Origin of the sequence: Flavobacterium cheonanense, assembly GCF_039539185.1 — a bacterium.
Classification (GTDB): domain Bacteria; phylum Bacteroidota; class Bacteroidia; order Flavobacteriales; family Flavobacteriaceae; genus Flavobacterium; species Flavobacterium cheonanense.
On the sequence record NZ_BAABCT010000008.1, the window covers coordinates 57,113 to 98,843 of the forward strand.

Genomic DNA, 41,731 nt, shown 5'->3' on the forward strand with positions numbered 1-41,731 from the left:
AAAAAAAGTTTCAATAACTTTCTGAACTTCTTGATTTTGAGCTTGAATAGAATTAGCAAAAATCATTATTAAGAGAAATATTGTTTTTTTCATTTTAGAACAAATTTATAATTACATGAATATTAGTATATTTTTAGTTGTATTTATTACAAAACTAATCGATTTTATTACTTTTACAACCTCTTAATCTAAGAAGTCTAAAAATCTAATCATCAAAGAAGTCTAAATATGTCAGTAGCCAAAAAAGATTACAAACGAATTACAACCAAATCATTAATTGAAATGAAAGCCAATGGCGAGAAAATTTCAATGTTAACCGCCTATGATTTCACTATGGCAAAAATCGTTGATACTGCTGGTGTTGACGTAATTTTGGTTGGAGATTCAGCTAGTAATGTAATGGCTGGTCACGAAACGACTTTACCTATAACTCTTGACCAAATGATTTATCATGCCTCTGGTGTTGTTCGTGCTATTGAAAGAGCTTTGGTTGTAGTAGATTTACCTTTTGGAAGTTATCAATCTGACCCAAAAGAAGCATTGCGTTCGTCTATTAGAATCATGAAAGAATCTGGTGGACATGCAGTAAAATTGGAAGGTGGAAGTGAAATCAAACAATCTATAAAAAGAATCTTAGCTGCTGGAATTCCAGTGATGGGACATTTAGGTTTAACACCACAATCAATCTACAAATTCGGAACTTATACCGTTCGTGCTAAAGAAGATGCTGAGGCAGAGAAATTGATTGAAGATGCCAAATTATTAGAAAAATTGGGCTGTTTTGCTTTAGTTCTAGAAAAAATTCCTGCTGCTTTAGCCGAAAAAGTTTCTAAAAGCATTTCAATTCCTGTTATCGGTATTGGCGCCGGAAGTGGTGTTGATGGACAAGTACTTGTAATTCATGACATGCTTGGAATGAATAATGAATTCAGTCCAAGATTCTTACGCCGTTATTTAGATTTATACGATCAAATGACGAAAGCTATTGGAAATTATGTAGCTGATGTAAAAAGTCAAGATTTTCCTAATGCGAATGAACAATACTAGTAATTAGTGAATAGTAATTAGTAAATAGTAATTTTGGCAGAGAAAATCGTTTCCAACAAATCCAACCTACAAATTCTTCACGAAGACAATCATATTATTGTGATTAATAAACGTGTTGGAGATATTGTGCAAGGTGATAAAACTGGAGATAAGCCGCTTTCTGAAATTGTTAAAGAATATATCAAAGATAAATACAATAAACCAGGAGAAGTTTTTCTAGGTGTTGTTCATCGATTGGATAGACCTACAACTGGAATTGTTGTTTTTGCTAAAACAAGTAAAGCATTAGAACGTTTAAACAAGATGTTTAGTGAACGTGAAACCAATAAAACCTATTGGGCTGTTGTAAAAAACAAACCACCAAAAACTGAAGACAACCTAATTCATTTTCTAAAAAGAAATGAAAAAAACAATACTTCCAAAGCGCATTTAAAAGAAGTTCCTGAAAGCAAAAAAGCTTCTTTGGATTATAAAATCATCAAAGAATTAAATAATTATTTTGCTTTAGAAATCAACCTTCACACAGGAAGACATCATCAAATTCGCGCACAATTACAAGCCATTGGTTGTCCGATTAAAGGAGATTTAAAATATGGTTTTGACCGCAGTAATCCTGATGGAGGTATTCATCTTCATGCTCGAAAATTAGCTTTTACTCATCCAGTTTCAAAAGAACAAATTGAAATAATTGCTTCTACTCCAATGGATGCCATTTGGAATTCGATTTAAAAAGATTAACTTTACTCCACAATCGCATAGGGTTTTATGCGTTTTAATTGTTATTAACCCAAATTTACAATTATAATCTATGAAAAAATTCATCTTATTATCCTCATTTCTAATGTCGGTAACGGCATTCTCACAAGACCATTTTGCGGGTTTAACCAATTCTAGTAGAGTAGGAATTTTGACAACTTCAATAAATCCTGCCGAATTAGCTAATATGTCTAATAAATTTGAAATTAATGTTGTAGGAGTTAGTTTTAATGTAGCAAACAACAAAATTGGATTTAGTGATTTAACATCTGATAAAGATATTGAAACATTGCTTTTTAAAGGAAATGAACCTGTCAATCTTAGAGTTGACGCTGAAGCCTATGGATTAGGATTTGCTATAAAACACAAAAGTTGGGCTTTGGCAATTACTTCTAAAATAAACGGCAAACTTGATGCGGTAGATATTGATACAAAACTTGGAGACGCATTGGTCAATTCAGGTTTAAATAGTGTTTTAGGTTCTAGTTCAATTAATAATAATTACAACCAAAGACTTACAGGAACAACTTGGGGTGAAGTTGGTTTTACTCTGTCTAAAAATCTTTTAGATAAAGAAAAATATAAAGTAAATGTTGGTGCTACTTTCAAATTGTTGTTTCCAGGTTCTTATTCTAATTTGGGTTTAGATAAATTTAATGGAACAATTAATAATGTTGGCTCTCAAGTATATCTAAACAATACAACTGCCAATTTAAATATTGCTTACTCAGGAGCATTAGCCAATAGTTTTTCAAATTTTGAGGATTATTCAAAATCGGTTTTTGGAGGATTAAACGGTTTTTCAGGTGATATCGGAATTAACTTCCAATGGAAAGATGAGCCGGAAACCAATCCGAAGAAAAATCAAAATAAATACAAATTCAACGCTGGTTTAGCACTTAGAAATATGGGCTCTATGACCTTTAGTGATAATAATAATTATAACACCAATTACACTTTAAACATTCAACCTACCATTGCAAATCCTCTAGGTTTAAACCTAAATCAGTTTGAAAACATCGATAATCTTCAACAGATTGAAACCATATTAATCAGTCAAGGTTATTTAACAAAGCAACCTGAAAAGAAAGACTTTAAAGTAAAGCTTCCATCTATTTTCTCTGCTTATGTAGATGTAAAAATAATCTCGAGACTCTTTGTTTCTGGTTATATTCAGCAAAAAGTGAATGATGATAATAGTAACGATCAAATTACTGCTCAAAATAGTTTCACTATTACTCCAAGACTAAATTTAGGCTTTTTTGAAGTTTATTCTCCTTGGACAAGCAATGAAATATCTGGATTTAATGGCGGAATTGGTTTTAGAGTTGGAGGATTTTATTTAGGCTCTGGTTCTATAATTACAGCAGCAATTAATGATAGTAAACAAGCTGATATTTATGGTGGATTTAGATTAGCATTTTTATAAATCATGGAATATAAAACGAGCATCAGTTACCGAAAAGAAAAGCTGAAACAACTTCTACAGGTTGTAGTAAATCATGAAAAGGAGATTATATCAGCGCTATATAATGACTTTAAAAAACCAGAATTTGAAGCCGTTGTAACTGAGACCAGTTATGTAATTTCCGACTTAAAAGACACCATTAAAAGCATCAATAGTTGGGCGAAACCTAAATGGGTTTTACCTTCGCTATTAAATTTTCCTTCATCAGATTATATTCTGCATGAACCTTATGGAAAAGTACTAATAATTTCGCCTTGGAATTATCCTTATCAACTGGCACTTTGTCCTTTAATTGCAGCTGTTGCAGCAGGAAATCAAGTTGTCGTTAAACCATCAGAATTAACTCCTAATACATCAAAAATTATTGCGAAAATAATTTCTGAAGTTTTTGATAAAGAACATGTTGAAGTTATAGAAGGTGGAATTGATGTTTCTGAAAAGCTGCTATCACAACGTTGGGATTATATTTTCTTTACCGGAAGTGTGACTGTTGGCAAAATTGTTGCTAAAGCAGCTGCCGAATTTTTAACACCAGTTACTCTTGAACTTGGCGGAAAAAATCCATGCATTATTGATAAAAACTGCAATATTAAATTGACTGCTAAAAGAATTGTTTGGGGAAAATTTATTAATGCAGGACAAACCTGTATTGCGCCAGATTATCTATTAGTTAATCAAGAAATCAAACAAAAACTAATCGATGCTTTAAAAGAAGAAATTATTCTTGCTTATGGCGAAAACCCAGAAAATTCAAAGGATTTTGCTAGAATTGTAAATACTAAAAATTGGACGCGATTAAACTCTTTTTTAGAAAATGAAATTATTTTATTTGGAGGAAAAATTAATGAAGTTGACAATTACATTGCTCCTACTTTATTAGAGGATTCTAAGCTTGATAGTTTAGTTATGCAAGAAGAAATTTTTGGACCCATTTTACCAATAATTAGCTTTAAAGAGGAATCTGAAATTGAAAAGATAATTTCTAAATATGAAAAACCTTTGTCTCTTTATGTTTTTTCAAATAATACAAAATGGGCAAAAAGTATCGTAAAAAAATATTCTTTTGGTGGTGGTTCCATTAATGACACTGTTGTACATTTTTCTAACAAACGCTTGCCTTTTGGAGGTGTTGGTTATAGTGGAATTGGTGCCTATCATGGCAGATTAAGTTTTGAAACTTTCTCTCATAAAAAATCAATTGTAAATAAATCTACTTGGCTTGATTTACCTATGCGATATGCTCCATACAAAGAAAAACTAAAAACTCTTAAAAAATTATTGAATTGGTTGTAAACAATTTAAAAGATTAATTTATTTTTTATATCTTGCTAAGAAATTTATAATTATAATTGAATGATTATAAACATTACTCTATTCAATTCTTTTCAAAATGGTTGCACGGAAAATTTATTTGGTTTTCTCCAACCTTTTATTGCTTTTAAGACGATTCCATTATTGTTTTTTTTTAAAGAATGGTTTATTCTAATCTCTTTAGCTATAATTATCTTATATATTCTTTTTGTTTTTTTTATAAATAAAAAGAAAAAAGATAGCTTTATCAAAAACTTTTCTAGTTATGTAGCAAAAGAAGAACAGTACAATATGTATCTACTCTTCTTAGGAATTTCAGTTATCTCAGTCGAAATAATTTTAGAAATATTTAAAATTAGAAATTCAAGCCAACTTATATTGAAGACAATAATTGGATTGTTTTTGATATCTATTTACCTTTTAAATGCTAAAACTAAGCTACTTAAAAATTCATTTTCTACTATATTTATTTTATTATATCTAAGTTACTTTTCCTATAACATTTACAATATTATTTATAAACCATTTGAACTTTTTAGCTACGTATCTTTAATTGTAAATTTTTTTCTTTCTTATTATGTTTTCAAAAATTTATTACAATATTGGACATTTGTTAGTATTGTATTTCTTTTTACAATAAGCCTTTTTCAACAAGATATTCTACCAACAGATTTAGTAATTATATTAATAACATCTTTTATATTCACAGTTGCTATTCATTCTGCCAATCATATTTCAACAAGTAATACTCAAAACAGATTTCTATTTGCCAATGAAATTGTAAATCGTGGAAATATTATAACTATTGCAACAAATAAAAAAGGAGAAGTTTCTTTTTGTAGTAATCAAGTACTTAGTTTTTTAGGATATACTCCAAATGAAGTATTAGGATTAAAGTTTTGGGAATTAACCGAAGATGCCGATTTTATTGGTGAAGCCTATCATGATGATTATATTGATAACAGACTTTACGTTAGAAAACTAAAATGTAAAAATGGAGAGTATAAATACATCCAATGGAAAGACAAAAAGTTTTCTGATGACTTAATTATAGGAATTGGACAAGATATCACAGAGCAAATCAGTATACAAAATCAATACAAAAATTTAATTGAAAATGCCAACGATATAATCTATGAAACTGATACCAAAGGAAATTATGTTTTCATAAACAAACATTCAGAAATTGTTACAGGCTATAAATTAGAAGAACTTTATGGCAATCACTATTCCTTGCTAATCCGAGAAGATTATAGAAAAAAAATTATGAATTTTTATTCTAAACCTCTCAATAATGTAAATGATTTTCCAACAACAGTTTTTCCAATAATTAAGAAAAATGGAGACTCTGTATGGTTATCTCAAAACGTATCTATTAAGAAAAATGAATATAATAAAATAATAGGATATACAGTAATTGCTAGAGATATAACATTAATCAAGGATATCAAAATTGAGAAATTAAGAAAAGACAGAAAAGTAAGAGCTTATAATGAAACCTTAAAAAATATTACCTTTAAAAACCATTTAAAGTCTGAAAATTTTGATGTTGTTCTATCCAATATATTAAAATTGGTTGCTCAAAAAGTTGATGTAAACAGAATCAGTTATTGGAAATATGAAACTGATAAACTAATTTGTCTAAAATTGTACATCCAGAATCGAAATAAATTTGAAAATGACATTGTATTATTAAAAAATGACTTTCCAAACTATTTCAAAGCCGTCGAAAATGAAACTCAAATTGTTGCCACTGATGTCTACAGCAGTTCTGAAACAGCAGAATTTTGCTCAGATTATTTTCCAAAATTTGAAGTAAAATCATTACTAGATACACCTATCTATATAAATGGCTCTTTAATTGGCGTATTATGTATAGAATCTACCACAAAAATTAAACAGTGGGATAATGAAGATATCAATTTTTCTCGATCTATTGCTGATTATTTAACTGTTGTAATTGAAACCAATCAAAGATTAGAAGCCGAAAAGAAATTAGCTTACAAAAGTGATTTGCTTACAGCAATTACAAAAATCACTAATAAATTACTGAGTGAAAAGAATTTAGAATCCATTTTTGATGAAATACTATTAACAATCGGTGAAGCTGCAAATGTCGATAGAGTACATTTCTTTGTAAATGATAGTAAGGCAGATACTATTCAACTTAAACATGAATGGGTTGCCAAATCAATAGATTCTCAAATTGAAAATCAAGAATTAAAAAATTTTCCAAATAAAAATTTTAGAGAATTACTAAATATTTTGATTGATAATAAAGAATACAATTTTCTTGTCAAAGATTTAGGTAATTCAATAGCAAAACAAAGTCTTGAAAAAAGAAAAATAATATCATTATTAAGGTTACCAGTATTTGTAAAAAACGAGTTTTATGGCTTTATAGGTTTTGATGATTGTAAACAAGAACGTATTTGGAACGAAGATGAAATAAACATTCTTAGAACATTAGCAAACAATATCTCATCTGCAATTGACAGAAGCATCAATGAACGAATAATTCTAGAAAGTGAAGAACGATTTAAGTTATTAACCGAAAACATTCCTGGAACAGTATATTTATCTAATTATGACGATAAATGGTCTGATATTTATTTAAATGATGAAATTGAAAATTTAACTGGTTATCCAAAGACAGAATTTTTAGAAAATAAAATTTATTTTATAGACTTAATTCATCCTGATGATAGAGTTAAAGTCGATAACGATGTTGAATTAGCCATCCAAGAAAAGAAAAAAATTCATAATATTTTTAGAATATTCAATAAAAATGGTGATATTAAATGGGTTGAAGAATTTGGTGATGTTATCTACAAGGACGGAAAAATTAATTATATAGAAGGAATTCTTATTGATATAACTAAACAAAAAGAAAACGAAAATGCAATTAAAGCTAAAGAATATGCTGAAGCTGCAAATAAAGCAAAGTCAGAATTTTTAGCTAATATGAGTCATGAAATAAGAACTCCATTAAACGGAATTATTGGTTTCACCGACTTACTAAAGAATACAAAACTCGAAGATATACAAAAAAAATACATGAATACTATTAATGAATCTGCACATTCATTGATGGGAATTATAAATGATATTTTAGATTTTTCAAAAATAGAATCAGGGAAATTAGAGTTAGATATCAAGAAATATGATCTAATTGAAATTATTAGTCAAGTAATAGAATTAGTAAAATATGATACCAACAAAAAAAACTTAGATTTAGAGGTTACAATAAATGAATCTGTTCCAAAATATGTCTTTGTTGATATTGTTAGATTAAAACAAATATTAATTAATCTATTAGGAAACGCTGTTAAATTTACTGAAAAAGGAAAAGTTACCCTATCTATAAAAACTTTAGAGTCCATTTCAGAAAATAAAACCAAAATAAGATTCTCAGTTATAGATACCGGAATTGGGATTAAAAAAGATTTTCAAAAAGAAATTTTCAATGCCTTTTCACAAGGTGACAATTCAACTACTAGAAGATTTGGAGGGACAGGTCTTGGATTAACAATTTCTAATCAACTGCTTTCTTTAATGGATAGTAAGTTAAATTTAGAAAGTGAAATTGGAAAAGGTAGTGAATTCTTTTTTGATGTGACTTTGAAAACATCGAACGAAAAAAGCTCACAATTAATTGATAATTTTAATGTAATAATAAATGAAAAAGAAAAACCCGATTTTGGTCATGAAAACTTCAAAGTATTGATTATAGAAGATAATAAAATAAACATGCTTTTAGCAAAAACTTTAATCAAGCAAATTATTCCAAACGGAACAATCTTTGAAGCCGAAAACGGAAAAATTGGTGTTGAAAAATTTAATATATTGCATCCCGATATAATTCTAATGGATGTACAAATGCCTATCATGAATGGCTATGAAGCAACACAAGAAATAAGAAAAACAACAAAAGGAAGACATATTCCCATCATTGCGTTAACTGCTGGCACAGTTGTTGGTGAAAGGGAAAAATGTTTGGAAGTAGGCATGAACGATTATGCTTCCAAACCTATTCTAAAAGAAGTTCTTGAAGGAATAGTTTCAAAATGGTTAAAAAATTAAAAAACTAAACAAAATTATTAAATTATGAAATGGATTGGAAATCGTAAAAGTGATAACGTAGAAGACAGAAGAGGAATGTCTGGAGGCGGAAAAGCTGTAGTAGGTGGAGGTGGATTAGTAATCGTATTTTTTCTTGTGAAAATGTTTTTCCCAGAAGCGGCACCTTTACTTGATACATTTTAACAAAACCAAGCAAATCAGCAAACTCAACAAACTGGTGAACAACGTGAATTAACTCCTGAAGAAATAGAAATTGGAGATTTTGCAAAAACAGTTTTTGCCTACACTGAAGATACTTTCGGTCAAATATTTCAAGAAAATAATTTACAATACGAACAACCAAAAATGGTACTTTTCTCTGATGCTGTAGAAACCGCTTGTGGTAGTGCAACAGCAGCATCTGGACCTTTCTACTGCCCAGGTGACAAAAAAGTATACATGGATTTACGTTTCTTTGAAGAATTAAAAACTCGTTTCGGTGCCAAAGGTGGTGACTTTGCAATCGCTTACGTAATTGCACACGAAGTTGGACATCACATTCAAACCATTACAGGAACTTCTGGTAAAATGAGACAAATGCAACAAGGTATGAGTCAAACTGAAGCAAATAAACTTTCTGTTTGTTTAGAATTACAAGCCGATTTTTATGCAGGTGTTTGGGCACATTATAACAAACAATATCTTGAAGAAGGTGATATAGATGAGGCGCTAAGTGCTGCACATGCAGTTGGTGACGATGCAATTCAAAGTAAAATGCAAGGTCATGTTCAACCAGATACTTTCACTCATGGAACATCAGAACAAAGAAAATACTGGTTTAAACTAGGATTTTCAACAGGAGATGTATCTCAGGGTGATACCTTTGCAAAATATGGTTATAGTTTAAGATAAAACAACAAAAACATAGTAAAAAAGAGCAATGATTAAAATTGCTCTTTTTTTTTTGAATTAAATCAAAGTAAAGAATTCTCTTATTGTTATGATTTTGACTAAAACAAACCAAATAATTTTATAAAAGATAAAAAAAGTAGGTAAAAATTATCACTTTAACAATTCGTCTTTTAATGCCAAAAAATTAAATATTGTTCAATGCTATTTATAATTTCAAATAGTAATTTTGTCTAAAATTTACTATTATGAAAGTCGGAATTGACAGCATTACATTTGACCTACCAAAAATACATTTACCTATAAAAGTTCTTGCAGAAAACAGAAACATTGAACCCGAAAAACTTGTAAAAGGTTTAGGCTTACATAAAATGAGTTTTTCAGATGTTCACCAAGATGTCGTAACTTTTGCTGCTAATGCTGTTTACAAACTTATCCAACAAGAAAACCTAAACCCAAAAGATATTGCTCGAATTTATGTTGGAACAGAAAGCGCTGTCGATTCTTCAAAACCTATAGCAACTTATATAACTTCATTATTAGAAAAACAATTGGGCGAAGGAAGTTTCAATTATTGTGATACTTTAGACATGACTTTCGCTTGTATTGGAGCTGTAGATGCTTTTCAAATAACTCTCGATTTCATCAGATTGAATCCAACCAAAAAAGTCATAGTTGTAGCCACAGACAATGCCAAATACGATTTGAATTCTACTGGTGAATACACTCAAGGTGCTGGAGCAATTGCTATGTTAGTTACTGCAAATCCAAGAGTTTTAGCATTCTCTCAAGAAGTTGGCGTTTCTGCACAAGGTGTTTTTGATTTTTTTAAACCAAGACGCTACTTTTCTAAAGAAGAAGTTCTAAATACAAATGACAATCCTGAATGGTTTGGAATTCTTGAAAATGAAATTGCTTTCTACAAAGAACAACCTGTTTTTGACGGACAATATTCTAATCAATGCTACATCAACAGAACTTCTGATGCTTATTTCAAATACAAAGAAATCACCAACCAAAATGGTAAGTTGTATGAAAGTTGGGAAAACATTTTGATGCACCTACCCTATTGTTTTCAAGCTCGAAGAACATTTGTAGAAATTTTTGCCAAAGAAAATAATCTAACAGAAGATATAAAAACCATTTCAAAATCAACTGAATATTTAGAATTTGTAAACCAAACTATTTTCCCCTCAGAAATCGCTTCTGGTCAAGTTGGAAATATGTACACTGGATCTATTTTCCTCGGAATGTTATCTACATTATGCTATCATATGCAACAAAATTCGGATTTAACAAATAAGAAATTCGGATTCATAGCCTACGGAAGTGGTTCAAAATCAAAAGTTTTCGAAGCCGAAGTTCAAGAACATTGGCAATCGGTAATTGAAAAAACTCAATTATTTGAAACACTAAACAATTCCACAGAAATAGATTTTGGAACCTACATTTCACTACACAAAAAAGAAAGAAAACACTCTGTTTTACAACCTAAAAATGAATTTGTTTTAGATTATATCGAAAAAGAAAATCCTGTTTTAGTTGGTGCTAGGTATTATAAATTTCAATAGCCAACACCTTAAGGTGTTGGCTATTAATTAGTTTTATTATAGAGGCTTTAGCCAAAATTATTTTTCTTTAACTATTTTATATTTATCAATAATCTCATCATATTCAGATTTAAAAGTTCTTTTCTTATGATGACTTTCTTGATTTTTAATATAATTTCTTACACGAGGTAAAATAGATTCTGAGATAGATAAAGCAAAATATTCATCTTGCCATTCGAATTTTTTTCCGGATAAATTAGGGAAAAGATGGTTGTTTTTATTAATCCAATAAGAAGATTCTCCTTTAATTAATTGCATTATTTTATCGACACTCTGATTTATTTTCAATGATATTAAACAATGACAATGATCTTCATATCCATTAATAAAATCAATATGAATATCTTTTTTTATAGCATTTTCCTTTATATGTTTCCAAACTAGTTGTCTTGACTCAATTGTATTTAAATAAGGAAATCTGTTTTTTGTACTCCATACAAAATGGATATATATTTTTAGATAAGGCATAGATTTACTTTTTTTGGCTTTTTTTTATTTTTTATTTTTTCCTCTAGCTGAAGCTAGAGGCAATTCAGGATGATTTTTTCAAAATCATCCAAGCCATCCATCTCTGTCTAAACTTCTGTATTGAATAGCTTCTGCAATATGATTGGAAACCACAATTTCTGAATTTTCTAAATCAGCTATGGTTCTAGCTACTTTCAAAATTCTATCAAAGGCTCTTGCAGAAAGATTCAATCGCTCCATAGCAGTTTTTAGCAATTGTAAAGATGCTTCATCTAAGGCACAATATTCTCTAATTTGTTTCGAATTCATTTGTGCATTATAATGAATATTATCAAATGCCGCAAATCGTTTGCTTTGAATTTCTCTTGCTGCTGTTACTCTCTTTCTAATTTCAATACTACTTTCAGATTTTCTTGTTTCTGTTAATTTATCAAACGGAACTGGAGTTACTTCAATATGAATATCAATTCTATCTAAAAGTGGTCCTGAGATTTTACTCATGTACCGTTGCATTTCGTGTGGCGAAGAACTTTGTGGCGCATCTGGATCATTAAAATAACCACTCGGACTCGGATTCATACTCGCAACCAACATAAAAGATGATGGATAAGTAATTGTGAATTTAGCTCTCGAAATAGTCACTTCCCTATCTTCCAAAGGTTGACGCATTACTTCTAAAACCTCTCTTTTAAATTCTGGTAACTCATCAAGAAACAAAACGCCATTATGAGATAAAGAAATTTCTCCAGGTTGAGGATAACTTCCTCCTCCAACAAGAGAAACACTTGAAGCAGTATGATGTGGTGCTCGAAATGGTCGTTGACTCATCAATCCAGCGTCTTTAATTTTTCCGGCAACAGAATGTATTTTAGTTGTTTCTAATGCTTCTTTCAACGTCATTGGTGGTAAAATACTTGGCAATCGTTTGGCAAGCATTGTTTTTCCTGAACCTGGTGGACCGATTAAAATAATGTTATGTCCACCAGCTGCGGCAATTTCCATACATCTTTTAATAGACTCTTGACCTTTAACATCTGAAAAATCAAACTCTGGAAAATCTAATTCTTTGTAGAATTCTTCTCTTGTGTTTATGATTGTTGGTTCTAAAGTTCCTTTTCCTTCAAAGAAATTGATTATTTCGGTTACATTTTCAATACCATAAACTTCTAATCCATCAACAACTGCAGCCTCTTTGGCATTTTGTTTTGGCAGAAAAAAACCTTTAAAACCTTCTTCTCTCGCCTGAATTGCAATGGACAAAGCACCTTTTATGGGCTGCAAACCTCCATCTAAAGACAATTCACCCATAATGACATATTTATCTACATCATCGGCTTTAATCTGACCAGAAGCTACAAGAATTCCAACGGCTAATGTCAAATCATAAGCGGATCCTTCTTTACGCAAATCAGCTGGCGCTAAATTTATGGTGATTTTTTTTACTGGTAATTGATAACCATTATTTTTGAGTGCAGCAGCAATTCGATAACTGCTTTCTTTAATGGCGTTGTCGGGCAAACCTACTAGATGGTATCCAACTCCTTTATCAATATTTACTTCAACAGTGATTGTTGTGGCTTGAACGCCAAAAACGGCGCTTCCAAAGACTTTTACTAACATGGCGTATATAATTAAGTTACAAATATCTAAAAAAAATTTATTCAACAAAAACTTTTGACTTTTTTATTCATCATCAGTTCTTCATTTCATTCTAAAAAAGTTAAAACTCAAAAAAAAATAAACAAAAGTTTAGTAATACTAAAACGTTTTTTTACTTTTAGCGAATATACTATTAACCACTATGAAGAAAATTCTATTTCTAATTGTACTTAGTTTAATTACTAGCACAATTTCCGCACAAGATTATTTTCCAGTCAATGAAAATGTAAAAAATAAAAGCACTAATTATACTGCTTTTACCAATGCAAAGATTTACGTTACACCAACTCAAGTTATTGACAAAGGAACATTGTTAATTTTAAATGGAAAAATTATTGCGGTTGGCACAACTGTTTCAATTCCTAAAAATTGTCAGGTTATTAACATTGAAGGAAAATCTATTTATCCCTCATTTATTGATATTTACACCAATTTTGGAGTAGAAAAACCGAAAGCAATTAGCAGTTTCGAAGGTGGTCAATTATATGATACTAAACGAAAAGGATATTATTGGAACGAACACATTCGTCCAGAAATAAATGCTTTTGAAATATTTAAGTATGATGAAAAAAAAGCAGAGGATTTCTTAAAAATTGGCTTTGGTGTTGTTGGAACTCATAATCAAGATGGCATTGCTCGTGGAACAGGAAGTTTAATAGCACTTAATAATGCTCCTAATAGTTCTAAAATTATAAGTAATTCCATTTCAAATCATTTTGGATTTACTAGAAGTTCTGGTTCGGCACAATCGTATCCAAATTCTCTAATGGGAATGATGGCACTTCTTAGACAAATGTATTATGATTTAGACTGGTATAAAAAAGGAAATTCTGAAACTACCGATTTGTCACTTGAAGCTTTAGCTAAAAATGAAAAATTAATACAGATATTCGCAACAGAAGATAAATTAAATAGCTTAAGAGCATCAAAAATTGGAAACGAATTTAACATCAATTACCTACTTAAAGGTTTCGGAAACGAATTTGAACGCATCGACGAAATCAAGAAAACAAATGCCAAATTCATCATCCCAATAAATTTTCCAGAAGCTTATGATGTTTCCAATATATTTCAAGCCAATCAAATGGAATTAAATGATTTACGCTATTGGAATCAAGCTCCTACCAATCCGAAAGTATTGTCGGATAACGGAATTACTTTTGCGCTAACCACTGATAAACTTAAAAAATTAGACGATTTTAGAACCAATCTATTACGTGCAATTAAGTTAGGATTTGATAAGACTAAAGCTCTAGAATCATTAACAACTATTCCTGCACAAATGCTTGGTAAAAGCAACGAAATTGGCAGTTTAAAAGTAGGTAGCTATGCCAATTTTCTAATCACATCTGGAGAAATATTTAGTGAAGAAACCCTACTTTTTGAAAACTGGGTACAAGGAACAAAATATGTAGTAAACGATGGAACCATAAAAGATATTCGTGGCGATTACGATTTAACCCTAGACAATGATACCTACAAAATGAAAATTGAAGGAAAAATTGCTAGTCCAAAAGTAAATATCAAATCAAAAGAAGATAAAACAGTAAGTTCTAAATTATCTTTTTCTAACAATTGGATTACACTTATTCTCAAATCAAAAGATACTATCAATCCATCAATAAATAGATTAACTGGATATGTTGAAAATACTTCAAGTCTATCTGGTAAAGCTATTTTAAATAATGGCAAAGAAGTATCGTGGAGCGCCATAAAAACAGCTCCTTTTGTAAATAAAGAAGAAGTAAAAGAAGCTGAAAAACCTTTCAAAGTCTTTCCGGTAACCTACCCTAATTTACCTTTTGGAAATTCGCAAAAATTAGCATCACAAAATTTACTATTTAAAAATGCAACGGTTTGGACCAACGAAAAAGAAGGCATACTTCAAGAAACCGATGTATTAGTTAAAAATGGAAAAATTGTAACCATCGGAAAAAATATTTCGGATGCTAGTGCTAGAATAATTGATGCTAAAGGCAAACACATTACTTCTGGAATAATTGATGAACATTCCCATATCGCAATATCAAGAGGTGTAAACGAATCTGGACACAACTCTACTGCAGAGGTAACTATAGAAGATGTTGTAAATTCTGAAGATATTAATATTTACAGAGAACTTGCTGGTGGCGTTACAACATCACAATTACTTCATGGTTCTGCTAATCCAATTGGTGGTCGTTCGGCCATTGTTAAATGGAAATGGGGATTGGCACCAGACGAAATGTTGTATAAAAACCAACCAAAATTTATCAAATTTGCCTTAGGTGAAAATGTAAAACAATCTAATTGGGCAGACCAAAATCCGACACGTTATCCTCAAACTAGAATGGGTGTTGAACAAGTTTTTACCGATTATTTTCAACGTGCCAAAGAATATGATGACGCTTGGAAAAGCTACCGTGCTAATTCAAAAAATACTAAAGCACCAAGAAAAGATTTAGAATTACAAACCCTTGCAGAAATCATCAACAAAGAACGATTCATTACTTGCCACTCCTATGTGCAATCTGAAATATTAATGATGATGAATGTGGCTGAAAAATTCAATTTTAAAATGAATACCTTCACTCATATTTTGGAAGGCTATAAAGTAGCTGATAAAATGAAAGAACATGGTGTTGGTGCCTCTACGTTCTCCGATTGGTGGGCTTATAAATTTGAAGTTAATGATGCCATTCCCTACAATGGTCCGATAATGCATAATGCTGGTGTGTTAGTTGCTTACAATTCTGATGATGCTGAAATGTCTAGACGCTTAAATCAAGAAGCTGCCAAAGCTGTAAAATACGGCAATGTTTCTGAAGAAGAAGCATGGAAATTTGTAACACTAAACCCTGCAAAATTATTACATATAGATGATAAAGTAGGAAGCATAAAAGTTGGTAAAGATGCCGATTTAGTAGTGTGGAATGAAAATCCGTTATCTATTTACGCAAAAGCAGAAAAAACAATCATTGAAGGTGTAGTATATTTCGATATTGAAAAAGATACCATACAAAGAGAAGCAATTACAAAAGAAAAAAATGAATTGATTAGTCAACTGCTTGAGGAAAAAAATAAAGGAATGCTTACGCAAGAGCCTATAAAAAAAGAAAAGAAAGAATATCATTGTGACACTTTAGAAGAAAACTAAAATGAAAAATTTATATATAGTTATTGTGATTTTAAGTTTAACATCAAACTTAATCGCTCAAAAAAAACCAGCTGATAAACAAAGTAAATCCGTTTTAATTATGAACGGAACAGCTCATTTAGGCAACGGAAAAGTTATTGAAAATAGCATCATTGCTTTTAAAGAGGGTAAATTGCAATTTGTCGCCGATGCAACTCTTATCAGAATTGATATGAATACTTATGATATAAAAATTGATGCTGCTGGCAAACACATTTATCCCGGATTTATTGCTCCAAATTCCACATTAGGATTGGTTGAAATTGATGCCGTAAAAGCCTCTGATGATGAAGATGAAATTGGAAACTTTAATCCAAATGTCAAAAGTTTGATGGCTTACAATTCTGAATCAAGAGTAACCGAAACAGTGGTTAGTAATGGTATTCTTACAGCACAAATCACTCCAAGAGGTGGAAGAATTTCTGGATCATCTTCTATCGTTCAATTAGACGCTTGGACTTGGAAAGATGCCGTTCTTAAAGAAAATGACGGTATTCACTTGAATTTTCCAAATACTTTTAGAACTGGTCGTGGAGCAGAAAATGGTGTTATTGAAGTTAACAAAGACTACAACAAACAAATTGAAGAAATTGTAAATTTTATAAACGCCGCGAAGAGCTATTCTAGCAGTACTCCGAAAGAAAGAAACCTTGTACTTGAAGCAATGAAAGGATTACTTGACGGAACACAAACACTTTTTATTCATGCCAATGACGAAAAACAAATTATTGATGCAATCAATCTATTCAAAGAAAACGGAATCAATAAACTAGTTATTGTAGGAGGATATGAAGCTTATAAAACAACAGAGTTGTTACTAAAACACAACATTCCTGTTCTTCTAAGACGTGTACATGATATGCCTGTAAATGACGATCAAGATTATGACCTTCCTTTCAAAATGGCTAAAATACTTACCGATAAAGGAATTCTTGTTGGACTTGAAAATAGTGGAAACATGGAGCGTATGAATACTCGTAACCTACCTTTTCTTGCTGGGACTTGTGCTGCATACGGACTTGATAAAGAAATAGCCTTACAACTAATAACTTCTAATACAGCCAAAATTTTAGGAATAGACTCTTTTTGTGGAACCTTAGAAGCAGGTAAAGACGCAACTCTATTCATCTCAGAAGGTGATGCATTAGACATGAGAACCAATAAATTAAAGGAAACTTTTATCCAAGGTAGACTCATTAACTTAGAAAATCATCAAAGCAACCTTAATAAAATATACAAATCAAAATATAATCAAAACTAAAAAGTAAAATATTTCATTCTTTTTGTAAAATAAAGTTGTCTATATGTAAAATATACTTTACATTTGTTTCAACTTTAAATCATTTACTTATGAAAACACACTTTTTATTTCCAAACTCATTTAAAAAAATTGGATGGTTGTTGTTTGTGCCAAGTTTCATTTTAGGCACCTACCTTCTTTTTAGTGGTTTTGATTTTGAAAATTATTTTGTTCTAAAAACATTTGCAATATTCAAAGATCAAATAATATTTAAATCAACATATTTTAGTTTTATAGAAAATGGTATACTTGATGAATTAATTACAGTTTTAGTAATAGTTGGCGGCATACTAGTAGGGTTTTCAAAAACCAAAAATGAAGATGAATATATCTCAAAAATAAGATATGAAAGTCTTGTTTGGGCAACCTATTTTAATTTTGGTTTATTACTTTTTACAACCCTTTTTATTTTTGGAATTCCATATTTTTATATACTAGTTGCTAACATTGCAGCGATGTTGTTGTTCTTTATTATAAGATTCCATTACAAAATTTATCAATTAAATAAAGCTACTCACGATGACGAATAATTTGAAAGTCCTGCGAGCTATTAAGAATATTTCGCAAGAAGATTTAGCCAAGCAAATTGAGGTCAGTCGTCAAACGATAAACGCAATGGAAAAAGGAAAGTATGTTCCCTCAACAGTTTTAGCACTTAAACTAGCACGCTTTTTTGAAAAACCTGTAGAAGACATTTTTACCTTAGAAGCAACCGATTAAAAAAAATCCCATCTTGATTTTTAGTGATCTTCGTTAGTACAAAGTCCGATGATTTCATGAAATACATCGTGCAATTTTGTCAAAGATTCGGTTAGTTCTTTATCCGATTTTTTGCTTTTAACAAGTTTGTCAAGCTTTTTACTATCGATAGCTAATTTTTGTACGGCAACCACTACTTCTTTTTTATTGAACTCAGCAGGAATTATTGATTTTGCTAACAAATTTGCTTTCTCAACCATTTCACCCGAACGTTTTCTTATCGGTTCTAAATTTCCTTCTTCACTTGGATGAAACGTTTGCGACATTACTTTATGAAAATCTTTTAATGCTTGCCAATCATCAAATTTACCTTTGGTAGCTGCTTTGTAATTGTTACTCACTTCATTCCAATTAATTACATTCCAAATAGCGGTTAAATAATCGGCACGTTTGTTTTGATATTTCAAATAGTACGCATGTTCCCAAACGTCAATTCCTAAAATTGGAGTTCCTTTGCTCTCAACTACATCCATCAAAGGATTATCTTGGTTTGGTGTTGAAGAAACTACCAACTTTTTATCTTTATCTACAGACAACCAAGCCCAACCCGAACCAAATCTTGTTGCAGCTGCTGCATTAAGTTTCTCTTTTAAAGCATCTAAACTACCAAAAGACTCATTTATAGCTTTTTCTAACTCTGGTGATGGTTTAGTATTTTTTTCTGGTGTGAGTATCGACCAAAACAATTCGTGGTTGTAATGTCCTCCTGCATTATTTCTAACTGCTGGTGTTTGTTTAGATACCGACGCAAAAATATCCTTCAAAGACATCTTTTCTACTTCGGTTCCTGCAATAGCTGCATTAAGATTTTTGACATAAGCGGCGTGATGCTTACTATAATGTATTTCCATTGTTTGTGCATCTATAAATGGCTCTAAAGCATTGTAAGCATAAGGCAATGGTTTTTGGGTAAACTGTGCTGTGGCAACAAAACCCATTAACAATAAAACAGCAACTAATCGATTATTTTTCATATGTTTAAAATATTAAAAAACGTTACTAAAATTCATGTAATGTAAATCAGATAAAATCTTTATTAACAAATAAATTCCATTGAAGTACATCAATCAAAGGTACGTAAATTCAATAAAATATTCATCAAAATTCGGCTTTTAAGCATTAATTAACACAAAAATGTTATCGTAACATTAGGTTACTTTTGTGAATAGCTTTTTTTAAGTATTTTTGATAAAAATAAAAGTTTTAATGAAAAAAATAATTCCCTTTTTAATTACCTTATTTATTACAACAATCGGTAGTTCTCAAAATAATACCTCAACGAATCAACTTAAATTTGAAACCATTTATTACGACGCAATCTACAAATGGGTTGCATTTCCTAAAGCGGAAGTCGATTCTACTTATGTATATGGTTATATTTATTTAGATATGCAAGCTGGTCTTACTTTTAATCATGAAGGTACCTTTCATGTAGACAAAACTGGAAAATTGGTGAGTAGTAAAAAAGAGCCTTATAACATGATTAAAATGCGTCTTGGAAATAAAACACCCAATGTTGCATTACTTTCACCTACTCAAATCAAAGAATTAGATGTACTTCCTATTCCAGATTGGTTAAAAAATTATAAGAAACCCATTGATGATGCCGAATCATTAACACGAACAGGTTATCATCTTAATGCTGTAGGCGGAAGTAAAAAGGCATTAGAATTTTTATTAAAAGCTTACAAGAAATCACCTCATCATAAAGGTTTGGAATTTGAATTGGGTTTTGCATACAATGCACTTGGTCAATATGAAAAAGCTATAGAAATTTTAAACAAAGCGACCACTCACGATCCAAAAAATGCTTTGTTGTATAAGGAATTTGGTTATGCTTATCTAAACTTACACAAATTACCAGAAGCAGAAGCGATTTATAAACGAGGAGTTGAAATTGCTACTGATAAAGAATTGAGTTGTGAAATGGCAATTAATATGGCTAATTATTATTTCATTCAGAAAAGTAAAGACAAATTCAACGAATGGGCCAATATTGTTAAGCAAAATGCTTCACCAAATTCACAATACATTAAATACATTGAGTACTTCGAGAAAGAATGGGAAAGTAAACGATAAAAAAAATGCTTTTATTTTAATTTAAGCATCCAAAGATCATTATTGCCTCTGTTTATATTTACATCAAAATCTGAACTTTGAGATTCACCTACAATAAAAATTTCATTATTGTTATTTTGATAAAAATCTTTAGCAATATCAATATTTGAACCTCCAAAAGTTTTTTGCCAATAGACTTTTGAATTAGCTTTATTATCGACTTCTAGAAACCAAAAATCATTTTCTCCTTTAAGACTATTATTTAAATTACTTCTTGTATTTCCAACAATTCCAAAATTTCCATTTGAAAGCATACGTACTTGCTCAGCTGAATCAAATTCTGAACCACCAAATGATTTATTCCAAATTAAATGACCATGATCATCAATATGAATGACCCATGCGTCAAAACCACCAAGTGAAACACTAATGTCTTTATCATCACTATTTGAACGTCCCACAATCAAATAAGAGTTATTATTTGTTTTAACAACACCAAAAGCTTGATCTATTCCAGAACCTCCATAGTTGTGTTTCCATGCTAAACTTCCATTGCTTTGAAGTTTTACAACCCAAAAATCATAACTCCCTTTATTGTCATTTATATCAAAATCTGAACTTTCTGAAAAACCAACCATAAGAAATCCGCCATCATTTGCTTCAACAACATCATTCACTCTATCGTTTTGTGTACCTCCAAAATAGCGGTACCACATAAATTCACCTTGCGAATCAATTTTAACACCTATAAACTCACCTGAGCCGTGAAGAACACCTTTGTGACCAATTTCGTGACCTTCGCCATTGTTTTGAGTTCCTCCACTTCCTTCAATACCAGAATATTCAGAAAAACCAACGACAAAGTAACCTCCGTCACTTGTTTGAATTATTTTGTGTGCATGATCATGACCTGAAAAACCATAATTTTTAGACCAAATGACATCTCCAGAACTATTTATTTTAACAACTAAAAAATCATGTAAACCAAAATTGCTAGGCACAATTCCATCAGAACTTTCTGTATAACCCGAAATAATAAAGTTACCATCATTAGTAGCTATAATGCTTGTTCCGTAATCATTTTTTGAACCTCCAATAGTTTTGCTCCAAACTTTATTTCCTTGACTATCAATTTTAATAATCCAAATATCAATTTGATCATATTGCTTATTGATATCTCCATCAGAACTGTTGGTGTGACCAACAACAATCATTCCACCGTCACTAGTTTTAACTACACTTCCTATTTTTTCATCTAAAGAGCCACCAAATGTTTTACTTGCAACAATACTTAACTCCGATAAAGAATTAAGTGAGTTTTCTTGTTCAGAATTGCTACATGAAAAAAAAATAAAAGTTAAAGCAAAAACTACTATTCTCATTTTACAATCAATTTTAAAGTTGTTGAATTGTTTATTTTTACAAAGTATAAACCTGAAGTAAATTCATCTAAATTAACAGTATAACTATTGGTATTCAAATTATTATATTCTTTTACTTTTTTCCCAACAACATCAAATATTTCAAGGTTTTGGATTTCAAATTTAGAATCTATAGTAAAAAAGTCAGTCGATGGATTTGGACTAATTTTAAAAGAATCTTTTTCAAATTCTTGAAATGATAATGCTGCATTTTTTTTCACAATAAATAATCCTCTTTCAATATCACTAATCAATATATTTCCACTAGCAAAATAAGGATAAGTACTCCAAGCTCCATTAAATTGAGCAGAATTACTTGCTGGATAAGTGTCAAAAAAAGCTATCTCATTCATATTAGAAGAAGTTTCAATGTTTGATGTATTCATAATTCTTAAACCAGCACGATAATTGGCTAAATAAAACTCGTTATTTAAAGTGTAGCCATTGTGATCTATAGAAGGAGTTGTACCAAAATAATTTCCTTTTAATACCGGATCATCTAAATCAGACATGTCGATTATGATGGATTTGGTATTAAACCCAAAATCTGTTTCATCAAGCTCATCACCAACTATCCAATATTTTGTATCAGTTGTTAGCCAACCTTGATGCGTGTAGGCAACATTTGAATAAGTAAAAGTAGACAACAAAATAGGATTATTTTTATTTGTAACATCAATAACAACTACTTTATTTTCGTTTGCTCCAAAATAAATTTCTTTACCAACATGTTCCGTATCTGGACCATTGTAAATAATTATTTGAGCATCGTGTGTATAAGCTTGACTTGAATATCCAAATGAAAATACTGGATTTAAAGGATCTTGAATATTTACAACATGTGGTCCTCCTGAAAAAGTATTAGAGCCTATACAATAAGCATAACCTGTTGCCTCATTTATTGCGATATTATGGCAATTTCCGAAACCAGAATAAAAAGCATCGACTGAAAATATTTGAGGTGTTGTAATATTTCTTAATCTTTTTAAATCAAAAACCTGCATACCGTGACCAGCAGCCTCACTTACAATAAAAACATAATTATTATAAACTTTTGCATCTCTCCAAATACTTGATGTATTATTAGTTGACACTACTTTTCCTAAATAAATAGGAGCTGTAGGATTGGTAATATCTACAAAAGCAGTATGAGAGGTACAACACATAATTGCATATTCTTTATTAGTCAACGGATCGGTCCAACCCCAACAATCATTACCTTGAGTACTAGCCGTTCCACCCATTTGCTGGAATGTAAGTCTGGATTGCAAATCAATATTATTACAAGGATAAACTCCAGCAAAACCACCTGTACACGTTTGACCAAACGATAGGTTTACTAAAAAAATAATTAATAAGTGTATTTTTCTCATGTTCTTAGTTTAAACGTGTAAAGCTCTATTATCTGTTGCTGCCAATGCTGCTTCTTTGATTGCTTCTGCAAAAGTTGGATGTGCATGACTCATTCTTGAAATATCTTCTGCAGAAGCTCTGAATTCCATTGCTGTAACTGCTTCTGCAATTAAATCGGCACAACGAGCACCAATCATGTGAACTCCTAGAACTTCATCGGTTTTAGCATCGGCTAATATTTTTACAAACCCATCGGTATCACCACCTGCACGAGCTCTTCCTAATGCTTTGAATGGAAAACTTCCTGCTTTGTATGCAACACCATCAGCTTTTAATTGTTCTTCTGTTTTACCAACAGCAGCAACTTCAGGCCAAGTATACACAACACCTGGAATTAAATTATAATCAATATGTGGTTTTTGACCTGCTAAGATTTCAGCAACCATTACTCCTTCTTCTTCCGCTTTGTGAGCTAACATCGCACCACGAACCACATCACCAATAGCGTAAATATTTGAAACATTGGTTTGCAAATGGTCGTTTACTTCAATTTGTCCTCTTTCAGTTAACTTCACTCCTGCTTTGTCAGCATTCAATCCGTCAGTGTAAGGACGACGACCAACAGAAACTAGAGAATAATCACCTTCTAAAGTGATGATTTCTCCTTTAGCATTTTCTGCTTTTACTGTAACTGCTTTTCCTTTTCTATCAACCGATTGTACTTTGTGAGAAGTATAGAATTTCATTCCTTGTTTCTTCAATACTTTCGTCAATTCTTTAGACAAAGCTGCATCCATTCCTGGAATGATTCTGTCCATAAATTCTACTACCGAAACCTCAGCACCAAGACGAAGATAAACTTGTCCTAATTCAATTCCGATAACTCCACCACCAATAATAACTAAATGCTTAGGAACTTCAGGCAATTTTAAAGCTTCTGTAGAAGTAATAACTCTTTCTTTATCTAATTTTATAAAAGGTAAACTTGATGGTTTAGAACCTGTTGCAATGATAATATTTTTAGCTTCAACCACTTCAGATGAACCATCAGCTTTAGTCACTTTTACATGCGTAGCATCTTCAAACGAACCAACACCTTCAAGAACTGTAACTTTGTTTTTATCCATAAGGAACTTTACACCACCAGAAGTTTGGTCAACAACGGCTTGCTTACGTTCAATCATTTTGGTCAAGTTTACTTTTACTTTTCCAGAAACTTCAATTCCATAATCAGCAAAATGTTGTAACTCTTCATAATGATGTGATGAAGCTAAAAGCGCTTTTGATGGAATACAACCTACATTTAAGCAAGTACCTCCAAGCGTTGGATATTTTTCAATAATAGCGGTATTAAAACCTAATTGGGCACAACGAATTGCCGAAACATATCCGCCTGGACCTGAACCTATAATGACTACGTCAAATGAACTCATATTATATATTTTTGTGTGTGTTTATAAAATAGTGTTGCAAAATTACGAATGTTTTTTGGTATTTTAATTGATTGTGTAATCTTTTCAAAAGGAAATTATTTTTTGCCTTTTAAGCTTACTTCTCTTTCATAGAAAGCCACGAACAAAAATCGCCGTAACCCTTGCTACACAAAGAAAACGTTTTCGTAGATTTTTATTTTTTATGATATTTATCAGTTAATTTAAGTAGTTAAAATTGGAACTTTGGACTATAAAATTTAAGCTTTTAAAGAATACTAAAATAAGAACTAAAACTTTTAACTATGAAAAACATTAAAGTCATTCAGGAACTTCACGATTTAGGAATCACTGGCTACCATGAAGTGGTTTATAACCCAACCTACGAAGAATTGTTTCAAGCAGAAACTTCTCATTTTCGTAAAGGATATGAAAAAGGTGCTGTAACCGATTCTGGTGCTGTAGCTGTTAAAACTGGAGTATTTACAGGACGTTCTCCAAAAGACCGTTATATTGTTAAAGATGATGTTACCAAAGATACTATCTATTGGGATGACAAAGTGAATTTCCCAACTACGCAAGAAGTTTGGAGCGAACTAAAAAAATTGGTTTTAAAACAACTTTCAACTTCTAAAAAATTGTATGTAGTCGACGCTTTTTGTGGAACTAACAAAGATACTCGCCTCAAAGTGCGTTTCGTAATGGAAGTGGCTTGGCAAGCACATTTTGTTACCAATATGTTCATTCGTCCATCTATCTTTGAATTAGAAAACTTTGGAGAACCTGATTTTATAGTAATGAACGGTTCTAAAACAACTAATCCAAACTGGAAAGAACACGGATTAAATTCTGAAAACTTCGTATTATTCAATCTTACCGAAAAAATCCAAATCATAGGTGGTACATGGTATGGTGGTGAAATGAAAAAAGGAATGTTTGCTATGATGAACTATTACCTTCCTCTAAAAGGAATGGCTTCTATGCACTGTTCTGCCAATGTAGGTGAAGATGGAGACGTTGCAATCTTCTTCGGACTATCTGGAACAGGAAAAACTACGTTATCTGCCGATCCAAAGCGTTATTTAATTGGTGATGATGAACATGGTTGGGATAACAATGGTGTCTTTAACTATGAAGGTGGATGTTATGCCAAAGTAATTGATTTATCAGAAGAAAACGAACCAGATATTTGGAGAGCTATCAAACGAGATGCTTTATTAGAAAATGTTGTAGTAAATGAATATGGCGAAGTAGATTACTACGATCACTCTATTACTGAAAACTCTCGTGTTTCTTATCCAATTTATCACATCAATAAAATTGTACTTCCTTCTAAAGCAGGACATGCTAGCAAAATCATTTACTTATCTGCTGATGCTTTTGGTGTATTGCCTCCAGTATCAATACTAGACGAAGACCAAGCACAATATCATTTCTTGTGCGGATTTACTTCTAAATTAGCCGGAACCGAAAGAGGAATAACTGAACCACAACCATCATTCTCTCCAGCTTTTGGGGAAGCTTTCTTAACCTTACACCCAACAATGTATTCTAAAACTTTGGTGGCAAAAATGAAAGAACACAATGCTAAAGCTTATCTAGTAAACACTGGTTGGAATGGAACTGGAAAACGTATATCTCTAAAAAATACACGTGCCATTATTGATGCTATCATTGATGGAAGTATTGAAAAAGCTGAAACAGTTAAAATTCCGTTTTTGAATTTAACTGCTCCAAAAACATTAGCTAAAGTAGACGACATTCTTGATCCAAGAACTACTTATAAAGATGTGGCTGATTGGGAGAAAAAAGCAAAAGAATTAACAGCGCTTTACAATAAAAACTTTGAGCAATATACCAATACTGAAGAAGGTAAACGTTTGGTAAGTGCTGGACCAAGTTTATAACCACTTTAAACCAATACCAATGGAAAAATTTCACTATCTTTCCATTGGTATTTAAAAGCAACAATAATGGACTGGATAATTGATTTATTTACAAAGCAATCTTTTGCTCAAACGGTGATAATATTCGGTTTAGTCATTGCCTTTGGTATTTGGTTTGGTAAAATTAAAATCTTCGGAATTTCTCTCGGAGTGACTTGGGTACTTTTTGTTGGCTTACTATTCTCTTACATTGGTATTTCAGTCAATCATGAATTACAAGATTTCTTGAAAGAATTCGGATTGGTACTATTTGTTTACACCCTTGGATTGCAAGTTGGACCTGGTTTCTTTGCCTCTCTCAACCGAAACGCTTTGGTTACTAACATGCTAGCAGCTTTAGTTGTTATTTTTGGAGTAGCTACAACCTTAATTCTATATTATTTATCTACCAATCCCATATCAATCATGACAGGGATTATGAGTGGTGCTGTTACTAATACGCCTGGTTTAGGAGCGGCTCAAACTACAATTACCAATCTGCATCATGTAACAAATGACAATTCTTTGGTTACTTTAGCATATGCTGTGGCTTATCCTTTTGGTGTTTTCGGAATAATTATCTCAATGGTAGTTTTAAAGAAAATATACAAAGTTGACATCGAACACGAAACCGAATTGCAAAACAAACTTAACAATCTAAGAGAAGATAAAGTCATTTCTAAACATTTGAAATTAGAAAACCAACAATTGATAGGAAAACCTATTAGTGCCATTTTTGAAATGATAAAAAAGCCAATTGTAGTTTCTAGAATGTTTCATAAAGGAATTATCATCACGCCTACTCCAAAAGAGATTTTATCAGAAAATGATGTATTGCTAATTGTTGCACAAAAAAATACTTTCGATCAATTGCATCTTCTTATAGGTTCTGAAAGTGATATGAATCTTAAAACCGCAATTGATAGCAAACTTGTTACAAGTCATGTTGTGGTTACCAATAAAGAAATTACACACAAAAGATTGGGAGATATTCCCGAATTTCACCAACACGATTTTACTTTTACAAGATTGTACCGTGCCGGAACCCAAATGGTCCCAAACGGAAACATCGCTTTACAACTTGGAGATACTTTGAAAGTCGTAGGAACGCAAGAAGGTTTAGAAAGAGTAACCAATGTATTAGGAAATTCCCTAAAACGATTGGAAGTGCCAGACATCGCTCCTATTTTCATCGGAATAGTATTAGGAATTATTGTTGGAAGTATTCCATTTCAAATTCCTAACATTCCGGTTCCTGTCAAAATTGGTTTGGCTGGAGGACCATTAATTATTGCTTTATTACTAAGTCGTTTTGGAAACAAATTCTATTTGAACAATTATACAACAAATAGCGCCAACTTGATGATAAGAGAATTAGGAATTACCTTATTCCTTGCTAGTGTGGGTTTAAGCAGTGGTTCTAAAATCGCGACTGCTTTTGAAGGTGGTAATGGATTCTACTGGATAGCTATTGGTATCGTAATTACTATTCTTCCTTTATTGCTTGTTGGGATTATTGCGAAAAAATACTTCAAGAAAAACTATTTCGAAATTTGTGGATTATTGGCTGGAGCTTCAACCGATCCACCTGCATTGGCTTTTGCTTTGAAAATGGCAGGCAATGATATTCCGTCTTCAACCTACGCAACGGTTTATCCGTTAACAATGATTATACGTATTGTAGCGGCACAACTACTAATTTTAATGTTCACCTAATAATAAAATTTACAAAACAGTATCACAACACAAATGCGGTACTGTTTTTTACTTGTCCAATCATGAAAGTACTGTGCGTACTACCAATGTGATTTAAGGTTGTAAGTTTTGTTACCATAAACTCGCGGTATTCTTCCATGTCTTTTACACAAATTTTTAGAATGTAATCATAATCACCGCTTACGTGAAAACATTCTAATACTTCGTCCAGTTTTACTACTTCGCTTTCAAATTTTGTCAAGAAATCTTTAGAATGTTGAATAAGCTTGATATGACAAAACACCACAAATCCTTTGTCTATTTTATTTCTGTTTAGTAAAGCTACATACTTGTCAATAATTCCTTCTCGCTCTAACTTTTTGATTCGCTCATAAACAGCTGTTACTGATAAATTCAATTTTAAAGAAAGTTCTTTAGTAGTTTTCTTGGTATCCTCTTGCAAAAGCTGAAGGAGATTCTTGTCGATAGTATCCATGGAAATTAGAAATTAGAAGTTTTCAAAAATCTATAAATTAAAATTTATGGCTTCAAATTTAGTTATATTTTCATTATAAAATAGTTTTTATAGTTTTAAAATCTAATTAATTCAATTACTATTGACTTTTAATCTAATATTAATCAATTTTGAAATCAAATAAACAATAAACAACAAACATGAACAACTTCAACCCTGCCGATAAAATACAAGATTTACAATACTTTGGAGAATTTGGTGGTGTAAACCCATCCATTTCTGATAGTTCTACTTATACGTTTCTTTCTGCTAAAACCATGTTTGATACTTTTGAAGGAAATGCTGAAGGATGCTATTTATACTCGCGTCATTCTTCTCCAAGTAATTTATATTTAGACAAAGCTATTGCAGCTATGGAAGGTACAGAAGCGGCTAATGTTTCTGCCTCTGGAATGGGAGCAATTACTCCTACTCTTTTGCAAATGTGTAGTCAAGGTGATCATATTGTTTCAAGCCGAACTATCTATGGTGGAACGTATGCTTTCCTGAAAAACTTTACACCAAAATTTGGCATTAAAACATCCTTTGTTGACATTACCAAACTTGACGTTGTAGAAACTGCTATTACTCCAAATACCAAAGTAATTTATTGCGAAACTGTAAGTAATCCGTTGCTTGAGGTTGCTGATATTACAGGGTTGGCTAAGTTGGCTATCAAACACAATTTGAAATTAGTTGTAGACAATACTTTTTCGCCTTTATCGGTGGCTCCTGCCAAAATGGGTGCCGATATTGTCATTCATTCCTTAACCAAATACATCAATGGAAGTAGCGATACTGTTGGCGGTGTAGTTTGTGGCTCAAGAGAATTCATAAACAGTTTGAAAGACGTAAACTCAGGAGCAAGTATGCTTCTTGGACCAACAATGGACAGCTTGAGAAGTGCCTCTGTAATGAAAAATTTACGTACACTTCATATTAGAATGAAGCAACACAGTTACAACGCTATGTATTTGGCTACCAAATTTGAAAACGATGGTTTGAAAGTAGTTTATCCTGGTTTAGCAAGTCATCCAAGTCATCAATTGTATGCTAGTATGATTAATCCAGAATATGGTTTTGGAGGCATGATGACTGTTGACGTTGGTACAATTGACAAAGCCAACGAATTAATGGAGTTAATGCAAGATAGAAATCTAGGTTACCTTGCTGTAAGTTTAGGATTCTACAAAACCTTATTCTCAGCACCAGGAACATCAACATCATCAGAAATTCCTTTAGAAGAACAAAAAGAAATGGGATTAACCGATGGACTAATTCGTTTTTCAATTGGTTTAGATAACGATATAGAACGCACCTACCAAATGATGAAAGAATGTATGAACGAGTTGAATATTATATAATTTGTATAGAAAAAAAATTAAAATTACGTTAATTTATTAACCACTTTCGAAAATTCGTTAGTGGTTTTTTTATATTTGAAATAAAAACATGAAGCAATTTCTTATTTTATTTTTAATATTTAGTCAATTTTCTTTTTCGCAAACTGATGCTAAATTGTATGAAATTATAGAATCAATTTCAAGTAATCGAATAGAAAAAGACATTAAAACCTTAGCAAATTTTGGAACACGAAATACTTTTAGTGACACTATTTCTGATAAAAGAGGAATTGGTGCCGCAAGAAGATGGATTAAATCAGAGTTTGATAAAATATCTAAAGAGTGTAACAATTGTTTAGAGGTTAGCTATCAAAAAGATTTTGTAACAACTAACGATGGTGAACGCGTTCCCAAAGATACGTGGATTGTTAATGTGGTTGCCATTCAAAAAGGAACAAAATATCCAAATAGATATGTAATAATGTCTGGAGATATAGATAGCAGAAATTCTGACACTATGGATTATACCGGTGATGCACCTGGCGCAAATGATAATGCAAGTGGAATGGCAGGAACAATTGAAGCCGCTAGAGTTTTAAGTAAATATAAATTTGAAAACAGTATTATATATTTAGGTCTATCTGGTGAAGAACAAGGTTTATTTGGAGGAAAAGGTTTTGCGGAATTTGCTAAAAAAAATAATTTTGAAATAATAGGTGTTTTTAATAATGATATGATCGGAAATATTGAAGGTGTAGATGGTGTAATTGATAATAGAACCTTTAGAATTTTCTCTGAACCAACAAATCTAACAGATACTGAAAAAGAACAAAAAAACAGACGTTTTTATGGTGGTGAAGTGGATGGTGTTTCACGTCAGTTAGCACGATATATTCATAAAACTGTTTCTACTTACATGCCCGAAATGAACCCAATGATGGTATACCGTTTAGATCGATTTGGTCGTGGTGGACATCATAGACCATTCAATGACTTAGGTTATGCGGCTATTAGAATTATGGAAGCACACGAAAATTACAATCGTCAACACCAAAATTTAAGAACAGAAAACGGAATAAAATATGGTGATGTTATTGAAGGTGTGAATTTTGATTATGCAAATAAACTAACTGCTGTTAATGCAATTTGTTTAGCTGCTCTAGCACAAGCACCAGAAAGTCCAAAAAACGTTTTGATTGGAGGTGTTGTTGAACCAAATACAAAATTAAAATGGGAAAAATCTAATGATAATGATATTATAGGTTACAAAATTTACTGGCGATTAACTACTTCACCGCAATGGGAAAACAGCAGATTTGTGGGAAATGTTGATTTTTATGAACTCAAAGGAATTGTAATCGATAATTATTTTTTCGGAGTTGCAGCGGTTTATAAAAACGGACATGAAAGTCTGATAACATTTCCTAAAGATATTATAAGATCTACCTTTAAAAGAAATTAAAAAAATCCCGTCAAGTTTATTGACGGGATTTTGTTTATAAGTTTACTTTATTCAACTTACTATTCTTATAACTAAATCCGAAGTAAATGGCTAATCCAATTAGCAACCAACAACTGAAATAAATCCAATTCCAAACACTTAATTCTGCCATCATATATAGACAACAAACCAAACCTAATAGCGGAATTAAAGATAAGTTTTTACGCCATGACCATGAAGCAAAGTATACTAACGACAATAGGAAAATCCACATCGGTATTTTGTGTTTGAACAATTGAAAACCACTTTCATATTTTAAATTGTTATCAATTGGCAACGAATTAACAACATTCTCATATGCTTTATCATCCTCAGAAAACTTACTCAAAACTTCTTCTAAATCAGCTGAAGCGTCTTTAACCAAAAGATTTTGCTGCAAGTACGTCATAACCTCTTTTACTTGAGTTTCTTCAAGTGAAGTCACAATTGTCGTCGGATTATTTATTTGTTTTTCATTGGTAATAAAATCCATTGTTGCCTTTTTATTAACCGTAAAAGCAATTATAGCTCCAACAAGAATTAACAACGGAAATACATATTTAGAATTCACATAAGGTGTTTTAAACTTTCCTCTTGGAATATCAGGTTTGTTTTGCAAAACAAGAACTCCAGCACAAACTAAAACAAAGGCAAATAAGGTTCCAATACTACACAAATCGGTTACCATAGTAAGATTTAAAAACAACGCCGGAATTGCCACAACAAATCCAGTTACAATAGTTGCATAAGAAGGCGTTTTGTATTTTGGATGTACTTTTGAAAATCTTTTTGGTAACAAACCGTCACGACTCATACTCATCCAAATTCGAGGTTGTCCCATTTGGAAGACCAATAAAACACTCGCCATTGCTACTACTGCACTCACGGCAATAATTCCAGACATCCATTTTAAATCCAATTTATCAAATACAAACGCTAAGGGATCACCAACATTCAAATCAGAATAATTCACCATTCCAGTCAAAACTAAAGCTATAATAACGTACAAAATAGTACAAATAATAATCGCCCACATCATTCCTTTTGGCAAATCTCTCTGCGGATCTTTACATTCTTCTGCTGTAGTTGAAATGGCATCAAAACCAATGTAAGCAAAGAAAACTGCCGAAACTCCTTTCAAGATTCCTCCAACTCCATTTGGTGCAAACGGAGTCCAATTAGCAGTATCTACATAAAAAACACCAACTGCTATAACTAATAATATGATACAAAGTTTTACAACAACCATCAAGTTACTGGCATTTCTAGACTCTTTCATTCCTCTGTAAACCAGATAGGTAATGATAACAATAATCAATAATGCAGGTAAATCGGCAACTAAATGAAAAGAACCAATCGTTGGCGATGTGGTGTAGGCTGTATAAGCCAATTGCAAACTTTCCGACAAATTTTCAAATGATTTTCCGCCATTCATTAATGCTGTAGCTTCTTCAAAACCTTTGGAAGCCGTAAGATAATCCATTTGAATCCATTGTGGTAAATGCAATCCACCACTTTCGAGAAGTCCTGTGAAATAATCACTCCAGGAAATGGCAACGGTAATATTTCCGATGGCATATTCCATAATCAAAGCCCAACCGATAATCCAAGCGATAATTTCACCAAAAGCTACATACGAATACGTGTAGGCACTACCAGAAACTGGAACCATTGAAGCAAATTCAGCATAAGCAAAAGCGGCAAAACTACAAGCAACAGCGGTAAAGATGAATAAAAAGATAACTGCCGGTCCACCATCAGAACTTGCTTTACCGATGGTACTAAAAATACCAGCGCCAATAATAGCTGCGATCCCAAAAGCAGTTAAATCTCTCGCAGTTAAATGTTTGCCCAAACTATTATGTCCATCGGCTTCATTTTTTGCTACTTGATCATTAATATCTTGTACTGTCTTTTTTCTAAATAAAGTGGAAAAATTCATATTTAACGAATAGTTTATTGATGATTTATACAAAAACAAATATAACATAATTTCACATTGATTTACAAAATTGAAAAATTACAAACTATAATTAAAATCTATTAAAAAATAAATTTAAAGGATAAATTATCTATACTAACTTAATTTTTAATTTCTAAATTTGTTAGAATTAAAATTGAAATTATAAACAATCAATAATAAAAAAGTTTTAAAACTAAATAATTACTAAAATTTATGGAACATTCAAACGACATTAGCAAATGCCCATTTCATCAAAATCAAAAAGGTTTGAGCGATGGTGTTAAAAATCAGGATTGGTGGCCAAAAGCACTTAACTTAGATATTTTACACCAGCATGATTCAAAAACCAATCCACTTGGAGAGGATTTTAATTATGCCGAAGAATTCAAAAAATTAGATTTAGAAGCCCTAAAAAATGACTTAAAAGCGTTTATGACCGACAGTCAAGATTGGTGGCCTGCCGATTGGGGACACTATGGTGGATTGATGATTAGAATGGCTTGGCACTCTGCTGGAACATACAGAATTGGAGATGGACGTGGTGGTGCAGGAACTGGTAACCTTCGTTTTGCTCCACTTAATAGTTTTCCTGATAATGGAAACCTAGATAAAGCTAGAAGACTTTTATGGCCTATCAAAAAGAAATATGGTAACAAAATTTCATGGGCTGATTTAATGATTTTAGCCGGTAATATGGCTTATGAATCTATGGGATTAAAAGTGTTTGGATATGCTGGTGGACGTGAAGATATTTGGCATCCTGAAAAAGATATTTATTGGGGTGCAGAAAAAGAATGGTTACAAAAATCTGGTGGTGAAGGAAGTCGTTATTCTGGAGAAAGAGATTTAGAAAATCCATTGGCAGCCGTAATGATGGGATTAATTTATGTTAACCCAGAAGGTGTTGATGGACAATCTGATCCATTAAAAACGGCTCACGATATGAGAGTTACGTTTCAAAGAATGGCAATGAACGATGAAGAAACTGTTGCCTTAACTGCTGGTGGTCACACGGTTGGAAAAGCGCATGGTAATGGTGACGCATCTATTCTAGGTCCAGAACCAGAAGCTGGAGCTATCGAAAATCAAGGATTTGGTTGGATGAATCCAAAAGGTAATGGAAATGGAGCTGACACTGTAACAAGTGGATTGGAAGGTGCATGGACAACACATCCAACACGTTGGGATAATGAATATTTTACTTTATTATTAAACCACGATTGGGAATTAAAGAAAAGTCCAGCTGGAGCAAGCCAATGGGAACCTATAAACATGAAAGAGGAAGACAAACCTGTCGATGCTCACAATCCATCTGTAAGAAGAAATCCTATTATGACGGATGCTGATATGGCATTAAAAATAGATCCTGAGTACAGAAAAATTTCTGAAAAATTTCATAATGACCAAGCGTATTTCTCTGAAGTTTTTGCAAGAGCTTGGTTCAAATTAACACATAGAGATTTAGGTCCGAAAGACAGATATTTAGGTGCTGATGTTCCTGCAGAAGATTTGATTTGGCAAGACCCAGTTCCAAAAGTAGATTACACTTTATCGGATGCTGAAATTGAAGATTTAAAATCAAAATTATTAAACAGCGGATTAACAAGAGCTGAATTAATAAACACGGCTTGGGACAGCGCAAGAACTTTTAGAGGTTCCGATTATAGAGGTGGCGCAAATGGTTCTAGAATACGATTAGAGCCACAAAGAAATTGGGTTGCCAATGAACCAGAAAGATTACACAGAGTTTTAACTAAACTTGCCGAAATTCAAGCAGGTTTGAGTAAAAAAGTGAGTATTGCCGATTTAATTGTTCTTGGTGGAACTGCAGCTATCGAAAAAGCAGCACAAGAAGGTGGATTTAATGTGAAAGTTCCTTTCCATGCTGGAAGAGGCGATGCTTCACAAGAAATGACTGATGTAGAATCGTTTGAAGTTTTAGAACCAACAAACGATGCTTTCAGAAACTTTATGAAATCTAAATATGTAGTGCAACCTGAAGAATTGATGCTAGACAAAGCACAACTTCTTGGATTGACAGCTGCAGAAATGACAGTTTTAATTGGAGGAATGCGTGTTCTTGGAACCAACTATAACGGAACTAAACACGGTGTTTTTACAAACAATGAAGGTGTTTTGAGTAACGACTTTTTTGTGAATTTAACTGATATGAACTACAGTTGGAAACCAGCAGGCGATAATTTATACAACATTGTTGACAAAAAATCAGGTGCAACCAAATGGACTGCAACTAGAGTTGACTTGGTTTTTGGTTCTAATTCTGTTTTGAGAGCTTACGCTGAAGTGTATGCACAAGACGATAACAAAGAAAAATTTGTAAAAGATTTTATCAATACTTGGTCAAAAGTGATGCATTTAGATCGTTTTGATTTGAAATAAGAACTTCCAAGTTAGTATTGTTTTTCTGAAAAACCACCTTTTTAAGGTGGTTTTTGTTTTTTATGCAATTATTAGCACTTAAAAAAACACATAGTGAAATTTTAATATTAATTTTTTGTAAGAAATTTATTGATAATTTTTCTCTATTAATACATTGTAAAATGTAATAAAAATCATGTTTTATATAACCTTTGTGGTTGTAGATTTGTAGTCAGAAAAACATTAATAACATTAAATAAAAACAATCATGGCATTAGTTGGAAAACAATTCCCAAACATTACAGTAGACGCCATCTCTTTTATGGGAGATAACTTAAAAATCAACGTTTTAGAAGAAGCTAAAAACAACAAGAAAAAAGTAATTTTATTCTGGTATCCAAAAGATTTTACATTTGTTTGTCCTACAGAATTACACGCTTTTCAAGCAGCGCTTCAAGAATTTGAAAAAAGAAACACAACTGTTATTGGTGCTTCTTGCGATACTAACGAAGTACACTTTGCTTGGTTGAACACCGCTAAAGAGAATGGTGGAATTGAAGGTGTAACCTACCCTATTTTGGCTGATACAACTCGTAACCTTTCGGCTGCATTAGATATTCTTGATGCAGAATGGGTTTACAATGAAGAAATCAACGACGAAATCTTAGAAGGTTCTAATGTAACTTTCAGAGCAACTTACTTAATTGACGAAGACGGAAAAATCTTCCACGAAAGTGTAAACGATATGCCATTAGGAAGAAACGTAAACGAGTACTTGAGATTAATCGATGCTTACACTCACGTTCAAACTAAAGGTGAAGTTTGTCCAGCAAACTGGGAAGAAGGAAAAGATGCAATGAGCGCTGATAGAAATTCTACTGCAGCTTATTTAGCAACTCACTAAATTAATAAATTCCAATATTTTAAATTCCAAATTCCAATTATAAAAAATTGGAATTTGGGTTTTGAGATTTGAAAATTCAAAAACTTATGTTTACAGAAATAGAACAAGATAATTTAGCTGAAGTAGTGGCTTCAAATGATGTGGTGGTTGTGCAATATGCTGCTAGTTGGTGTGGTAATTGTCGTATCATGAAACCAAAATTCAAACTATTGGCTTCTCAAAACGAAAGCGTTCCATTCTTAATTGTAGATGCGGAAAAATTCCCTGAATCAAGAAAAATGGCTAAAGTGGATAATCTTCCAACTTTTGCAACCTTTAAAAATGGTGTTTTAGTAAACCAAAGCCAAACAACTAAACTAGAAGTATTGACAGAATTGGTCAATGAAGTAATATTAAGTTAATTGTTTGTGGTTAATAGTTGATAGTTAAACTATAAACAAAGAACCATAAACAATAAACCACAAACAACAAAAGATGAAATTACCTGTAATAAAACACTTAACGCAATTTATAGAAGACAACGATCAAGACTATTTAGTTGAAACGATTGAAGTTTTAGAAAACCTTTGCGAAGTGCCAAGTTTGAAAGACGAAGAATTAGAAGTCATCGGCGAGTTAATTTCTAATATGTATGGCGCCATCGAAGTTCATAAAATGATCAAAGAAGGCAAAGACAAGAAAGAAGCACTCAACGACTTCATGAAACGCGTCCTTGGCTCAATCGATAAATAAAAGACAAACTCTCAAGAAATTGGGAGTTTTTTTGTTGGTGATTTGATGGAATTTGATATATTTGATTAAAATAAGCTAAAAGTAGCGCTAATCATACCAAATTTGGGTGTATAGGCGCTATAACGTAGCGACTATATACAAGTTAGCGGTAATTGAATGAACATTGTCCTATGAAAAGAGCTTTATTTCTTTGCGTTATGATGAACTTACTTTTTGGTTGTGTAAACAATAAAATATTCTTTGACCAAAAGTCAATTAAGAAACATCAAAACAAAGGGTATACATTTTTATTAAATGGAAAACGAATTAATAGAGACAGCTTGTATTTAGATAAGCGAAATATAAAATCTGTTAGAAAATCCCGCGAAGACAAAACTATCGATGCTGAACAGCTCAACATTAATTCTACATATCTAACGCTAAAACAAATAAAAGGTGACAGTTTACCAAAGTGCATACTTTATGTCGTCAACGGATTACCGCTGAAGGAAGGATTAGTGGTAGAAAAGTCTGCTATAAAGGCCGTCAGTTACATTTCAGAACAAAAAGGAGCGGAAATGATATGTCATAATTGTCAATTTGGCGTAACAGTACTAGTTTTATTCTAGCAACTACCGCTAACACACGCTAAGCGAGATAGACCGTTATTGCCAATCCGCAGCTTTTTTCTTTATATTTACTTTCCAGTAACCGAAAGTACTCAGTTTCGTTCTCGGTCTACCATCGCTTAGCGCGAAACCGTTAACAGTAAGCTTTAAAAAAAACCAGCGGAAATTATGAAGACTTATTTAAATACACTTTTTATTTTTTTTCTTATATCTATCCCAAACATAGCGAAATCTCAGAATTTAGAAAATTTTGAGGAATATATTGTTAACGAATGGTCTCTAGAATATTATGAAACTGGTGGAGCAAAATTTCCACCAAAATCTGGGCATGAAAATGATAAAATGATTTTTACCAAAGAGCATAAATCAGAATCAATAAACAACGGTGTTTCTCAAGTTGGAACATGGGAATTTGATAAAGAAAATGGAATTTTATTAGTTGTTGAAGAAAAAAATGAATTCAAAATGAAATTTAAAGTCATTTCCTGTACAGAAACTAATTGTGTTTTGGAATTAAAAAATTTACAAGGTCAGAAAATACGAGCTTTTTTAGTTGCAAATTAATAAAAGTCTACTGTTAACAACGATTTTGCGCTATTGCTGGACTTGAGCTTGCTATTTAGTCTTCGTGGAAAATAATCTGGTAGCTACAATTCTATCTTTCTAAGAAAAGTCGTAGTTTTGTTTTGGTCAGTGCTTGCAGCAGCAACAGACGGCAAGCGCCGGAACGTTGGGCGATATTTTATGAAAAAAATGTGCATAATAGAAGTTCTGGAAATTATTTTTATATTCAATTCCAACCTTTAGCAAATAAAATACATCTTAATTTTATAAACCTAAATCAACATTATGAAAAATCTAATCTATTTTGTTATCGCAATCTTAACTGTAAAATCTCATTCTCAAAACAAAAACTTCATAGATCAACCTTACGTTGAAACAACATCAAAAGCTGACACTCTTATAATTCCTGATAGAATTTATTTAAACATTGTAATTTCCGAAAAAGATACAAGGGGAAAAATATCTCTAGAAGAATTGGAAACTAAAATGATAAACAAATTAAATTCTATTGGAATTGATCTAAAAAAACAATTATCACTATCAGATTTATCAAGTAACTTCAAAAAATATTTTCTTAAACAGCAAGAAGTACAAAAAGCTAAACTTTTTAATTTATTAGTTTTTGATGCAAAAACTGCAGGTTTAGTAATTCAAAAACTTGAAGAAGAAAATATATCAAACATATATTTAGAAAAAACTGAATATTCAAAAATTGAACAATTAAAACTTGAACTCAAAAGTTTAGCTGTCAAAAAAGCAATTAAAAATGCTGAATATTTAGTCAAACCTTTTAATCTAAAAGTTGGTGAAGCAATGTTTATTTCTGACATTGATGTAAACATTACAAACCTTAACTATGGTAGGAATTCTGCAATTCAAATTCGAGGAATTGCGAGTCTTAGGGAATATGGTTCTGAAGCCGAAAACAAAGAAATTGAATTTGAAAAAATAAAAGTAAGTGCGGAAGTAGGTGTTAAATTTAAACTTGAAAAGTAAAAACATCGTACAACCGCCGTTTGAATCAATTTCTGGGCTTGCGCTTGCGTTTCCGTCTTAGTGGTAAATACTCAGATGTTTTCAATTCTATCTTTCAAATTAATTTTGTAGATTTGTTTTGGTCAGTGCTGGCAGCAGCAACTGAATACAAGCGGTCAAACATTGTGAAAAATCCACAAAACACTTGTAGAATTCAAGACATTAATTTAAAACTTAACTCTATCATATGAAATCGCCATTAACAACAAGTTTGCGCTAACAAATACTAATGATTAAAAAGGCGATACCATACGTTACCTATAAAAAACAAAATTTAAACATATGAAACCAATATTTACGATTCTATTTCTGATTTCCAGTTTGACATTATTTTCACAAACTGAGAATGTAGTTGGAAATTACAAACTTATCCTTGAAACTAAAGACAGTAGCTCATTTGAATATGAATTGACTTTAAACCAGGACGGAACATTTTCCTTTCATTATTATTCGAATATCAAACAAGGAATTCCACCCGAAGTAAATAAATATGGAAAAGGAAATTGGACTATAAAAAACAATGTGATTTCATTCTTATCTGATAAGCAAAAAGATTTTGATGAAAAATACACTTTGGATTTTACAAATACCAAAGCAAGATTTGTTACAAAATCTCCTCGTGATAAAAGTGAAGAAATAATAAAAACTCAACTTAAGTTCCTGGAGTCAGAAATTTTCTGGATGAGAAGAATCGATATAGATAAAATATAAAACTAAATATTGTAAGCGTTCCTCGCAATTGCAAATTTGTGGTTAGTTCACAACCACGTTTCGTAAGAATTTTTATCTTTAACAGAAAATAATCGGTTCCGAAGTTTGCAACCTCGCCTAGCACTAGAATGTTAACAACTAGCTTAAAATATGGATATAGAAGAAACATTACAGTATTTTCAAGACAAAGAATATTTTGATGAACATTCAGAATGGTTAGCCGAACATGTGGAAAAACATTTTCCTAACGAAGAGGTAAAAGTATTTCATGAAATTATGTCACTGGATTTTAGATTACATGTCTATTTAATAAAACCTAAAAGCTTAAACTATAATATTCTATTGACAAGTGGAATGAGCACTTTAGAAATGAATTTGCCAGAAATTGTTGAAGAAAAGGATAATTATAAGTTTGCAGAGTTAATGATGTTAATTCCAAAAGATGTAGAATTTAATGAAGTTTATACTGGAGAAAACAAAAATGATTTTATAATTAAAATGCTAAAGGTAACTGGGAAATTCCCACATCATTACGACACCTGGCTAGGAATCGGACATACTATCAGATATACCGAAGATTTAGATACATATGGTGACGAAACAAACTTCATAGGAGGCGTTATATTACCATCTGTAACTTTTGAAGAAGATTTTACAGAAATTAATCGAAATGGTAGAAAAATCAATATTTACAGCTTTTTCCCTCTTTATGAAAACGAAATTAACTACAAAATTGAAAATGGTTACAATGCGCTTTTGGATTTAATAATAAAAAACAATTGCAAAGAAATATTAGATAATAACAGAAAAGATTTGACTATTAAAAAATCATTATGGAACAAATTAAAAAAATAATCTAGTGACTAAAACTCTACTTTTCAAAGAAAATTTGTAGGTTTGTTTTGGTTCGTGCTTACAGCAGTAACAGATGGCAAGCATGTGAACGTTATGTGATATTTTATGAAACCTCTCGTCCTAAAATAGGTTGACTAAAAATTAAAACTTTTAGTATCCTATGGAAACACCAAAAAAACAACCCTGTCGAAAAAATGAGTATCAAAAAGTAAGCTTTGATCTCAAACTGTCCATTAT

32 protein-coding genes and 2 pseudogenes (1 of these 34 only partly in view) are annotated in these 41,731 nt (G+C 31.7%); 25 read left to right on the forward strand and 9 right to left on the reverse strand.

Annotation, left to right across the window (positions count from 1 at the left end):
- On the reverse strand, nucleotides 1-93 hold the start of the coding sequence (locus tag ABD766_RS13160) for a nuclear transport factor 2 family protein (RefSeq protein ID WP_344817111.1). Its footprint begins 339 nt before the window's first position; the window shows 93 of its 432 coding nt (coding positions 1-93); its start codon is at nucleotides 91-93; the stop codon falls past the left edge of the window.
- A 135-nt stretch (nucleotides 94-228) separates the two neighbouring features.
- Between ABD766_RS13160 and panB the strand changes: the two genes are divergently transcribed.
- The 7 genes and pseudogenes from panB to ABD766_RS13195 all read left to right on the forward strand — a co-directional run bounded on the left by panB (nucleotide 229) and on the right by ABD766_RS13195 (nucleotide 11,124).
- Entirely contained in the window at nucleotides 229-1,047 is an 819-nt protein-coding gene (panB, locus tag ABD766_RS13165) for a 3-methyl-2-oxobutanoate hydroxymethyltransferase (protein WP_298306090.1), read from the forward strand.
- A 33-nt stretch (nucleotides 1,048-1,080) separates the two neighbouring features.
- A complete protein-coding gene (locus tag ABD766_RS13170; RefSeq protein ID WP_344817112.1) occupies nucleotides 1,081-1,776 on the forward strand; it encodes an RluA family pseudouridine synthase in 696 nt (231 codons plus the stop codon).
- A 79-nt stretch (nucleotides 1,777-1,855) separates the two neighbouring features.
- The gene (locus ABD766_RS13175; RefSeq protein WP_344817113.1) at nucleotides 1,856-3,232 is read left to right on the forward strand and encodes a hypothetical protein; all 1,377 of its coding nucleotides are present in this window, start codon (nucleotides 1,856-1,858) and stop codon (nucleotides 3,230-3,232) included.
- A 3-nt stretch (nucleotides 3,233-3,235) separates the two neighbouring features.
- Entirely contained in the window at nucleotides 3,236-4,564 is a 1,329-nt protein-coding gene (locus ABD766_RS13180; protein WP_344817114.1) for an aldehyde dehydrogenase, read from the forward strand.
- A 60-nt stretch (nucleotides 4,565-4,624) separates the two neighbouring features.
- Nucleotides 4,625-8,665: a PAS domain S-box protein gene (locus ABD766_RS13185; protein WP_344817115.1), complete on the forward strand. Its 4,041-nt coding sequence runs from the start codon at nucleotides 4,625-4,627 to the stop codon at nucleotides 8,663-8,665.
- A 24-nt stretch (nucleotides 8,666-8,689) separates the two neighbouring features.
- Nucleotides 8,690-9,556, forward strand: a pseudogene (gene ypfJ, locus ABD766_RS13190) (KPN_02809 family neutral zinc metallopeptidase).
- Between the two features lie 245 nt (nucleotides 9,557-9,801).
- Nucleotides 9,802-11,124, forward strand: a complete 1,323-nt coding sequence (locus tag ABD766_RS13195) for a hydroxymethylglutaryl-CoA synthase family protein (RefSeq protein ID WP_344817116.1) — start codon at nucleotides 9,802-9,804, stop codon at nucleotides 11,122-11,124.
- Nucleotides 11,125-11,181: 57 nt separating this feature from the next.
- Here the strand turns inward: ABD766_RS13195 and tnpA are convergent, their stop codons facing one another.
- Nucleotides 11,182-11,631 carry an IS200/IS605 family transposase gene (gene tnpA, locus ABD766_RS13200; RefSeq protein WP_344817117.1) on the reverse strand — a complete coding sequence of 150 codons (450 nt, stop codon included), beginning with the start codon at nucleotides 11,629-11,631 and terminating at the stop codon, nucleotides 11,182-11,184.
- An 84-nt stretch (nucleotides 11,632-11,715) separates the two neighbouring features.
- Nucleotides 11,716-13,251, reverse strand: a complete 1,536-nt coding sequence (locus ABD766_RS13205; RefSeq protein ID WP_344817118.1) for a YifB family Mg chelatase-like AAA ATPase — start codon at nucleotides 13,249-13,251, stop codon at nucleotides 11,716-11,718.
- A 181-nt stretch (nucleotides 13,252-13,432) separates the two neighbouring features.
- Between ABD766_RS13205 and ABD766_RS13210 the strand changes: the two genes are divergently transcribed.
- From ABD766_RS13210 to ABD766_RS13225, 4 genes are all read left to right on the forward strand, one after another.
- Nucleotides 13,433-16,426 carry an amidohydrolase family protein gene (locus tag ABD766_RS13210; RefSeq protein WP_344817119.1) on the forward strand — a complete coding sequence of 998 codons (2,994 nt, stop codon included), beginning with the start codon at nucleotides 13,433-13,435 and terminating at the stop codon, nucleotides 16,424-16,426.
- A 1-nt stretch (nucleotide 16,427) separates the two neighbouring features.
- Nucleotides 16,428-17,726 (forward strand): amidohydrolase family protein, encoded by a 1,299-nt coding sequence (locus ABD766_RS13215; protein ID WP_344817120.1) that lies wholly within the window; start codon nucleotides 16,428-16,430, stop codon nucleotides 17,724-17,726.
- 89 nt (nucleotides 17,727-17,815) lie between these two features.
- A complete protein-coding gene (locus ABD766_RS13220) occupies nucleotides 17,816-18,295 on the forward strand; it encodes a hypothetical protein (RefSeq protein WP_344817121.1) in 480 nt (159 codons plus the stop codon).
- Entirely contained in the window at nucleotides 18,285-18,485 is a 201-nt protein-coding gene (locus tag ABD766_RS13225) for a helix-turn-helix transcriptional regulator (protein ID WP_344817122.1), read from the forward strand. The genes ABD766_RS13220 and ABD766_RS13225 overlap by 11 nt, the downstream gene beginning before the upstream one ends.
- Before the next feature lie 344 nt (nucleotides 18,486-18,829).
- Here ABD766_RS13225 and ABD766_RS13230 read toward each other — a convergent pair.
- Nucleotides 18,830-19,498, reverse strand: a pseudogene (locus ABD766_RS13230) (superoxide dismutase); the annotation flags it as partial.
- A gap of 232 nt (nucleotides 19,499-19,730) precedes the next feature.
- Here ABD766_RS13230 and ABD766_RS13235 point away from each other — a divergent pair.
- A complete protein-coding gene (locus ABD766_RS13235) occupies nucleotides 19,731-20,603 on the forward strand; it encodes a tetratricopeptide repeat protein (RefSeq protein WP_344817123.1) in 873 nt (290 codons plus the stop codon).
- A gap of 11 nt (nucleotides 20,604-20,614) precedes the next feature.
- Here ABD766_RS13235 and ABD766_RS13240 read toward each other — a convergent pair whose 3' ends face one another.
- From ABD766_RS13240 to lpdA, 3 genes are read right to left on the reverse strand one after another with little or no spacing between them, the layout of a single operon-like run.
- Nucleotides 20,615-21,964 (reverse strand): hypothetical protein, encoded by a 1,350-nt coding sequence (locus ABD766_RS13240; protein WP_344817124.1) that lies wholly within the window; start codon nucleotides 21,962-21,964, stop codon nucleotides 20,615-20,617.
- Nucleotides 21,961-23,376: a choice-of-anchor B family protein gene (locus ABD766_RS13245; protein ID WP_344817125.1), complete on the reverse strand. Its 1,416-nt coding sequence runs from the start codon at nucleotides 23,374-23,376 to the stop codon at nucleotides 21,961-21,963. The genes ABD766_RS13240 and ABD766_RS13245 overlap by 4 nt, the downstream gene beginning before the upstream one ends.
- Before the next feature lie 9 nt (nucleotides 23,377-23,385).
- Nucleotides 23,386-24,789, reverse strand: a complete 1,404-nt coding sequence (lpdA, locus tag ABD766_RS13250; protein WP_344817126.1) for a dihydrolipoyl dehydrogenase — start codon at nucleotides 24,787-24,789, stop codon at nucleotides 23,386-23,388.
- Nucleotides 24,790-25,091: 302 nt separating this feature from the next.
- Here lpdA and pckA point away from each other — a divergent pair, with 302 nt between their 5' ends.
- Nucleotides 25,092-26,693, forward strand: a complete 1,602-nt coding sequence (pckA, locus tag ABD766_RS13255; protein ID WP_344817127.1) for a phosphoenolpyruvate carboxykinase (ATP) — start codon at nucleotides 25,092-25,094, stop codon at nucleotides 26,691-26,693.
- Between the two features lie 66 nt (nucleotides 26,694-26,759).
- The gene (locus ABD766_RS13260) at nucleotides 26,760-28,427 is read left to right on the forward strand and encodes a putative transporter (RefSeq protein ID WP_344817128.1); all 1,668 of its coding nucleotides are present in this window, start codon (nucleotides 26,760-26,762) and stop codon (nucleotides 28,425-28,427) included.
- Nucleotides 28,428-28,449: 22 nt separating this feature from the next.
- On the opposite strand, the gene ABD766_RS13265 is transcribed toward ABD766_RS13260, so the two are convergent.
- A complete protein-coding gene (locus ABD766_RS13265) occupies nucleotides 28,450-28,902 on the reverse strand; it encodes an Lrp/AsnC family transcriptional regulator (RefSeq protein WP_396147651.1) in 453 nt (150 codons plus the stop codon).
- A 179-nt stretch (nucleotides 28,903-29,081) separates the two neighbouring features.
- On the opposite strand from ABD766_RS13265, the gene ABD766_RS13270 reads away from it, so the two are divergent.
- Nucleotides 29,082-30,284, forward strand: a complete 1,203-nt coding sequence (locus ABD766_RS13270) for an aminotransferase class V-fold PLP-dependent enzyme (RefSeq protein WP_344817129.1) — start codon at nucleotides 29,082-29,084, stop codon at nucleotides 30,282-30,284.
- A gap of 88 nt (nucleotides 30,285-30,372) precedes the next feature.
- The gene (locus tag ABD766_RS13275; RefSeq protein ID WP_344817130.1) at nucleotides 30,373-31,725 is read left to right on the forward strand and encodes a M28 family peptidase; all 1,353 of its coding nucleotides are present in this window, start codon (nucleotides 30,373-30,375) and stop codon (nucleotides 31,723-31,725) included.
- A gap of 34 nt (nucleotides 31,726-31,759) precedes the next feature.
- Here the strand turns inward: ABD766_RS13275 and ABD766_RS13280 are convergent, their stop codons facing one another.
- Entirely contained in the window at nucleotides 31,760-33,685 is a 1,926-nt protein-coding gene (locus tag ABD766_RS13280; protein ID WP_344817131.1) for an amino acid permease, read from the reverse strand.
- Between the two features lie 234 nt (nucleotides 33,686-33,919).
- Here ABD766_RS13280 and katG point away from each other — a divergent pair, with 234 nt between their 5' ends.
- From katG to ABD766_RS13325, 9 genes are all read left to right on the forward strand, one after another.
- Nucleotides 33,920-36,106, forward strand: coding sequence for a catalase/peroxidase HPI (gene katG, locus ABD766_RS13285; RefSeq protein WP_344817132.1), 2,187 nt, complete (start codon nucleotides 33,920-33,922; stop codon nucleotides 36,104-36,106).
- A gap of 247 nt (nucleotides 36,107-36,353) precedes the next feature.
- On the forward strand, nucleotides 36,354-36,989 hold the full coding sequence (locus ABD766_RS13290; protein ID WP_344817133.1) for a peroxiredoxin: 636 nt from the start codon (nucleotides 36,354-36,356) through the stop codon (nucleotides 36,987-36,989).
- An 86-nt stretch (nucleotides 36,990-37,075) separates the two neighbouring features.
- Nucleotides 37,076-37,390: a thioredoxin family protein gene (locus ABD766_RS13295; RefSeq protein WP_344817134.1), complete on the forward strand. Its 315-nt coding sequence runs from the start codon at nucleotides 37,076-37,078 to the stop codon at nucleotides 37,388-37,390.
- Between the two features lie 73 nt (nucleotides 37,391-37,463).
- Entirely contained in the window at nucleotides 37,464-37,721 is a 258-nt protein-coding gene (locus ABD766_RS13300; RefSeq protein WP_344817135.1) for a DUF6952 family protein, read from the forward strand.
- A gap of 170 nt (nucleotides 37,722-37,891) precedes the next feature.
- Nucleotides 37,892-38,329, forward strand: coding sequence for a hypothetical protein (locus ABD766_RS13305; protein WP_344817136.1), 438 nt, complete (start codon nucleotides 37,892-37,894; stop codon nucleotides 38,327-38,329).
- A gap of 168 nt (nucleotides 38,330-38,497) precedes the next feature.
- A complete protein-coding gene (locus ABD766_RS13310; protein WP_344817137.1) occupies nucleotides 38,498-38,893 on the forward strand; it encodes a hypothetical protein in 396 nt (131 codons plus the stop codon).
- A 285-nt stretch (nucleotides 38,894-39,178) separates the two neighbouring features.
- Nucleotides 39,179-39,889: an SIMPL domain-containing protein gene (locus ABD766_RS13315; protein ID WP_344817138.1), complete on the forward strand. Its 711-nt coding sequence runs from the start codon at nucleotides 39,179-39,181 to the stop codon at nucleotides 39,887-39,889.
- A 321-nt stretch (nucleotides 39,890-40,210) separates the two neighbouring features.
- The gene (locus ABD766_RS13320) at nucleotides 40,211-40,639 is read left to right on the forward strand and encodes a hypothetical protein (RefSeq protein WP_344817139.1); all 429 of its coding nucleotides are present in this window, start codon (nucleotides 40,211-40,213) and stop codon (nucleotides 40,637-40,639) included.
- A 150-nt stretch (nucleotides 40,640-40,789) separates the two neighbouring features.
- Complete coding sequence (locus ABD766_RS13325; RefSeq protein WP_344817140.1) at nucleotides 40,790-41,494, forward strand: suppressor of fused domain protein; 705 nt, start codon at nucleotides 40,790-40,792, stop codon at nucleotides 41,492-41,494.
- Nucleotides 41,495-41,731: the final 237 nt, after the last annotated feature.

What these genes read in the sequence shown, in the direction of transcription:
- panB (WP_298306090.1), top strand. Translation starts at nt 229, where the DNA reads ATGTCAGTAGCCAAAAAAGATTACAAACGAATTACAACCAAATCATTA.
- ABD766_RS13175 (WP_344817113.1), top strand. Translation starts at nt 1,856, where the DNA reads ATGAAAAAATTCATCTTATTATCCTCATTTCTAATGTCGGTAACGGCA.
- ABD766_RS13180 (WP_344817114.1), top strand. Translation starts at nt 3,236, where the DNA reads ATGGAATATAAAACGAGCATCAGTTACCGAAAAGAAAAGCTGAAACAA.
- ABD766_RS13185 (WP_344817115.1), top strand. Translation starts at nt 4,625, where the DNA reads ATGATTATAAACATTACTCTATTCAATTCTTTTCAAAATGGTTGCACG.
- ABD766_RS13195 (WP_344817116.1), top strand. Translation starts at nt 9,802, where the DNA reads ATGAAAGTCGGAATTGACAGCATTACATTTGACCTACCAAAAATACAT.
- tnpA (WP_344817117.1), bottom strand. Translation starts at nt 11,631, where the DNA reads ATGCCTTATCTAAAAATATATATCCATTTTGTATGGAGTACAAAAAAC.
- ABD766_RS13205 (WP_344817118.1), bottom strand. Translation starts at nt 13,251, where the DNA reads ATGTTAGTAAAAGTCTTTGGAAGCGCCGTTTTTGGCGTTCAAGCCACA.
- ABD766_RS13210 (WP_344817119.1), top strand. Translation starts at nt 13,433, where the DNA reads ATGAAGAAAATTCTATTTCTAATTGTACTTAGTTTAATTACTAGCACA.
- ABD766_RS13215 (WP_344817120.1), top strand. Translation starts at nt 16,428, where the DNA reads ATGAAAAATTTATATATAGTTATTGTGATTTTAAGTTTAACATCAAAC.
- ABD766_RS13220 (WP_344817121.1), top strand. Translation starts at nt 17,816, where the DNA reads ATGAAAACACACTTTTTATTTCCAAACTCATTTAAAAAAATTGGATGG.
- ABD766_RS13225 (WP_344817122.1), top strand. Translation starts at nt 18,285, where the DNA reads ATGACGAATAATTTGAAAGTCCTGCGAGCTATTAAGAATATTTCGCAA.
- ABD766_RS13235 (WP_344817123.1), top strand. Translation starts at nt 19,731, where the DNA reads ATGAAAAAAATAATTCCCTTTTTAATTACCTTATTTATTACAACAATC.
- ABD766_RS13240 (WP_344817124.1), bottom strand. Translation starts at nt 21,964, where the DNA reads ATGAGAATAGTAGTTTTTGCTTTAACTTTTATTTTTTTTTCATGTAGC.
- ABD766_RS13245 (WP_344817125.1), bottom strand. Translation starts at nt 23,376, where the DNA reads ATGAGAAAAATACACTTATTAATTATTTTTTTAGTAAACCTATCGTTT.
- lpdA (WP_344817126.1), bottom strand. Translation starts at nt 24,789, where the DNA reads ATGAGTTCATTTGACGTAGTCATTATAGGTTCAGGTCCAGGCGGATAT.
- pckA (WP_344817127.1), top strand. Translation starts at nt 25,092, where the DNA reads ATGAAAAACATTAAAGTCATTCAGGAACTTCACGATTTAGGAATCACT.
- ABD766_RS13260 (WP_344817128.1), top strand. Translation starts at nt 26,760, where the DNA reads ATGGACTGGATAATTGATTTATTTACAAAGCAATCTTTTGCTCAAACG.
- ABD766_RS13265 (WP_396147651.1), bottom strand. Translation starts at nt 28,902, where the DNA reads ATGGATACTATCGACAAGAATCTCCTTCAGCTTTTGCAAGAGGATACC.
- ABD766_RS13270 (WP_344817129.1), top strand. Translation starts at nt 29,082, where the DNA reads ATGAACAACTTCAACCCTGCCGATAAAATACAAGATTTACAATACTTT.
- ABD766_RS13275 (WP_344817130.1), top strand. Translation starts at nt 30,373, where the DNA reads ATGAAGCAATTTCTTATTTTATTTTTAATATTTAGTCAATTTTCTTTT.
- ABD766_RS13280 (WP_344817131.1), bottom strand. Translation starts at nt 33,685, where the DNA reads ATGAATTTTTCCACTTTATTTAGAAAAAAGACAGTACAAGATATTAAT.
- katG (WP_344817132.1), top strand. Translation starts at nt 33,920, where the DNA reads ATGGAACATTCAAACGACATTAGCAAATGCCCATTTCATCAAAATCAA.
- ABD766_RS13290 (WP_344817133.1), top strand. Translation starts at nt 36,354, where the DNA reads ATGGCATTAGTTGGAAAACAATTCCCAAACATTACAGTAGACGCCATC.
- ABD766_RS13295 (WP_344817134.1), top strand. Translation starts at nt 37,076, where the DNA reads ATGTTTACAGAAATAGAACAAGATAATTTAGCTGAAGTAGTGGCTTCA.
- ABD766_RS13300 (WP_344817135.1), top strand. Translation starts at nt 37,464, where the DNA reads ATGAAATTACCTGTAATAAAACACTTAACGCAATTTATAGAAGACAAC.
- ABD766_RS13305 (WP_344817136.1), top strand. Translation starts at nt 37,892, where the DNA reads ATGAAAAGAGCTTTATTTCTTTGCGTTATGATGAACTTACTTTTTGGT.
- ABD766_RS13310 (WP_344817137.1), top strand. Translation starts at nt 38,498, where the DNA reads ATGAAGACTTATTTAAATACACTTTTTATTTTTTTTCTTATATCTATC.
- ABD766_RS13315 (WP_344817138.1), top strand. Translation starts at nt 39,179, where the DNA reads ATGAAAAATCTAATCTATTTTGTTATCGCAATCTTAACTGTAAAATCT.
- ABD766_RS13320 (WP_344817139.1), top strand. Translation starts at nt 40,211, where the DNA reads ATGAAACCAATATTTACGATTCTATTTCTGATTTCCAGTTTGACATTA.
- ABD766_RS13325 (WP_344817140.1), top strand. Translation starts at nt 40,790, where the DNA reads ATGGATATAGAAGAAACATTACAGTATTTTCAAGACAAAGAATATTTT.